Annotated in this window: 53 protein-coding genes (2 of these 53 only partly in view); 12 read left to right on the top strand and 41 right to left on the bottom strand. The window is 33.2% G+C overall.

Annotation, left to right across the window (positions count from 1 at the left end):
• On the top strand, positions 1–252 hold the 3' end of the coding sequence (locus BC962_RS13965) for a peroxiredoxin (RefSeq protein WP_121346630.1). 396 nt of this gene lie to the left of the window's left edge; 252 of the gene's 648 nt are visible here — the last part of the coding sequence; its start codon lies beyond the left edge, outside the window; its stop codon occupies positions 250–252.
• A 62-nt stretch (positions 253–314) separates the two neighbouring features.
• On the opposite strand, the gene BC962_RS13960 is transcribed toward BC962_RS13965, so the two are convergent.
• Both BC962_RS13960 and BC962_RS13955 read right to left on the bottom strand, forming a co-directional pair.
• Positions 315–1,247, bottom strand: coding sequence for a peptidylprolyl isomerase (locus tag BC962_RS13960; protein ID WP_121346629.1), 933 nt, complete (start codon positions 1,245–1,247; stop codon positions 315–317).
• Between the two features lie 171 nt (positions 1,248–1,418).
• The gene (locus tag BC962_RS13955; RefSeq protein WP_121346628.1) at positions 1,419–3,614 is read right to left on the bottom strand and encodes an ATP-dependent DNA helicase RecQ; all 2,196 of its coding nucleotides are present in this window, start codon (positions 3,612–3,614) and stop codon (positions 1,419–1,421) included.
• 83 nt (positions 3,615–3,697) lie between these two features.
• Between BC962_RS13955 and BC962_RS13950 the strand changes: the two genes are divergently transcribed.
• The 4 genes from BC962_RS13950 to lptB all read left to right on the top strand — a co-directional run bounded on the left by BC962_RS13950 (position 3,698) and on the right by lptB (position 6,676).
• Positions 3,698–4,663 carry a KpsF/GutQ family sugar-phosphate isomerase gene (locus BC962_RS13950; protein WP_121346627.1) on the top strand — a complete coding sequence of 322 codons (966 nt, stop codon included), beginning with the start codon at positions 3,698–3,700 and terminating at the stop codon, positions 4,661–4,663.
• Positions 4,663–5,511 (top strand): twin-arginine translocase subunit TatC, encoded by an 849-nt coding sequence (gene tatC / locus BC962_RS13945; RefSeq protein ID WP_121346626.1) that lies wholly within the window; start codon positions 4,663–4,665, stop codon positions 5,509–5,511. Before BC962_RS13950 ends, tatC begins: the two co-directional genes overlap by 1 nt.
• 4 nt (positions 5,512–5,515) lie before the next feature.
• Positions 5,516–5,872, top strand: coding sequence for a carboxymuconolactone decarboxylase family protein (locus BC962_RS13940; RefSeq protein WP_121346625.1), 357 nt, complete (start codon positions 5,516–5,518; stop codon positions 5,870–5,872).
• A gap of 63 nt (positions 5,873–5,935) precedes the next feature.
• Positions 5,936–6,676, top strand: coding sequence for an LPS export ABC transporter ATP-binding protein (lptB, locus tag BC962_RS13935; protein WP_121346624.1), 741 nt, complete (start codon positions 5,936–5,938; stop codon positions 6,674–6,676).
• Here lptB and BC962_RS13930 read toward each other — a convergent pair whose 3' ends face one another.
• A complete protein-coding gene (locus tag BC962_RS13930; protein WP_121346623.1) occupies positions 6,677–7,456 on the bottom strand; it encodes a CDP-alcohol phosphatidyltransferase family protein in 780 nt (259 codons plus the stop codon). It lies immediately after the preceding gene.
• A 179-nt stretch (positions 7,457–7,635) separates the two neighbouring features.
• Between BC962_RS13930 and lnt the strand changes: the two genes are divergently transcribed.
• Positions 7,636–9,222 carry an apolipoprotein N-acyltransferase gene (gene lnt / locus BC962_RS13925; RefSeq protein ID WP_121346622.1) on the top strand — a complete coding sequence of 529 codons (1,587 nt, stop codon included), beginning with the start codon at positions 7,636–7,638 and terminating at the stop codon, positions 9,220–9,222.
• Positions 9,223–9,321: 99 nt separating this feature from the next.
• Here the strand turns inward: lnt and BC962_RS13920 are convergent, their stop codons facing one another.
• From BC962_RS13920 to BC962_RS13780, 28 genes are all read right to left on the bottom strand, one after another.
• Positions 9,322–10,719, bottom strand: coding sequence for a sugar transferase (locus BC962_RS13920; RefSeq protein WP_121346621.1), 1,398 nt, complete (start codon positions 10,717–10,719; stop codon positions 9,322–9,324).
• A 54-nt stretch (positions 10,720–10,773) separates the two neighbouring features.
• On the bottom strand, positions 10,774–11,787 hold the full coding sequence (locus BC962_RS13915; RefSeq protein WP_121346620.1) for a glycosyltransferase family 4 protein: 1,014 nt from the start codon (positions 11,785–11,787) through the stop codon (positions 10,774–10,776).
• Positions 11,787–12,800, bottom strand: coding sequence for a glycosyltransferase family 4 protein (locus BC962_RS13910; RefSeq protein WP_121346619.1), 1,014 nt, complete (start codon positions 12,798–12,800; stop codon positions 11,787–11,789). The genes BC962_RS13915 and BC962_RS13910 overlap by 1 nt, the downstream gene beginning before the upstream one ends.
• Positions 12,757–14,115: an O-antigen ligase family protein gene (locus BC962_RS13905; RefSeq protein WP_121346618.1), complete on the bottom strand. Its 1,359-nt coding sequence runs from the start codon at positions 14,113–14,115 to the stop codon at positions 12,757–12,759. The genes BC962_RS13910 and BC962_RS13905 overlap by 44 nt, the downstream gene beginning before the upstream one ends.
• A gap of 2 nt (positions 14,116–14,117) precedes the next feature.
• Positions 14,118–15,200 carry a glycosyltransferase gene (locus BC962_RS13900; RefSeq protein ID WP_121346617.1) on the bottom strand — a complete coding sequence of 361 codons (1,083 nt, stop codon included), beginning with the start codon at positions 15,198–15,200 and terminating at the stop codon, positions 14,118–14,120.
• Entirely contained in the window at positions 15,197–16,306 is a 1,110-nt protein-coding gene (locus BC962_RS13895; protein WP_121346616.1) for a glycosyltransferase family 4 protein, read from the bottom strand. Before BC962_RS13895 ends, BC962_RS13900 begins: the two co-directional genes overlap by 4 nt.
• Positions 16,307–16,379: 73 nt before the next feature.
• A complete protein-coding gene (locus BC962_RS13890; protein WP_121346615.1) occupies positions 16,380–17,186 on the bottom strand; it encodes a class I SAM-dependent methyltransferase in 807 nt (268 codons plus the stop codon).
• 44 nt (positions 17,187–17,230) lie between these two features.
• Entirely contained in the window at positions 17,231–18,226 is a 996-nt protein-coding gene (locus tag BC962_RS13885; protein WP_121346614.1) for a glycosyltransferase family 2 protein, read from the bottom strand.
• Positions 18,216–20,087, bottom strand: a complete 1,872-nt coding sequence (locus tag BC962_RS13880; protein ID WP_121346613.1) for an asparagine synthetase B family protein — start codon at positions 20,085–20,087, stop codon at positions 18,216–18,218. Before BC962_RS13880 ends, BC962_RS13885 begins: the two co-directional genes overlap by 11 nt.
• Positions 20,088–20,302: 215 nt before the next feature.
• Positions 20,303–21,844, bottom strand: a complete 1,542-nt coding sequence (locus BC962_RS13875; protein ID WP_121346612.1) for a glycosyltransferase family 2 protein — start codon at positions 21,842–21,844, stop codon at positions 20,303–20,305.
• The gene (locus BC962_RS13870; RefSeq protein WP_121346611.1) at positions 21,841–22,977 is read right to left on the bottom strand and encodes a glycosyltransferase family 4 protein; all 1,137 of its coding nucleotides are present in this window, start codon (positions 22,975–22,977) and stop codon (positions 21,841–21,843) included. Before BC962_RS13870 ends, BC962_RS13875 begins: the two co-directional genes overlap by 4 nt.
• Position 22,978: 1 nt before the next feature.
• Entirely contained in the window at positions 22,979–24,367 is a 1,389-nt protein-coding gene (locus BC962_RS13865; RefSeq protein WP_121346610.1) for a UDP-glycosyltransferase, read from the bottom strand.
• A gap of 93 nt (positions 24,368–24,460) precedes the next feature.
• The gene (asnB, locus tag BC962_RS13860; RefSeq protein WP_245984214.1) at positions 24,461–26,212 is read right to left on the bottom strand and encodes an asparagine synthase (glutamine-hydrolyzing); all 1,752 of its coding nucleotides are present in this window, start codon (positions 26,210–26,212) and stop codon (positions 24,461–24,463) included.
• Positions 26,173–26,865, bottom strand: a complete 693-nt coding sequence (locus BC962_RS13855; RefSeq protein WP_121346608.1) for an acylneuraminate cytidylyltransferase family protein — start codon at positions 26,863–26,865, stop codon at positions 26,173–26,175. The genes asnB and BC962_RS13855 overlap by 40 nt, the downstream gene beginning before the upstream one ends.
• 2 nt (positions 26,866–26,867) lie before the next feature.
• Positions 26,868–27,659 (bottom strand): formyltransferase family protein, encoded by a 792-nt coding sequence (locus BC962_RS13850; RefSeq protein WP_183075517.1) that lies wholly within the window; start codon positions 27,657–27,659, stop codon positions 26,868–26,870.
• Positions 27,634–28,614 (bottom strand): polysaccharide deacetylase family protein, encoded by a 981-nt coding sequence (locus BC962_RS13845; protein ID WP_121346606.1) that lies wholly within the window; start codon positions 28,612–28,614, stop codon positions 27,634–27,636. The genes BC962_RS13850 and BC962_RS13845 overlap by 26 nt, the downstream gene beginning before the upstream one ends.
• A gap of 1 nt (position 28,615) precedes the next feature.
• Positions 28,616–29,779, bottom strand: coding sequence for a UDP-N-acetylglucosamine 2-epimerase (neuC, locus tag BC962_RS13840; RefSeq protein WP_121346605.1), 1,164 nt, complete (start codon positions 29,777–29,779; stop codon positions 28,616–28,618).
• The gene (locus tag BC962_RS13835) at positions 29,776–30,420 is read right to left on the bottom strand and encodes a class I SAM-dependent methyltransferase (RefSeq protein WP_121346604.1); all 645 of its coding nucleotides are present in this window, start codon (positions 30,418–30,420) and stop codon (positions 29,776–29,778) included. Before BC962_RS13835 ends, neuC begins: the two co-directional genes overlap by 4 nt.
• 4 nt (positions 30,421–30,424) lie before the next feature.
• Positions 30,425–31,429, bottom strand: coding sequence for an N-acetylneuraminate synthase family protein (locus tag BC962_RS13830; protein WP_121346603.1), 1,005 nt, complete (start codon positions 31,427–31,429; stop codon positions 30,425–30,427).
• Between the two features lie 9 nt (positions 31,430–31,438).
• Positions 31,439–32,515 carry a glycosyltransferase family 2 protein gene (locus BC962_RS13825; protein WP_245984213.1) on the bottom strand — a complete coding sequence of 359 codons (1,077 nt, stop codon included), beginning with the start codon at positions 32,513–32,515 and terminating at the stop codon, positions 31,439–31,441.
• Positions 32,516–32,519: 4 nt separating this feature from the next.
• Entirely contained in the window at positions 32,520–33,701 is a 1,182-nt protein-coding gene (locus BC962_RS13820; RefSeq protein ID WP_121346601.1) for a hypothetical protein, read from the bottom strand.
• Positions 33,688–34,950 carry a UDP-glycosyltransferase gene (locus BC962_RS13815; protein ID WP_183075516.1) on the bottom strand — a complete coding sequence of 421 codons (1,263 nt, stop codon included), beginning with the start codon at positions 34,948–34,950 and terminating at the stop codon, positions 33,688–33,690. The genes BC962_RS13820 and BC962_RS13815 overlap by 14 nt, the downstream gene beginning before the upstream one ends.
• Positions 34,951–35,178: 228 nt before the next feature.
• Positions 35,179–36,288 carry a non-hydrolyzing UDP-N-acetylglucosamine 2-epimerase gene (gene wecB, locus BC962_RS13805; protein ID WP_121346599.1) on the bottom strand — a complete coding sequence of 370 codons (1,110 nt, stop codon included), beginning with the start codon at positions 36,286–36,288 and terminating at the stop codon, positions 35,179–35,181.
• Entirely contained in the window at positions 36,282–37,217 is a 936-nt protein-coding gene (locus tag BC962_RS13800; protein ID WP_121346598.1) for a glycosyltransferase family 2 protein, read from the bottom strand. The genes wecB and BC962_RS13800 overlap by 7 nt, the downstream gene beginning before the upstream one ends.
• Positions 37,218–37,251: 34 nt before the next feature.
• Complete coding sequence (locus tag BC962_RS13795) at positions 37,252–38,286, bottom strand: glycosyltransferase family 2 protein (protein WP_121346597.1); 1,035 nt, start codon at positions 38,284–38,286, stop codon at positions 37,252–37,254.
• Positions 38,271–39,122 (bottom strand): alpha-1,2-fucosyltransferase, encoded by an 852-nt coding sequence (locus tag BC962_RS13790; RefSeq protein WP_245984211.1) that lies wholly within the window; start codon positions 39,120–39,122, stop codon positions 38,271–38,273. Before BC962_RS13790 ends, BC962_RS13795 begins: the two co-directional genes overlap by 16 nt.
• Before the next feature lie 139 nt (positions 39,123–39,261).
• Positions 39,262–40,029: an FkbM family methyltransferase gene (locus tag BC962_RS13785; protein ID WP_121346595.1), complete on the bottom strand. Its 768-nt coding sequence runs from the start codon at positions 40,027–40,029 to the stop codon at positions 39,262–39,264.
• A gap of 68 nt (positions 40,030–40,097) precedes the next feature.
• Complete coding sequence (locus BC962_RS13780) at positions 40,098–40,844, bottom strand: FkbM family methyltransferase (protein WP_220660187.1); 747 nt, start codon at positions 40,842–40,844, stop codon at positions 40,098–40,100.
• Positions 40,845–41,034: 190 nt separating this feature from the next.
• Here BC962_RS13780 and BC962_RS13775 point away from each other — a divergent pair, with 190 nt between their 5' ends.
• Positions 41,035–41,982 carry a beta-1,6-N-acetylglucosaminyltransferase gene (locus BC962_RS13775; protein WP_121346594.1) on the top strand — a complete coding sequence of 316 codons (948 nt, stop codon included), beginning with the start codon at positions 41,035–41,037 and terminating at the stop codon, positions 41,980–41,982.
• 36 nt (positions 41,983–42,018) lie between these two features.
• Here the strand turns inward: BC962_RS13775 and BC962_RS13770 are convergent, their stop codons facing one another.
• The 7 genes from BC962_RS13770 to BC962_RS13740 all read right to left on the bottom strand — a co-directional run bounded on the left by BC962_RS13770 (position 42,019) and on the right by BC962_RS13740 (position 49,892).
• On the bottom strand, positions 42,019–42,933 hold the full coding sequence (locus BC962_RS13770; RefSeq protein WP_121346593.1) for a glycosyltransferase family A protein: 915 nt from the start codon (positions 42,931–42,933) through the stop codon (positions 42,019–42,021).
• A 21-nt stretch (positions 42,934–42,954) separates the two neighbouring features.
• Positions 42,955–43,794, bottom strand: a complete 840-nt coding sequence (locus BC962_RS13765) for a glycosyltransferase family 2 protein (RefSeq protein WP_121346592.1) — start codon at positions 43,792–43,794, stop codon at positions 42,955–42,957.
• Positions 43,795–43,821: 27 nt separating this feature from the next.
• On the bottom strand, positions 43,822–44,787 hold the full coding sequence (locus BC962_RS13760) for a glycosyltransferase family 2 protein (RefSeq protein WP_183075515.1): 966 nt from the start codon (positions 44,785–44,787) through the stop codon (positions 43,822–43,824).
• A gap of 19 nt (positions 44,788–44,806) precedes the next feature.
• Complete coding sequence (locus BC962_RS13755) at positions 44,807–45,730, bottom strand: GDP-L-fucose synthase family protein (RefSeq protein ID WP_121346590.1); 924 nt, start codon at positions 45,728–45,730, stop codon at positions 44,807–44,809.
• A 12-nt stretch (positions 45,731–45,742) separates the two neighbouring features.
• Positions 45,743–46,855 carry a GDP-mannose 4,6-dehydratase gene (gene gmd, locus BC962_RS13750; RefSeq protein ID WP_121346589.1) on the bottom strand — a complete coding sequence of 371 codons (1,113 nt, stop codon included), beginning with the start codon at positions 46,853–46,855 and terminating at the stop codon, positions 45,743–45,745.
• A gap of 486 nt (positions 46,856–47,341) precedes the next feature.
• Complete coding sequence (locus BC962_RS13745; protein ID WP_121346588.1) at positions 47,342–48,610, bottom strand: hypothetical protein; 1,269 nt, start codon at positions 48,608–48,610, stop codon at positions 47,342–47,344.
• Positions 48,603–49,892 (bottom strand): ABC transporter ATP-binding protein, encoded by a 1,290-nt coding sequence (locus tag BC962_RS13740; RefSeq protein ID WP_121346587.1) that lies wholly within the window; start codon positions 49,890–49,892, stop codon positions 48,603–48,605. Before BC962_RS13740 ends, BC962_RS13745 begins: the two co-directional genes overlap by 8 nt.
• Before the next feature lie 493 nt (positions 49,893–50,385).
• Between BC962_RS13740 and BC962_RS13735 the strand changes: the two genes are divergently transcribed.
• The gene (locus tag BC962_RS13735) at positions 50,386–51,213 is read left to right on the top strand and encodes a hypothetical protein (protein WP_147405659.1); all 828 of its coding nucleotides are present in this window, start codon (positions 50,386–50,388) and stop codon (positions 51,211–51,213) included.
• On the top strand, positions 51,210–52,196 hold the full coding sequence (locus BC962_RS13730; RefSeq protein ID WP_121346585.1) for an STELLO glycosyltransferase family protein: 987 nt from the start codon (positions 51,210–51,212) through the stop codon (positions 52,194–52,196). The genes BC962_RS13735 and BC962_RS13730 overlap by 4 nt, the downstream gene beginning before the upstream one ends.
• A 300-nt stretch (positions 52,197–52,496) precedes the next feature.
• Here the strand turns inward: BC962_RS13730 and BC962_RS13725 are convergent, their stop codons facing one another.
• From BC962_RS13725 to BC962_RS13715, 3 genes are all read right to left on the bottom strand, one after another.
• Positions 52,497–53,414: a class I SAM-dependent methyltransferase gene (locus BC962_RS13725; RefSeq protein WP_121346584.1), complete on the bottom strand. Its 918-nt coding sequence runs from the start codon at positions 53,412–53,414 to the stop codon at positions 52,497–52,499.
• 126 nt (positions 53,415–53,540) lie between these two features.
• Entirely contained in the window at positions 53,541–54,401 is an 861-nt protein-coding gene (locus BC962_RS13720; protein WP_121346583.1) for a class I SAM-dependent methyltransferase, read from the bottom strand.
• An 83-nt stretch (positions 54,402–54,484) separates the two neighbouring features.
• Positions 54,485–55,300 carry a polysaccharide pyruvyl transferase family protein gene (locus tag BC962_RS13715; RefSeq protein WP_121346582.1) on the bottom strand — a complete coding sequence of 272 codons (816 nt, stop codon included), beginning with the start codon at positions 55,298–55,300 and terminating at the stop codon, positions 54,485–54,487.
• Between the two features lie 240 nt (positions 55,301–55,540).
• On the opposite strand from BC962_RS13715, the gene BC962_RS13710 reads away from it, so the two are divergent.
• The 3 genes in view from BC962_RS13710 to BC962_RS13700 are tightly spaced (at most 39 nt apart) and all read left to right on the top strand, a layout consistent with a single transcriptional unit that may run on beyond the window.
• On the top strand, positions 55,541–56,254 hold the full coding sequence (locus BC962_RS13710) for a glycosyltransferase family 2 protein (RefSeq protein ID WP_121346581.1): 714 nt from the start codon (positions 55,541–55,543) through the stop codon (positions 56,252–56,254).
• The gene (locus tag BC962_RS13705) at positions 56,254–56,979 is read left to right on the top strand and encodes a class I SAM-dependent methyltransferase (RefSeq protein ID WP_121346580.1); all 726 of its coding nucleotides are present in this window, start codon (positions 56,254–56,256) and stop codon (positions 56,977–56,979) included. Before BC962_RS13710 ends, BC962_RS13705 begins: the two co-directional genes overlap by 1 nt.
• A gap of 39 nt (positions 56,980–57,018) precedes the next feature.
• On the top strand, positions 57,019–57,671 hold the 5' portion of the coding sequence (locus BC962_RS13700) for a glycosyltransferase family 39 protein (RefSeq protein WP_183075514.1). Its footprint extends 625 nt past the window's final position; only the first 653 of its 1,278 coding nucleotides appear in the window; the start codon lies at positions 57,019–57,021; its stop codon lies beyond the right edge, outside the window.

Genomic DNA, 57,671 nt, shown 5'->3' with positions numbered 1-57,671 from the left:
ACCATCAAACTTTTACTAACCTATCCTGCAAGTACAGGGAGAAATTTTGATGAATTACTAAGAGTGATAGATTCATTACAACTAACAGCTTATAATAAAGTTGCAACTCCCGCAAACTGGAAGCATGGTGAAGATGTAGTTATTAGCCCATCGGTGTCTAATGAAGATGCTAAAACTATGTTCCCAAAGGGGTTTAAGGAAATAAAATCTTATTTAAGACTTACACCTCAGCCAGAACTTAAGAATAGCTAAAAAAAAAGAAGCCTCCTATGTTTAATTAAACAAAGGAGGCTTTTATAAATTAAATAGCTAAATTATTTAACTGCTACCAATTCTACATCAAAGATCAATGTCGCATTAGGAGGAATTGCTCCACCAGCACCACGTGATCCATAAGCTAAATGAGAAGGGATCACAAATCTTGCTTGGTCTCCAACATTTAATAGTTGAATACCTTCATCCCAACCTTGAATTACTTGACCTTTTCCTAATTTAAAATCTATTGGTTGATTTCGGGTGTAAGAAGAGTCAAAAACACTACCATCTGGTAGCATTCCTTTATAGTGAACAGATACAGTCTTGCCCTTTTGAGCCTGAACACCATCTCCTTTTTGCTCAATTTTATATTTAAGTCCGCTTGCAGTTTCTTCAAATCCCTGAGAAAGATTTCCCATTAATTCTTCTTGTTTCTTCTTTGCAGCTGCTTCTCTTTCTGCTTTTGCTCCATTAAAAGAGCGAAATTCTTCTACTCCATTAAATTTTTCAGCTTCAGCACCTTGTCTAATTATCTCAACTTTATCTAACATATCACCTTGAGCAATAGCATCTACCACATCTTGTCCTTCTACAACACTTCCAAAAACGGTATGCTTACCATCTAACCAAGGAGTTGCAATATGTGTAATGAAAAATTGACTTCCATTTGTACCAGGTCCAGCATTAGCCATAGAAAGTTTTCCCGGAGCATCATGAGTTAATTCTGGATGAATTTCATCTTCAAAGTTATAACCAGGCCCACCAGTTCCATTTCCTTTTGGGTCTCCCCCTTGGATCATAAAATCTGGTATCACTCTATGAAATTTCAAGCCGTTGTAATAAGGTTTCCCTTGAGGGATCGCTTTATTTTCTAAATTACCTTCTGCCAGTCCTACAAAATTCCCAACAGTTCCAGGTGTTTTTTCATTTTCCAATTTCACCAAGATCTCACCTTTTGAAGTGTGAAATTTGGCATACAATCCATCTTGCATAACGCTAATTTTTAATTATAGCTGCAAAGATAACAATTTGAAAAAGTATGGATGATAGGCTTAGGGAGATTTTAAGATTTAAATAGTATTTATTCTGAAAGTTTCAGGTTTGAGGTTTCGGATTTCAGGTTTCGAATTTCGGGTTTTGAATTTTAAATTCGGAAATTGGAATTAATTTGCTACTTCACTAATGAATTTAATTCGATATAGACGTAATTCTTCATCATCATAGTCTCCATCAAATTCCTCCAGTGCTTCTTCAATTTTATCTGATTGGGCTTCAAGAAAATAATCATGTATCTCTTCTTGTTGCTCTTCATCTAGGATATCATTAAGCCAGTAATCTATATTAAGTTTAGTTCCACTATATACAATAGCTTCCATTTCCTTAATAAATTCATTCATTTCCATTCCCTTTGCTGATGCGATGTCTGTTAAAGGCAATTTCCTGTCGACATTTTGAATTATGTACAGTTTTAGACCACTGTTAGATCCTGTAGATTTCACTATAAAATCATCTGGTCTAATTATATCATTTTCTTCTACATAATTATTGATGACCTCGATAAACTCTTGACCAAATTTCTTTGCTTTTCCTTCCCCTACTCCATGTATATTACTCAATTCTTCTATAGAAATTGGATATTTTAGAGCCATATCTTGAATAGAAGGATCTTGAAAAACTACAAAAGGAGGAACATTTTGCTTCTTAGCTACTTTCTTACGTAAATCTTTTAGAATTTTCACTAATTGCACATCGGCATCTACACTTCCTGCTTTGGGAGTATTTGTATCGTCTTGATAAAAGTCATAAATATGATCTTCCGTCATCATAAAAGAGCTAGGATTTTCAATAAAATCCTTTCCTTTTTCTGTAATTCTTACAACGCCGTAAGTTTCTATATCTTTTTTCAGCATTCCGGTAACCAAAACCTGACGGATAAGAGCTGTCCAATATAGAGCTTCTCTGTTTTTACCTTTACCAAAAAGAGGATGTTCATCTGTTTTGTGTGAAAGGATCAAAGCATTAGCTTTTCCAATCAGAGTGTTTACAACTTCTTTTGCCTTATATATTTGATTTGTTTCTTTAACTGTTTTCAGTAAAAGCACAACCTCCTCTTTAGCTTCGTGTTTCTTTTTAGGATTCTGGACATTATCATCCATGGAAGCACCTTCTCCAGTTTTCTCATCGAAATGTTCTCCAAAGTAATGAAGCAAGAATTTACGACGAGACATAGAAGTTTCTGCATATCCAACCACTTCTTGCAGCAATGCATGCCCGATCTCCTGTTCTGCAACAGGTTTACCGCTCATGAATTTTTCTAGCTTCTCTATATCTTTGTAGGCATAATAAGCTAAGCAATGACCTTCGCCCCCATCTCTACCTGCCCTACCAGTTTCTTGATAATAACTTTCTAAACTCTTTGGGATGTCATGATGGATCACAAACCTCACATCTGGTTTATCTATCCCCATTCCAAAAGCAATAGTTGCCACTACAACATCTATGTCTTCCATAATGAACATATCCTGATGTTTGATACGGGTTTTTGCATCTAAACCGGCATGGTAAGGAACCGCTTTAATTCCATTTACCTGAAGTGCTTGTGCTAGTTCTTCTACACGCTTTCTACTTAAACAATAAATAATTCCAGACTTCCCATCGTTTTGCTTAACGAAACGTATAATATCTGAATCTACATTTTTGGTTTTCGGCCTTATTTCATAATACAAATTAGGGCGATTAAAACTCGCCTTAAAGGTCTTAGCATCTGTTATCCCAAGGTTCTTAAGAATATCCTCTTGTACTTTTGGGGTTGCTGTAGCTGTAAGTCCTATAATTGGAATATTATCTCCAATTCGCTTTATAATATGTCTTAAATTCCTATATTCTGGTCTAAAGTCATGACCCCACTCACTTATACAATGAGCTTCATCTACCGCCATAAAAGAGATCTTAACCCCTCTTAAAAATTCCACATTCTCTTCTTTTGTTAGAGATTCTGGGGCGACATATAATAGTTTGGTTACACCATTGGTAATATCCTCCTTCACTTGCTTGATCTCAGACTTATTTAAAGAAGAGTTTAGCACATGCGCAATCCCATATTCAGAAGAAATCCCGCGAATAGCATCCACTTGATTTTTCATTAGTGCAATTAAAGGCGAAACCACTATGGCCGTTCCTTCTTCAATTAAAGCTGGGAGTTGGTAACAAAGTGACTTCCCACCACCGGTAGGCATTATAACAAAAGTATTGTGTTTGTTTACAATACTTTTAATCACTTGTTCTTGAAGGCCTTTGAATTGACTAAATCCAAAGTACTTTTTAAGTTGTTGGTGTAAATCGATTTCGGTAGAGCTCATTAAATCGTGTTACAATTTTATTTACATTTGCATTAATAAAGATACATATTTCTTTAAGATTCACAATTCATAATTCTACAAATTTGAAACTAGAAGAAAAAATCCTTTCTGTTGCCAAAGAAACTATTTCGATTGAAGCAAAAGCGATTGCAAACCTTGAAAGTCTACTAGATAAAGATTTTTCAGATGCTGTTGAATGCATTTATAATTCAAAGGGTCGAGTAATTATTACAGGAATAGGGAAAAGTGCAATTATTGCAAATAAAATAGTCGCAACTTTAAACTCTACAGGTACTCCTTCGGTATTCATGCATGCAGCCGATGCTATTCATGGGGATCTTGGAACTATACTTACAGATGATGTGGTGATATGTATTTCTAAAAGTGGTAATACTCCAGAGATCAAAGTCTTAGTTCCATTAATTAAAAATTTCAATAATAAACTCATAGCAATTACAGGAAATAAAGATTCATTCTTAGGATTGCAATCCGACTTTGTTTTGAATGCGTTTGTAGAAATGGAAGCTTGTCCAAATAATTTGGCGCCTACCACTAGCACCACGGCACAACTTGTATTAGGAGATGCCCTGGCAGTTTGTTTATTAAATCTAAGAGGCTTTACAAGTAAAGATTTTGCCAAGTACCATCCAGGAGGAGCTTTAGGTAAAAAATTATATTTGCGAGTTAGTGATATCACTGCTCAAAACCAATTACCACAAGTAGCGCCTAATACAAACGTAAGAGATGTGATCATTGAGATCTCCGAAAAAATGCTAGGAGTAGCTGCCGTAATAGAAGAAGGAAAAGTTATTGGGATCGTTACAGATGGAGACATACGTAGAATGTTGAGGAATAATGATGCCTTTATACACCTTACTGCTTTGGATATCATGAGTAAAGATCCAAAAACGGTAGCTCAGGACATGATGGCAGTAGAAGCTTTAGCTATTTTAGAAAAAAATAAAATCTCTCAACTTATTGCTGTTGAAGATGGTAAATATGCGGGAATTGTGCATATTCATAACTTAATACGAGAAGGAATTATATAATGGGAAAAGTTAGTCAGCCGGAAGAAGAGATGTCTTTTCTGGATCATTTAGAAGATCTAAGATGGCATTTAATAAGATCTACATTGGCAGTGCTAATTGCAGCAACTATTGCATTTTTAGCTAAAGGATTTATTTTTGATGTGCTACTTTTTGGGCCAAGTAAAGCAGATTTCTGGACATATGATCTTCTTTGTAAAATCACCTCCTTTTTTGGGGTAGATGGAGGGTTTTGTAACAACGTCATGCCTTTCTCTATTCAGAGTAGAACAATGGGAGGTCAATTCTCCGCTCATATTTGGGTAGCTATTACTGCAGGATTTGTGATTGCTTTTCCATATGTGCTTTATGAATTCTGGAAATTTGTTGCTCCTGCAATGAAGGAAAACGAACGCAGCAATTCTCGAGGATTTATATTCATTTCCTCCCTTTTATTCTTTCTAGGAGTACTTTTTGGATACTACGTAATCACCCCTTTGTCCATTAATTTTTTAGGAAAATATCAAGTAAGTGAACTCGTCTTAAATGAATTTGATCTTAGCAGTTATATAAGTCTTGTTAGAGCTTCGGTAATAGCAAGTGGCTTAATATTTGAGTTACCGATTGTGATTTTCTTTTTAACGAAGGTAGGAGTACTTACCCCAGATTTTTTAAGGAAATACAGGAAATATGCGCTTATCGGGGTGTTGATACTTTCAGCAATTATAACTCCTCCAGATATTGTGAGCCAAATAATTGTAGCCATTCCTGTTTTGGTTTTATATGAAATAAGCATTTTTATATCGAAAATTGTTTATAAAAGACTTCAGAAAGAAGAAAGAGCAAATAAAAATAAATTAGCTAGAAAATAATAGAATGACAAATCAAGTTGAAGAGTTCAATGCATATAGAGAGCGCATGAACGATAAGATCTTAGGAGATAATAACAAGATCATAAAACGCATATTTAATCTAGACACCAATGCGTTTGCAGCAGGAGCTTTAGATGTAAAAACAAAGGAATTATTAGGTCTTGTAGCCTCTACGGTATTAAGATGTGATGATTGTGTGAAATACCATTTAGAAACATCTTATAAAGTTGGATTGAGCAAAGAAGAGGTTATGGAAGCCTTAAGCATTGCAACTTTAGTAGGAGGAACTATTGTTATTCCACACTTAAGAAGAGCTTATGAATATTGGGATGAACTGGAAACCATTAAAGATAAAGCCTAATATTTATAGTAATTCCATTATTACCTGTTTTTATAAATTTAACTTAGATCAATAAAAATATTCATGAAGTTAAAAGCCGAAAGTTTAGTAAAGTCATATAAAGGCCGACAGGTTGTGAAAGGGATCACTGTAGAAGTAAATCAAGGAGAGATCGTGGGCTTACTTGGGCCAAACGGCGCCGGAAAAACCACTTCTTTCTATATGATCGTGGGTCTAATAAAACCCAATGGCGGTACTATTTACCTGGATAACGAGAACATTACTAAATTCCCGATGTATAAACGTGCTCAATATGGTATTGGTTATTTAGCCCAAGAAGCTTCAGTATTTAGAAAACTGAGCATAGAGGATAATATAATGAGTGTTTTAGAGCTTACTAAATTATCCAAGAAGGAGCGACATCTAAAAATGGAATCTCTTATTGAGGAATTCGGACTTGGACATATTAGAAAAAGTAGAGGAGATCTTTTAAGCGGTGGAGAAAGAAGACGTACCGAAATTGCCCGCGCCCTAGCAACCGATCCAAATTTCATTCTTCTAGATGAACCATTTGCGGGAGTAGATCCTGTTGCGGTGGAAGATATTCAGCGAATCGTCGCCCAATTAAAAAATAAAAATATTGGTATTCTTATTACAGATCACAATGTACAGGAAACCCTTGCTATAACAGATAGAACTTATCTTATGTTCGAAGGGAACATTCTTAAACATGGTAGTCCAGAAGAATTAGCTGAAGACGAAATGGTTAGAAAGGTATACCTAGGCCAGAATTTCGAATTAAGGAAAAAGAAGATCTTCGATTAGTTATACTAGCTCCCGTCGTTTAGATTCCATTCCATTTGAAATTATTGATAGCAACACATAACTAGCTATTATAAGTGGGATGGCAATAAATTGGAAAAGGATGATCATGATTAAGCAGAATGCGATAAAAGAATATCTCAACTTATTTTTATTGAAAGACCAATCAGAAAATTTCAGCGCAAATAATGGAATTTCTGCATTTAGCATATAACAGCTAAAAAGAGTTAAACCAACCAAAAACCATTCATTAAGAATTAATGAGACTGCTATTGGATGAGGCTGATAGACCAAAATTAAAGGCAAACTTAAGATAAGCATGGCATTAGCAGGAGTTGGAAGTCCTATAAATGAATCGGTCTGACGTTCATCCACGTTAAACTTCGCCAATCTATAACCAGAAGCTACAACAATCAGTAAACCTACAATTGCCAAAAAAGGGATATTCCACTCTAACCAAGTATTGGCAGCATCAGCACTCCAACTATCTGACATTGGATCTAAAGTTCCAGGAAGTGCTCTCAAAAATAACTGATACATAATAATCCCAGGAACTAAACCACTAGTAATCATATCTGCTAAAGAATCTAGCTGCAATCCCACTTCGCTTTTCACATTTAAGGCTCGGGCAGCCAATCCATCAAAAAAGTCAAAAAATATCCCTAATCCCACGAACAATGCAGCCATTATGAGGTTACCTTGTACTGCAAAAATTACTGCTATGGTTCCGCATAACATATTAAGACCAGTAATTATATTAGGAATGTGTTTTTTTATGGACATGTGTATTATTTATTTTAGGCTTCTAAAGTAATTAATTGAAATTAAAGGAATCTAAAAATATTACAATTATAAGTAACTATTCAAAATCATTCAGATTATATATTCAGTTTAATTAAGATTTTAGTTAATCGGCAGTACAATATAAAAGTCTTTCCTATTTTTGAATAGAATAAATTTTCATGAAAAATCTTCTTTACGCAATCCTTTCCGGGATATTACTTGCCTTTGCCTGGCCTACTTACGGTTTTCCATTATTGTTGTTTTTTGGTTTTGTACCGCTCTTATATCTAGAATACAAATTAAGATCTTCTAGCGGCAAATCCATAAAACTAAAAGTACTAGGTTACGGGTACCTCTCTTTCTTTATCTGGAATTTGATCACTACGTATTGGTTATATTTTTCCACTCCGTTCGGAGGAGCTTTTGCCATTTCAGTGAATTCACTTTTAATGGCATTGGTTTTCTTACTCTATCATATAGTTGCCAAAAGAACCAATTTCAAGGCATCTTCTGCCTTTCTAATTTGTTTATGGATCGTTTTCGAAAGATTACATTTAAATTGGGAATTCTCATGGCCATGGCTAAACTTAGGGAATGGATTTTCAAATTATATAAACTGGGTACAGTGGTATGAGTATACTGGAACTTTCGGCGGTAGTTTATGGGTATGGTTAGTAAACATAGCTATTTTTAAATCTTTATTACTTTATAAAGAACATGGAAAAAAAGAAATTTTAATTCGAAGTTCAATAAAGATCAGTTTAATGATTATTCTTCCTATCGCTTTATCTTATTTAATTTTGGCTAATTATACGGAAGGGAAGGATAAAATTGAAGTGGTAATACTTCAGCCAAACATAAACCCCTATACTGAAAAATATAACACTACAGATACTAGGATTGGAGAGTTACTAGTAGAACTCAGTGATTCATTAGCTACTGAAAAAACAGATCTATTGATAGCCCCTGAAACCGTATTTGCAGATGGAACCGCACTGTCTCAGTTTCCACGTTCAGAAGCTATTTATTTTGGGGATCAATTAATAAAAAGAAACCCTAACCTCAATTTTTTAAGTGGAATTTCCATGTTTGAAAGATTCAATGATCCAAAAAAAGTAGGGAAACAAAGTAATTACATTGGACCCAATGATTGGTACAACGACTATAATTCAGCATTCTTTATGAATTCTGAAAGTGAACCAGAATTATATCATAAATCCAAACTAGTAGTTGGCGTGGAGAATTTTCCCTATCAAGATATTTTGAAACCAATTCTTGGGAATATTATGATAGACCTTGGAGGGACAGTTGCAATGAAAACCACGCAAGAGAACCGCGAAGTCTTTCAACTGAAAAGGGATCAGAATACAGCTCCAATTATTTGTTATGAATCTGTTTATGGAGAATATGTAACGGGCTATGTAAAGAACGGCGCAAATTTCCTTACAATTATAACAAATGATGCTTGGTGGGGTAATACACAAGGGCATAAACAACATTTAAGCTATGCTAGTTTAAGAGCGGTGGAAACCAGAAGATCTGTTGTTAGAAGTGCCAATACTGGGATTTCAGCATTTATAAATGAAACAGGGCAGGTGACAAAAAGTTTGGGTTATGCAAAGCAGGGAAGTATAAAAAGTGAGATCACAATAAATGACAAACAGACTTTTTACGTGAAATATGGAGATTATATTGCAAGGATCTCTCAGTTTCTAGCATTATTTCTGTTCTTATTTTCTGTAGTAAAATATAAGCGGAATCGATAATAATCCCATCCCCAGACCTTCCCGAAGGGAAGGGAGCAATGAATGATTCATAAAACTAATATTTAAAGTCCTCCCCTTTGGGGAAGATATAGGAGGTGATTACTGTCCTCTAAAAAATAGGATCGTACTAAATGTTTTTAAGAGAATATTTAGATCTAAAAATAATCCTCTATGCTTAATGTAATAAAGATCGTATTGTAATTTTTCAAGGCTATCTGTATAACTAGAGCCATAATTCGCCATTACTTGCGCCCAGCCTGTTAAACCAGGTTTTACAATATGTCTTGTTTTATAAAATGGGAGTGTTTTAGAAAGTTCCTTAACGAATACTGGTCTCTCGGGTCTAGGCCCAATAATACTCATTTCACCTTTTAAGATGTTTAGAAATTGAGGAAATTCATCTAATCTGGCTCTTCTTAAAAATAATCCAAAAGGGGTTATTCTATTATCACCTTTTTCCGACCATTGGGGACCATTTATTTCAGCATCCTTCAGCATTGTTCTGAATTTGATGATCTTAAATTTTTTAGCATTTTTACCTACTCTATCCTGGGTATAGAATAAGCTACCTCTATTAGCTATAAAATTGATGAGATATACAATTGGAATTAAAACTAAGCATATCAAAAGGCCAATTATTGACATAAAAACGTCAAAAACTCTAAGAAAAAAGAGGTAGAACTTATTATGATTACTTCGGCTAAACAGAAAAAATTTATAAAAGTCCTTTCCTATATGTTGAACGGGCACCCTGTAGGTTAAATTCTCATATACCTGAGTATAATCTTTAATTGGAAAGCCCTGAATAAGCAAGCTGTTTAGATCCTTCAATAAAGATGCAGTTACATTTTTGGAGCGAGCACTAGAACTGGCTACCACAATTTCATTTAAGTTTTCATCTTCAATTATAGACTTTAAATGAGAAGCCTCAAACTGCTGTAACTCGGAAGAAATAAGTTGCTCTGTCTTTTCCCCAGTATTAATATAACCAATAATCACATAATTAGGATCTGATTTCTGGAGCGCCTCCACCATCAAGTTCAATTCTGCTATATCCCCTATTAACAGCGCTTTTTTATAGAATCTGGGAGATGAAATGAGCGTGATATAAGCGAACCTCCAAATTAATAAGGCTCCCACCATAGAGAGATAGAAAAATAGGATCTGTAATCTATTTGCGGGTAAGCTAGGTGTAAAATATGGAGTAAGCATAAAAAACAGCACTGTTGCAGATACTGTTAAGATCACATTTTTTAATACAATTTCAAATTTACTCGCTTTTTGTAGATCATATAACTCGAAGATACTGGAGAAAATAACCAGATAAATTATTAATACTAATGTCCAAGCCCAGTAGTTCGATGAGATCCTAAAATAATCAAACTCAAAGATAACACTCACCAAGGTTAATGTAAAGAGTACCCAGAATATGTCCATTATCCTTAACAGAACTTTTCGTTCTGAAATATCAAAATGAATTATTGATTTTTGAGCCATATTCTATAGGGGGAGCTTAGGTTCGGGTTGATTTCAATCTAAATATAAAAATTTTCAAGCTAGTAACTCCTTCCAATCCTCTTTAATCTTGTGCCAATCAAAATTCAGTACTTTTTCACGCGCTCTTCCTGTAATTTTCCTAGTACTCTCAGGATTCTGTACTATCCAATCTACCCAAGAAGAAATTTCATGTGGAGCTTGTTTATTTATGAGTAAACCATCTACGGAATGTTCGATCAAAAAAGGCATTCCGCCCACATTAGTAGTGATAATGGGTAATCCCAAAGCCATTGCTTCAATAACGCTTAAAGGACTGTTGTCTATATTCGAGGTGTTTAAAAATATATCAAAATTAGAAGCCAGCCGAGTCCATTCTTTTTTATTAAGCTTCCCCGTAAATGTTACGGGAAGTTTGTTGTTATCCACATATTGCTTACAAGTTTCCAAACAGCCATCCTTATCGGGACCAACCATACACAATTCGGCATAAGGATATTTCCTTAAAACCAACTCTAAAGATTTTATAGCCATCAATGGATTATAAATTTCATTAAAAGCCCTAACCCAAAGCAATTTTGGTTGAAATTGATCTCTAGCTTTAAAAATATAATTTTTTATAAAAATTGGGTTTGGAATATGATCTACTTTATGGTAACCTAAATTGATAACTTCATTCTTATAATAAATTGAAGGTGCAACTATATGATGTGCGTTCTTAAGTAATTTATTTACTGCATAGGTAGAATTTTCAAATCTATACTTAAGATTCCCACCATGTAAAATTGGGACATATTTTTTTCTGAAAAGTCTGGCCAGCCGAGCAATAATAATAGCATACCAGAAATTCTGTGTGCTATAAACATCTATTAATATGATTTTGAACTTATTAAGATTTATAAGAAAGCAAAAAACCATATCTGCCAATCTCAGATATTTATTTTTTAAGCTTGATGCAGAATAAATATGAAAACCTTCAGATTCTAATGCTTTCGCTAGGGATTTATGAGATGTTGGATTTGCATTGGGATCTGATAGTTTGTTACCTATATATAAAATAGATCTTCCCATCAATTAAGCAATTCATTCCAATTATCTTTTATCTTTTCCCAATCAAAATTTGAAACTTTTTCTCGGGCATTTTTGGTCATTTGTGAAGTTCCCTCCTGATCTTTCAATAAAGATTTAATAGCCAACACCATAGAGCTTTCATCCTTCCATGGAACTAAAACCCCATTTTCATGGTTATCTATTAGGTCTTTCATCCCCCCCACATCTGTTGAGACTATTGCCAATCCAAGTGCCATTGCTTCAATCACACTTATGGGAGTATTATCTATATTGGTAGAGTTCAAAAAGATATCATAGTCTTCAGACACTTTTGCCCATTCTTTTTTCTTGAGCTTCCCGGTAAAGATCACTTTTAAATCGTGGTTTTCTGCATATTCTTTACATTTCTGAAGCGATCCATCTTTCTCCGGTCCGACCATACAAAGTTCTGCTAAGGGAAATTCTTTTTTAAGTTGCTCCAATACCTTTATAGCCATCATAGGATTATACCTCCCTTGAAATCGCCGTACCCACAACATTTTAGGGGCAAAACTATTACGTTCTTTAAAGGGAAATTTATTGAGCTCTATCGCGTTTGGAATTATCTGTAAATTGTTAAAACCAGCCTTATTAAATATTCTATAGAGAAATTGTGAAGGTGCCACATTCATTTTTGCTTTTCCAAACAGGGTATCACTAAAGGCTTTAGACTCTTCTAATCTAGTGGGCAAATTTCCTCCATGAAGAATTGGAATATAATCCAGCTTATAAAATTGGCAAGCTTTCGCAACCAGGTATGCATAATAGAAGTTCAAAGCCCCGTAAGTATCAATAAGAACAATGTCTGTAGATTTATGATATTTCATTATCATCCCCAGCATTTCCACTAAGCGCAATGCTTTATTATTCTTATTGGAAGCAGTTCTCACAGCGTATCCCTCCTTCTTTAGCACTTTGCTAAAAAAGGAAATATAAGTAGCAGTAAAGCTGTTAATAGCTAAGTCGTTTCCTATGTACAGGAGGTTTTTTCTCATCAACGATATATAATAAAGCTAAGCCATAAACAAAGGCCGGCAAGGCAATTCGCATTGCAGAATGGTTAATAGTTAAAAACCAAAAAGCCATAAATGCTAAAAAGTAATAATTATTTTTAAACTTGGTCCAAAATACAATCGGGACAAATATAAGAATAAGTAAGGCAATCACTCCAAACATTCCATGTTCAGATAATAAGCGGCTAATTTCATTGTGTGTATTAATTTCAATCCCTAAGTTTTTCTCTCTGTATTCCCTTCCCATTCCAACACCTATTCCCAATAAAGGATTATAATAAAAGGCATGCAATTCGGTTTCAATAAGTTCCACCCTTCCGGTTGTAATATCACTTTTTAGTTCTCCTGCAGCATTTTCACTTTTATATCTATTTTCAATTAGTCCAAAAGTTTTAAAAGAGGAATAGAACCAAATTAATATTAAAGCCGCAAAAAGCATAAATATTTTTGAGTTCATTCTCCCAACTTCTCTGGAATTTTGTTTATAATAAAATATTATTATGAAGGCAATCATACATATTATAGCTGTAATTACCCCACCTCTGGAAAATGTAATAACAGCCCTATACCCCATCATCCCTAATAATATAAAGTCCAAAATATTAACAAGCCTATTTTTTATAACGAATAATCTCGTAACTAGTAGAAATGCACCCATCCCCAAAACAGTGGAGATTTGGTTGGGACCATATCCTCCTGTCGCCGCATAATTCCCAGACAAACTTATTATACCTTCCTTTAATGAGGGAGTATATAAATATAGATAGAACATTTGTGCGAGTAGTGGCATAAGCAGCATGACTACGACTCTTTCAAAATCCTTTCTTTTAATTTTTTTATAATAGCAATATAATGCCGAGACTCCAATAGTAACAGGTCCACTTAAATTAAAAGCAATAAGCTTTCTAAATTCAATCTCATAAGTCCCTGCAAAAGAGGCCACAATAATTCCGGGAATAAGAAACAAAAGATAGGTCCAAAAAGGAACTGTTTTAGATGAGGTCCCTTTAAAAAACATTCCAATAACCATAAATATGATGACAGAATATTTTCCGGTCTCATAAAAAACCATTCCATCTGTCATTCTAAAGAACACCTCCGCCCCGGCAATATAAGCCGCTGCCATAAGCGCTTCGTTATTTCTGTTTTCGTTTTGTATTATAATAAAAGTGAAATATAGCAAAACTCCAAAAAGTATCATCCCTGACATCGGCCTATATAAATAAATAGCTACAGCCATCACAATATGCAATAGCAGTATTTCTATATAGGAAAAACTTTTAGGCTGATTTATCATATTTAATTATGATCATTAATAACTTCTGAATAAAAACCTATTATCTCCTTTGCAACACATTCTTCCGAATAATTAGAAAGAACATGTAAGTTTAATTTTTTTGCGTCAAAAATTCTTTCTTGTTTATTTTTATAATAAAACAAAATTTCATCTGCAAGCATTTTTGGTTGTTTGGGTGACACCAATTTACCATTCCCATTTATCAATTCCTCACATTGCCCAACATTAGTTGTGACCACAGCAATGCCGGAAATACCATATTCCAAAATCGCTAACGGAAGCCCTTCAGATATTGATGAAAGCACCCCTAGATCACAATTTTCTAAATAGTCTATAACATTTTTTTGACTACCATAATAAAAGATTTTATCCTTAAATGATGGATTATTTATCTTGTCAATTATTTTTTTAGAGTAAGTAGTTTGAGGATCATTTCCTATTAAATGCAGGCTCATATTGTAATTAGATACTAAAATTTCGAATGCATTAAGAAGATTTATATGGTCTTTTTGTGGTCGTAAATTAGCAACACAAATAATTTTAAAGGCAGATGGATCCCCTTTAATTATTATCCCCATAGAATTCTCAGAATTAGCATTTATAAAGTTATTTACTTTAATGACTTTTTTACAATGTAAAAATTGAAGGCTCCAAATTTTCAATTTAGCATTCACCGATATAACACCGTCAAAATGTTTAGAACAGTATTTTAAAATAGTAGATTTTCTTTCATTTAAGAATTCACTGTTTCCATAATGATCATGCCAAATTAACTTAACCGAAGGATAAGAGATCTTTATAAACGTGGCTAAAAAATAAGAAGTACCATGTGCATGCAGAATATCAATTTTATGTTCCTTTATATAATTCCTAAGATTTAAAATCGCTTTAATATCGAAGGTGCTTTTCTTATCCAAAAAAATATAAAAAACTCCTAAAGCGATTCGATCCTTTAGTAGCCCCTCTTTTCTTGTAACACAAATATGAGAGTCAAAATTATTCTTATATAGCAAATTAGCGTAATTAACAGCCATCCGTTCAGCGCCACCCGGATCTAAAGAATCTATAATTTGCAGTACTTTCATATTAGGTTGGTAATTTCCTTCTCAAATTTTTCCAAAGTAAATTGTCTAGACCAAGTTAAAGCTCTTTTCGACACATCATCCAACTTCTTTTCATCTTTTAAATAAGAGAGTACGCTTAATCCCGCTTTATCAAGTTCTGGCTCTATAAGGATTCCCTGCTCTCCATGATCTAGCATATAAGGCACACATGAAACAGAAGTTGCAATAGGAATACACCCAAAAAACATAGCTTCAGCAATCGCTTTTGGCCAGCCTTCAGATTGTGATGCCAAGATTAAAAAATGGGAAGCTTTATATACTCCTTTCAGTTCTTCCAGCTTGCAATTCCCCATAAGCCTGACAAAGGGATCCAGATTTTTTGTGGCTATATATTCCTGCAATTCGTTTTTAAGCACCCCACTTCCGTAGATCTCAAGTTTTACCGGAATGCCCTTTCCCATTAAGAATTCTATCAGTTTAATGGCAAACAAAGGTCGTTTTCCCGGGCTCAAACTCCCCACGAAAATGAATTTAAATGGGAAAATAAAATCTTTGTTAGGCAAGCCTTTTTCCGTTTCCGAAAAAGATGCCGTAAAAAAAGGCAGGATATTTTTTGATTGCTCCGGCCAATCTCCATAAACCAATACCTTTATATTCCTGCTGAGGAAAATATTTCTTAAGATCCACTTTTGAAATCTATAGCTCCAGGGCTGTTTTGAATTTGGATCCCAGTTCCCTGCATATTTTACTGTTTTAGGTTTATTTGGAAAAAGTATCTGAATAAAACATGCTATTAAACCTATATTCCCCGGACAACGTAAATGGATATGGTCTGCTTCTTTCATAGCTTTGAAAATAACATAACAAACTCTCGGGAATTTTATCAGGCTTCGGATTATTTCCCTAAAATTTAAAAAAGAGATTCCCGGAATTTTCAGGAAGGCAATCTTAGGATGTACGTAAGGAGTTTCAATTGTATTTGGAATTGACAAGATTTTGGGAGCCAATACAATAACTTCATCTGCATTACTTAGCCAAATATTCATTTCCCTAATATAGGGTTCATAAGAGTAATAAGACTTGTTATGTTCTTTGTGAAGTATATAGGTTATAATGGCAAATTTCATCTTTGCAGTAAATTCCAGTTTCTTAATTAAATATCGATCTGAACTAATTATCTGATTTTTCTATGATTCAGCTTCAATCCTTTTTCTGCATCAACATTGTTAAATGCATGCACTTGAACATATCGGGATCAGAATCCCTAGATTTTTCCCAATCTTCCAAGTGCCATTTTTTTCCTATAGCCAATTTCTTTTCCGCCGACAAAGGAAGAAAATTAACTATAAAAAGCCATTTTGCTTTGCCTAGCATTGCCCTTCGTTCCTTTATTTTAAAGGAAGTTTCAAATTGATAATAAACCTTCTTTGAGAATGGCCATTCCCAGTCCTTATCAGATTGAAAGGGCCTGTAAATTGTTCTTAACAGCTTTATTGGCAGACTTGTTTGCAATGGATCATTGCTAATAATAGTTCCTTTAGTATTTAGCTTTTCCTTTAATCTGTTAATCAATTGCTCTACATCCTTAAAATGATGAAGGACGCCATACGCATAAATGAGATCAAAATCCTTTTCGGTAAATTCTTCAGAAAGAAAGTCGATTGCAAAAGCATTCGCTTGTTCTATATTCTTTAATCTGTTTCTAAGATGCGAAATTCCTTTTTCACTTAGATCTATCGCTATATACTCTTTAGAGTTTTTCGCCAGATACATTGACAGGGAATTTCCTTCATAACAGCCTAGGTCCAATACTTTTTTATTGGATAAATCTCCACACCATTCAAGATGAAGTTGATGAATCTGTTTTTCTACCCCTATACTTTTTCTGACTTCCCGAAGAATCCCATTTCGCAGGGAATACCAAATTTTAGTGGCAAAATTTTTTCTCTTTTTATCATAGAAATCTTTTTGGCGCTTGTTCGTTTCTAAAGTTTCATGAGAGTTCATTGAATCGCGATCATTTTTTATGACTATATAAAAAAGGTGTTATTTTAAAATTTAGGCTTATCATAGATCAAACTCCACCATCCCACAATTCTACCTAAACTTTCAGTTATGGCTTCTTTTTTTCGATTGGTATTGATCACATTTCCAATCCGCACTAAAGTTAACAAAAAAGCAATGCTATGCCATTTTAGTTGAGCTTTAATATTTCGATTTGGATATTTAACGCGCCAAACATACCAACCGTTTCTCACTACCATTTTTCCGTAATTGAATCGGTTTGGCCTACCTGCCTCCTCGTGGTAATGAAATAATTTGGCATCTGTATTAACGTATAGCTGACCAATTTTGGAGCTTCGTAGGCAAAAATCCATATCCTCATAAAGTCCGTAGCCCTCAAAATAGGTGGAAAAACCTATTTTTTCAAATAATTCTTTCCGGTAAGAGGCCACTCCGCCCATAAAGAATTCCACAGGGTATGTTTTGTCGGAAGGCGGTAAAAAACCTATGGACAAGCCATTGGAAAATTCGGGCATAAATCCAGGTGGTTTGTTACTTAACAAACCAATTCTTTTACGGAGCAAGTTTCGGCTTCCCAATTTGCGAACATAGCCATCCATTTCAAATTCGTTATGTTCTATTGCATTCCCTAAGGGATTTGTTCTCCATTTCACCTCATCAATAATTGCACCTCCTACTCCAAGAGCATTAGGGTTTTGGGAATAAGTACTGATCAAATTTTTAAAATACTCCGGCGTTAATACTATATCATCATCCAAAAAACAAATAATTTCAGAGGACTCAGCTACATTCTGGATTCCAAAATTTCGTTGCTTTGTCAATCCTCTTCTTTCAACCCCAACTTTAAAGTATTTTAACCCGGTGTAAAATTTTCCTCGCAATGCATCTTTACTGCTGTCATTGGGAGAACTGTCAATTATTAAAATTTCATTTGGAACCAACAACTGTTCCTGCACAGATTCCATTAATTTGATCAAAGCGGCAGGTCTTTGGTAGGTGCAAATAATTAAACTAAACTTCATCTATCTCTTCTCTTAGGGATTTTATTAGGTCAATTTCCATATTCAAACTTGCAGCATTCATTATATCAATATTCGCGAAGGGCCAATGATTTAATTCTTTACGTTGAACAGATTGGTTTAAAATACTTTTAAAAAACTCTTCTCCCAAGTGGTTGATTTTAAAATAATCCTTTAAATTTTTTTCCATATCCGGAAGTTGATATGCTCCTGCCCAATCAATTGATTTAAAAAGTCTGTAGCGGTTTCCTGCATTTTTACCTTTCATCATTCTTTTTATCAAATAACCATCAATTTTAGAACGAATTCCCCATACAGGAAATTTAATCAAGTCAGGGAAATATTGAGGAACAAGAGGTGCCTGGTTGGTTGGAACTTTATTGAATTTTATCAATTCCTTTGATTCCTTAAAAAGTTTTTTCGCAAAGCGGTAATTAAGCCTTAGATTCGGATGGATATTGCTTGTGTTTCTCAGTATCTGTATAGACATCGCCGGACTAAAAGCACGGTAACTAAAGCTTGAAATTTGCAATTGTTTTGCTAAGCGCATTCGGGTATAGGTGTACCAGGAGAATAGTTCATCATAGAGTTCAGCATAAGGCAATTTATGAGCTTCTATTCTGGAAAAAAGCTCTTCAAGATCCTCTTTCACCGCTTGATTCAATTCTTTCGAAGAAATCTTAAAATCCATTCTGTTCAATCTAATTTTTCCATAATAGATCAAATACCGGCTAAGTATCTTAGATTTCCAAGCTTCAAAATTTTCTGGAGTTGATTTTTCAAACTGATAATCCTTTTTTAGAAGATAATATTTGATAAAATTTTCCTGTCTGAAATTCCTTGAAGAATATTTAAGGATATTTCTCCCGGGCAGTGCCTCGCAAAGTTCCCCTAAAAGCATTGGAACAACAGGTTGTGCCTTCACATTTTCCATGATTTCCAACCAGGAGCAAATTTGAACAGCTTCTGTTTGAAGCGTGTATTTCTTTAAAACTTCATAAGAAGGAAAGTAAAGATCCGGTTGATAAAAGTTGCTAAAACCTGCCTTTTTTATTTTGGCGAGTCTGGAAGCGATCTTTGTTTCATAATTTACCTTTGCTCCAAAAGTCAAACAGCTTATTTTTTTATCTGAAGGAATTGCTCCTAAGACTACCCTACTGTCTATTCCTCCACTCAGAGCTACTTTAACTTCTTCCTGATCAATTAAACAGAGTGTTACTTCTTTCTTAAATGCTTCCCAATACTTTTTATGTAGTTGATGTTTTTGATCTGGAGAAGATATATCCTGAAACAGGGAATTATCGTATTTTGTTTCCAGCTTTTCTCCGAACTTATCCAATTTTAAATATTGCCCCGGCAACAGCCGCTTACAATCTTTTAAAATTGTCCTGGCACCTATATTAGAAAAATCCTGCCCAATCGATCTTTGCAAAATCCCAACTTCATCAAATTCACAACCGGAAATTAGGGCCATCAAAATAATGCTGTTAGAAACATAAAAACCTTCTTTGTTTTTTAAATAATAAACCGGATAAAGCCCTATCAAATCATTACAAATCGTAATTTCAAGGGATTTCATATCGATAATTGTCGTAGAAAATGAGCCGGTTATATGTTCCGGAAGCGGCCATCCGGCAATTATTTGTTCAATAGCTCTTTCGGTATGTATATGGCTATTTGGACTGTCACAATTTAAATCCCTTAGATATCCATCTGTAATGCTGGTATGAGATTCAGTTTCCAAAATTTCGACTCCTTTTTCTGAAAGTAAGTTTAATGGCCCTATACTTTTGCTCCTTAAATCAAAGGGAGATTTCGTATAAATATCTTTGCCGATGGAAATATTGCTTAGAAGGAATTTCATTGAAGTGCAACGATAAGTTAATTATTTAGAAATATAAACTATTAAAATAATAATTGAGTATTTTTCTCCTGAACCTTTCTTCTTAATTCTTGATCTATAGCTCTTGGTTCCTGGCTCTTTGATTTCTAATTAATCTTCACTATTTTTTTTTGCCACGAATGCACGAATATTTTTTCTCTTTTCTCTCTTCTCTATTTTATTTCATCACTACCCATTCACTCCTCCTTCATCGACTTCTCCACCCACAACTCGCTTTTTTTCCAGCGCAATCTCATTGATTTTGCATAAGTCAGGGGATTTTTAACCGATTGTTTATTATAATACTTTAAAAATAAAGAAGTTTTAAAACCTCTGATTTGCTTTATATTATAATAGTTAAGGGCAAAAGCCATTAAAGTGGGCGAAGGCTTGGGCAATGGTTCTTCCTGTTCCCAGGCCAATATTCGTTTTTCACGGAGGCCTCCCATGGGTGCTTTTAAGTGCAGAATTTCAATTTCAGGATGGTAAATGATATCACAACCTAAATTTCGTAACTGCATCCCAAAATCGGCATCCTCCCCATAGCCGTGTTCATAAATGGAGGAAAAAGCGCATTGTTTGGCAAAAGCACTATTAACAATACTGGTTCCAGAACCAAAACTGCCCCATTGTTTTATTTTTTTGAAAATTGTTTTTTCGCCTTTTTGTTTACAGTTCATATTGATTGAAGACACTCCCAATCTGTTCATTTCCGTTAAAGCTCTCTCCAATAGATCAGGCTCAAAACGAATATCATCATCAGCAAAAAAGATCCAATCTGACTCTACTTCTTTCAAAGCTATATTTCGTGCATTACAGGCACCGGTTTGATGAATAAAATGATGTGTTATTTCAAAAGGCCAAGTTTTGGAATACAGTTCAGGTAATTCTGAAAGGGAATTCACATCTGGATTTTGTTCCACCACAATTACCCTCTTTGGAAGCAGACCTTGAAGGCTCAGGTCCTCCATTACCTGCAGCAGGTATTTTGACCGACCCATGGTAGGGATAATTACATCTAGGGAATCAGAAGTTTCTGGAATTTTCTTGGATTGAATCCCAATTGCCGACAGATCTATCTTTTGTAAAAAGGACTTTTCCTCTAAAAACGCCTGCAAAAAAGCTTTGAGTGGAAATTTGTTTTCATATTTCAAGTAACACCAAAACAAAACTGAAAGCCAAATTGTGTTGTAATATTTATATATAAAGGAAAATAACTGGCTTGAAGTCGCTGTGGCTTTAGGTTTATTATCTGAGGTCCGGTTCACCAATCCGGGAGCAGAATAACAAAAAAGTCCGTTTTGCTGACCAAACTTAGTGATGGAATTCAACAAAAAATCAAAGTCTTTTATTCCTTCAAAAAGCGATTTGAATTTTAGAAGGGTTTTCCCCTTACTACCTCCTACATCACTGCTCATTTGCCAAGTTGCATACAAAACTTTTCTGTTTACATTTACGAATGGCAATTGGTCTATATAGCCAATACTATCAGAGAAGAATTTGTTTTCAATGGCAAATGAAGCCATGATACGATCATGGTGAAATATCTGCGACCATTGCACAATATTTAGATCGTCACAATATTTTTCCTCACACCAAGCTATGATCTCTTCTGGGAATTTTTCTGCCAGATCCCAAAAGGCGCAAGTTAAATCACTCTGATTACAATTCACAGTATCTCCCGAGGTGTTTTTAACTTCGATAATCTTTTTTCCACTTATGTGAATTATAAGGATCAATGGATCATAGCTTTATAAAATTCAATATTTCTTTTTATAAGAACGTCAGAAGAAAAATATTGCTTCACTTGCTCTCTAGCACTTTTACCCATATTCTTTCTTAGGTCATAATCGTTTAACAGTCGATGAATTTTTTTGGCAAAATCCATATGATCATTTGGATCAATCATATAGCCTGTTTCTCCATTAATCATCATTTCATTTGCCCATCCAATATTGGATGTTACCATTGCCTTTTCCATGGCCATAGCTTCTAGCCATGTCATGGGGAAGGCTTCAGCAAAGCTAGGTAGAACTACTACCTCTACTTTAGCAATTTCCTTTGATATTTTATCATAGGGCACTTCGGCCAAATGAATTACATCTTCCCTATATTTATTTTCAATTAGGTCCATTACCATTTGAAGGGTAGATCTATTTTCCTTTACATCTATACTATCTTTTCCTAATAAGGTAAGAACAGTATTAGGAGCCATTTTTTTCAAAACATTAAAGCTGGCTGCTAATTCTAAAACCCCTTTTTTTCTAATAATCGTTCCAAAATATAGAATAGATTGTGGCTTCTGTTCAAGATTTAATGGTCTAAAATCATTAGCATTAACTCCATTATAAATGGTTTGAATATTCTTTTTAAGATTAAAGATCTCCTTGGTCTTTTTACCTGTAAAGAAACTAGCGCTAATAATAGAATCAGCATTATTCAAAGCGTTTTTTTCAAACCATCGATTTTTCCATTTCTGTTTTCTTCCTTCAAGATCACAAAAATAGGCGTCGCTTCCATTACAACGTATCACCAAAGGAGCTTTGAAGTTCATAAATGCGGTAATTCCCGTCCAATCCGGGGCTTCTAAAAGATCTATGTTTGTTTTACTTACAATTGCATTAATTGTGTTCTGAAATTTAATCCTCGTAACATACCATGTAAATCCGGGAAACCTTAAAGTTTTTAAAAAGTAAAAATGAATATTATTTTCAATAAAATCCTTTTCAATAGAGGTTCCTAAAATAAAAACTGAAACCCTGATGTTTTCATTTATTAAATTGTCGGCCAGGTTTTTAATACTAGTCCCCAGCCCACCAGACCCAGGCAGCTCGAGATGGGGATATTCCGGCGTTATGAAACCAATATGCATATTAAATTATTTCTTCTATTGCGTTCCAAATGCGTTCATTCGCATTTGAAACCGGGTGCTCATTAATAATTTCAAACCATTTTTTTGCATTCCCTAATACCTCCGAATTATCACCTTCTAATCCTGTTTTGATAACCGATTCAATTTCTCCTACTTCATTGATCCATAAAGCGGAATTCCTAGAGGGCATAGATTTAAAATGAACGTATCTGTAAATACTTCTGGTGTCCTTAATCCATTCAATCTCTTCAGGATTATAATTTATATAAGCACAGGGCTTTCCATAGCTGATATAATCGAAAACCATAGAGGAAGCCACATTAACTACCATAAAGGTATGTTGAATTATATTGGATTGTAATTTTAGGTCCTTCCTGGTTGGAAGAATAGCATCCCATCCATCAGAAATTTTAACCCAAAGTGGTTCTATAGGCACTATTATATCTTCAAATTCTGCTAAAACCGAATCATACCTTTTCGAGAGGTCAACTGGAGATCTTCTAAATATAATCCCCAAATTATAGCCTTCAGAATTCATTCTGGAAACAGCCTTGGCTGTATGCAACAGATAAAGTTCATCATGTGGGGCTGTAGTGATATCGTCTCCAGAATAACATAAATATTGCCTTTTACTTTCTAAATTAAAATCCTGATAGAACTTCTCCTTTTCAATCTTGGTTTTTTCAAGAAAATGAACTTCAAATTGAGGAGTTCCTGTAATTTTTATTTGAGAATTCTGAATTTGAGGATAATATTTCAGCAACTCGTTTTTCATATACCCACTCCAAACAAAATAATGATCTGCATTTACTACCATAGTTGCTTTTGGCAGATTGTCCCATGAAAAAATAAATGTAGCAGTAGGAATCTCCAAGTCCTTTGCAGCTAATAAAGGTGCTAAAGCTTTTATTGGTCTTTGGTTGGTACAAAATACAAAATCAGGATTCTGTTCAATTAAAGTGTTTTTGCAATCATTATAAAGATCATTGCCTCTTTCTGAATTTTGCAGTTTTGTTTGAAGCCTTTGCAGACCTTTTCCTCTACTAAAAGAATCGGTAAATTGCTTTACCAGAATATTTTTAAAGGCATTCTTTAATCCACTGCCTTTATTAATAAATTTATATTCCTGAAATACCGGATCTTTAAATTTTTCGCTGAAATAATTTAACTCAGTATTAATTTTCGCTCGTTTATAAAGATCCGTAATTGCCCTAGGTTTTCCGCTAATTTTAATCTCTTTAAAACCGAGCGCTTTTAGATCAAATGGGGTTTGATTCCAAAAAATTATATCCCACCCATTTTTTTTACCTATTTCCACAAAGGAGGTAAATGCGAAATTTCGAAGCCCTACTCCATCAGGTATTAAAATAAATATTTTTTTGGATTTCAAATCTAGGTGTAGGTTAAGTGAGTAATTTCAAAGATAGAAATTTAACATGATTTTAAATTCCTTTACATACTTCAAAATAAATTCTTCCAATTATTAATTAGGGAAAAGCAAAGAGAAATTCACCCATTGCCAAATATGAAAACTACTACTATTTTCACCTTCTAAATAAGATTGCCATTCCTTTTCTATTTCCTCGTGGTTGAACCAACTGGAATATTGAGAATTTGCTAAGCTTTTTAATTGTTCTTCTACCCAAACTTTAAGCTCCATTCCCAGCCATTCTCTTTGTGGGGTCTGAAGTGGTCTTTTGGGTGTGTAAGAGATTTCTTTTGGAACTAAATCCTTTATAATTTCCCTTAATAAGAATTTATGTGTGTTTCCGTTTATCTTAAAATGTTTGGGTTGAGCAACTGCGAATTCAACTAATCTATGATCTAAAAAGGGCTCCCTTAATTCTGTACTATGAGCCATAGAGATCCTGTCATTAAAACGAAGAGCTCTGGGGATCTTGGTATGAAATAAATCCCGATATTGTTTATTTCTTAACGGATCCTTGAATGGCCTTGGATAGTTAGTTTTATCAATGTTATCTCTTAATATCTGGGATAAACAATTCATTTTAAAGGGAGAGATCTTTGGATCTAATCCTTGAATAACTGCATCATTTTCTGTAGCATAATAATCATATCCCGCCCATTGTTCATCCATTCCTTGTCCATCTAATAATACTAAAATATCCCTATTTCTCGCATCTTCAAAGATCTTGGAATAGGCCAAAGTTGGAACCCCTCCAAAAGGTTCATCCTCATAAAAACTTATATGTTTTGAGAGTAAAGGAACTTCTTGGGGTACCAGTTTCACTAAATTTAAAGGATTGGTGGTAAGAGATATCATTTTTTTTACCCAAAAAAGCTCATCATATCTCTCATCTCCAGTATAAAAAGTAAATGCCTGAATGTGCTTATTATTCTGTGATTTGTTTACCAACGCAAGTAATAAGGAACTATCTACCCCTCCACTTAAATTAAATCCCACAGGCACATCTGCTCTGAATCTTAATGAAATACTATTCTGAAGCAATTCTAAATAGGTTTTTTTTGTCTCCTCGAGATCACCTGAAATTTCGATCTTTTTTACATTTTCGGCAAAATGATACCACTTTGTTAAAGTAAAATCTCCCTCTGAATAATTTAAATAATGCCCGGCAGGTAGTTGAAAAATCTCCTCAAAAAAAGTTTCATTTGGTTCTCCGTAAGTTCCATATGCAAAATAATTTGCCCAAACTTTCGAACTAGGGATATCATTATTTAAACCTGATCTCAAAGTCTTTATTTCACTGGCGAAAGTAAGCTGAGAATCTTTTAAAGAATAGTAGAAAGGTTTTACTCCAAAACGGTCTCTGGCCGCGAATAATACTTTTTCCAATGAATCCCATATTGCAAACGAAAACATTCCATTTAACTTGTTTAAACAGTCTTTTCCATAAACGAGATATGCCGCTAATAAAACCTCTGTATCCGAATTGGTCTTAAAATCATATTCAAACCTTAATTCCTCTTTTAACTCAAGGTAGTTATAGATCTCACCATTAAAGCTTAAAATGAAGCGTTCGGAAGGATCTAAAAATGGCTGATTAGAACCAGGACTCAAATCTATAATTGAAAGTCTGTTATGCCCGAGAATGGCAAACCCGGGATCTTCATAAATCCCGGTATTATCAGGTCCTCTATGGGATTGTAATTCCAGCATTTTCAAGAAATCCTTTCTAGAAAAATCAGAAGATATTATCCCTGCTATCCCACACATTATTTCATAGTATTTAATATGGATTCCGCCTTTTCCCAATCGGATGGAGTATCTATGTTTACATAAGGAGAATCTGTTGTATCTATAAATCCTATATTCTTGCCATATAAGGAGTTTTGATTAAGGATCATTGAGGTTTTGGTGAGGTAAATTGCCCCATCTCTAAAATATGCCTTTGGGAGTTCTTGTCTTCTAGTTATAATTTCCTTTTCCCCAGTCGCTATGCTTAATCTACCCTCCTTCTCTTCAAAGATCCAATGCGGATTATACTCATGAGGTACTTCACGTACACTAACCAAAGAATCCGGACTATCTGAAATGAACTTTTGGATAGCTTTATCTATTAATTCACTCTCCCTAAATGGAGTTGTAGGTTGTAATAAGCAAACAGCATCAAATGACTCTCCTTTATCTTTAAAATATTGTAAGGCATGCTTAACAACTTCCAAGCTAGTGGTAGTATCCTGAGCCAGGTTATCCGGTCGTTTAAAAGGCACTTCCAATCCAAGCCCCTTTGCTACTTCTATAATCTCTTCGTCATCACTGCTCAAAATCACTTTTGTTAGCAATTTGGAATTTCTAGCACTTTCACATGTATATTGCAGTAATGGCTTTTCACCAAGCGGCAGAATGTTTTTTCTCTTAAGACCCTTGCTACCACCTCGAGCAGGTATGATTCCCAGTATTTTCAATATTAAATATTTTGAATTATTGGTTTTTTTATATCTCGTTTATTCTTTTGATCTAAATAATCAGCTATAATACCTTCGTCAAATTTATTATAAATGTCTCCAAGAACCATTGAGGTAAGATCCTTAATTCTACAAATTCTCCCATTTCCTTTCTGCAGAACGGGTTTTATTTCTTGCTTTTCAAGCTTCTTAAGTATTTCTGGGAGCATTAAACCTGCTTCCCGTATAACTTTATTGCCAATTGAATGTAAATTGTCTTCAACTACAATTTTTGGTCTCATTTGATTTAAAATCCCACCTGCATCTACCTTAGGTGTTGCAATATGAAATGTTGCACCAATACATTCCGGTTCATTATAATGATATGGGAATAAATTAGTGGCAGAACCCTTATAATATGGAGATAATCCCAAATGTAGATTGATAAATCTATTTGGAAACTCTTTTAGTAAAGATTCGGATATGATAGAGGTTCCAAAGAGAACTATATAATCTGGGTTAGCATCCTTTAGTAAATTTTCTGTGTTAGGTGAATTGATGCCTTTAAAAGGAAGTTCTTTTATGGCGATATTTTCAGGGAAATTATAAGTTCCGAAAAAATCCATTTCAGAGGCTGTTCTTTTCTTAAAATGATCCTCAATAAATTCTTTATCTACCAGATCATATTTGGAGGTATCGGTAATTGAATTCGCCTTCTCTTCTGTAATGATCAAGTTTAAATCAAGTTCCTTACTAAGGCAATTCGCGATGTATTTATGCCTAAAACTATTACTTGTTAGTAGAACTACTTTCATTTTTATACCATTTCCTGAATGCAGGTTTCTCGAAGATAGTCTTTGTTTTAAATAAATCAGATTTACCCATGGGTAAATCATTACAATCAAATCTACTTAATAAGTAAGGAGCAGTCCCAATATCATTGTTTACCGCACGTTCCATAGTGAAACCAAGTTCAAAATTATTCAATTCTACAAGTTCAGATATCCCTGAACACGCCTCATAAGAACCATATGGGTAACTTATAATATCAGCAGGTTTTGAAAATCTGTTTAGAAAGAATTCTTGCGTTTTCTTCAGCTCTGTATCTAATTCATTTAAAGACAATTTTCCAAGAGGAATATGATTATGGGAATGTGAACCCAAATTACCATTATTGAATAATGTTTTTAACATTTCATCCTCAAAATACAGGGATTTTGCTACTTCTTTTTCATCATAATTTTCATTGAAAATTGGGTCTATCAATTCAAATTGTTCTAAATGAGTCAATTTAAAATTCAGTAAATATTTAAGCTTGGCTGTTTCATCATCATCATAATTATAATGCACTAATGCTTTGTGCTGCTCTGTTTCACTCAATTTTAATTTAAATGTTTTATTAATTAACTGAAGCAGTTCCGAAGAAGGAATCTCAGACCTCAACATATGGATCTTATGAACCAAAGAAACCTTTCTATCTTCGTAATTGGCCGTATTAATAAAAAAAATATATGGAATACCCAATCGATCTAAAATAGGTTTTGCTAAAGTATATTGTTCTTTGAGACCATCATCGAAGGTTATTAATATATAATTCTTAGTAAATGCCCTCTCTTTATTAGCTAACAACTCTTCCTGGGAAATAAAATCCCCCTGCTTGGATAAAGCTATTAATTGTTGCTCAAATACCTTTGGAGTAAGGCCAAATATACTTGGGTATTTGGCTGAAAAATCATCTCTTATATAGTGATAGTTTGCAACTGCAAGCATATTAATAGGTGATTGTTTTAGAAAACTCTAATTTTTCTGTAGCCAAAATTTCGGCTATTTGTTCTCCTGCAGATCCATTCCCATAAATTTCTGAAGAACTGTAAAATCCGTTGGAGATCGCTTTTTTAGTGGCTAGAATTATTTCGTTGGAAATACAATTAACATCAACAACGTTTGTAGCTCTTAATCTTCTATTTTGTCTGCTCCCTATATTAATAACCGGGATTCCAAGATAGGCACATTCTCGAATTCCTGTACTGGAATTTCCGACCAAGGCTTTAGAGTATTTAATTAAACGCAAAAAATCCAAAGGCTCCATATTTTTAAAAAAATGAATGTTCTCCGGTTTTTCTATCTCTCTAAATGCACGAATCCCATTCGAGGTACCATCTGAACCTGCATCTACATTTGGCCAAAACCAAAAAGCCGGATAATTTAATTCTTTAATAGCTTTAAGCGTTTCTGTTATCTGGATCTTAGCATTCTTATACTCGGTTGTTACCGGATGTTGCATTACCACAATGTATCCGTCCAGCCAATTTAAATTAGAGCCAACCCCACCATATTTATCGATAGGATTAAAATTAAGCTTAGTTTCAGAATTTATTTGTTTTGCAAGATCAATAGAAGGGCAACCCGTATTAATTACTTTTTCAGGATTCTCCCCAAGTCTAATAACTCTTTGCTTGGCATCTTCACTGGAAACTAAATGTAGGTCTGCTAACTTTGTATTCGCATGCCTAACTTTTTCATCTATACTCCCGGTCACCTCTCCGCCTTGGATATGTATTAGTGGTATGTTTTGATAAGCCGCCGCAATAGAGGTCGCAATGGTCTCGAATCTGTCGGCTATAGTGACTACTGCATCTGGTTTTAAATTATAAAAAACATTGGTTAATTCCATCACACCAATTCCTGTTGTCTTGGCCATAGTAGTAGGATTCTCTCCTTCTAAAACCATGAACACCTTGGCAGTGATCTTAAAACCGTCCTTCTCGATAAAATCTACCGCATTTCCATATCTATCCAAAAGTGCGGAGCCTGCAATCACTAATTGAAGCTCTAATTCCGGATGATCTTGAATGGCAGTTAGCGCCGTCTTAATCCTACTGTAGGAAGGACGAGCCGTTACAACGACACAAATTCTACGTTTTATATTATTCATGAAAAGTAATCTCTTTTTAAATATTTTACTTTCATTTTTCCCTTAATTAACATCCAATGTAAATATTGAAAGGTGGTTGGATTTGTAAATATAAGCTTAATACCTCCACGGAATTCTGAAGGATCTTTCTTTGAATACTTCCCATTTTTAAGAATGGATACCATAGGGGCAAATCTGGAATTTGGGAAAATAGACTTTACAACTTCTACCTGATCACTTCTGTCACCTTCTATTACTACAATTGCATTTTCACTACAGCTACTACTTATATCCTTTAAAAGAGCTTCTTTTCCATCTACAATTATTAGATCGAAATTTTGATCCTTTGGTAATTTTGAAAAGTCTGAATATATTGAGATCTCATTATATAATTTTTCTAAATTCCCGGGGAGCACCGCTAAACAAAAATCATTATTCTCTGTACCCGTACATTTTAAAGTTGATGATGTTAGCTCGGCGTATTTTAAAATACTACCGGAAATTGTGCCTATCCCAACCCCAATCTCTAATATCCTCTTTAATTTATATTTTCTTATTAATTCAAGAATTTTTAAAAGCGCAAACTCACTTGCAATATATTCACTACCTACCACCTTAGAATATTTAATATACTGATGATTAGAAAAATAGATGAGATTCATAACCCTATTCTTCTAAATCCGTGAAATTCAAAAAGCTCCATTGCTCTATTGATTTGGTTAATTTTTTACCAATAACCTTTTTAAATTTCGAAGCATCTATTCCAAACCCTTTCGGTTTTTTAGCTTCTAGATCCTCATATTTTATAATATGATCTGCGGGAAGATCTTTATTAACGGATAAAGACTTTTCGAAAATATTCTTAAGCTCTAAAAATCGTGAATTATCTCCCTTGTCGATAGGGCTATTTAAAGCGAGGGAAATACTTTTCACGGCACTTACAAGTGTTTTTATCTCCTCAATTTCCAGGGAGGAAGAAGCATCCGGGCCTTTGCTGTTTCTATCAAAAACAGCATGAAATTCCAAGATCTCAGCTCCCAAAGCAGCTGCAGCAATACAGGTTTCTATTTTAGCAGAATGATCTGAATAACCAATCGTTACTGAATAGCGGTTTCTCATTTCAGAAATCACATTCAAACCATAATTCTCGGGCACTGTAGGATAAGAAGTAGTGCACTGTAAAATTGAAAAATCAACATTTCTTTCTTGAAGGAATTTAACGGTTTCATCCAATTCTGAATAGGAACTCATTCCTGAAGATAAAATAAGTGGCTTTCCTGTATTTGCTATTTTTTCTAATAACAAAAAGTTAGTTACTTCTCCAGAGCCTATTTTATATTGTTTAACCCCAACTTCTTCCAATAGATCTACCGCAGCATTACTAAAAGGGGAAGCTAAAAATTCCATGTTAAGTTGCTCGCATCTTTCTTTTAAACTTTTCCATTCCTCTAATGAAAATTGCATGCGTTTCCAATAATCATATCTTGATTTATCAATGGAGAATTTAATCCTAAAAGGTTCATGGATACTGCTTTCAGCCTCAGCAATATGAACCTGAAATTTAACAGCATCAACCCCGGTTTTTGCAAGCTCATCAATATATTTAAATGCCAGTTCCAGACTACCTTCATGAGCTTGTGCTATTTCAGCTATTATTAATATATCTTTCATATATTATCTCTAAAGTTGTATTCTAAAGTCTATAGATTTCAAATCATCTGCCACTTTAAAGGAATAATTAGAATCTCGATAGTTATAAACTATTTGCTTTAAAACCTTATCATTGATTTCCTTTAACGAACAATATTTTTGTGTCTGTTTTCCGAGTAACTTTTTAAGCTTATGTTTTAAAGTATGAAAATATGGATCTTCAACAAATTCGACCTTGATTATTTCTCCAGTATATGAAGGCAATTCTTCTCCTAAAAAATGTTCTACATGAGATAGAATATTATAGATCTTAACTGTTTTTGTTGGTTTTTGCAAAAGATCACTTTCCTCTTTACAAATAACCTTTCCCATCTCAGTTTGCCGTATTGGTTTTATTATTTCTTTTTCCATGTTACGTAAAAAATGTCGCTGATTGATTCGCATAATGTTTTTTACCCTGGGATTCCCGGTGATAATTTCGTCTTCTGAACCTGCAAAACTTTGATGCCAGTTATGGTTAAAATAGTGGGCTGCATTGGCCTCCCTTTTATAACCCACCTTTTCCATCCTTGCAAAAAGATCTTCATCCTCAGAACCATAAAAGTGGAAAAATTCATCGAAGCCATTCACCTCCAAAAAAGCTTCTTTAGATGCCAGGATCATTCCGTTCACATCGCCAAATCTGCTAGGCCGCAAATCCTCAAAATTATAACTTTGGGTCAATTTCCTTGATTCTGCCCTATCCAAATATCCCAGGCTAAAAAGAAAGAACTTGTCCTCAACCGCGAGATTATTAAGAAGTGTAATTGTCTCAGGATGAAAAACCAGATCCACATCTGCTATAAAGATATATGGAGTTTTGGTTTGCAAAATTCCATAATTCAGGGCTTTACTTTTGTTCCAGAGAAGTAGTGAAACTGGAAGAAAATAAGGAGTAACAAACTCATAGCTATTGCAAAGTTGTTTTAAATTATCAACTAAAGGTTCTTCACTGCCATAGTCCACAAAAACCACTCTGAATTTAGCTTCAGTTTGGTTTTTAATCGAATCAAAAGAAGCCTTAACTCGTTTTAGATCCCGGTTACGATTTGCATAGATAATAGACACCAAATTAACACCTTTTTGATTTTTTCTTGATAAATTTTTTAAACTCCTTTTTGTGAGATTTGAATTTAAAACTAATGCATTCTATGTAATGGATAAAATGTATTTGATTTTTCTCTTTTAATAAATTCCACAAATCTTTATTAAAAACATTTTCCTCTTTAGTGGCAAGAACCTTCCCTATAAATCGGTTTTTATTTTTATAATATTTTTTAATATTAAAAACTTTATCATATAAATGTAATTTTCCTAATAATTCAAGTGTTAATTCAGTTCTTAAACATTTTTCGCATTCAGAGCAATTTCCCCAGTTATTTTGTATGCTCGAATTGGTACAAACATCTAAATATTTATATGTCTGAGAATAGTTAGTTATTAAGTTTGTCCGTTCAGTTCTTGTTAGGTTTGCAGCCGATGAAAAAAAATTAATAGATTCTGTGGATAGCATACTTACATTTAAAAGGTCATAATCCCCTGAATCTATACTATTTAGGCTGAATTCATCAAACCTATTTGGAGACGCGTAATAATAGTTTTTAAAAAGTTTTTGGAGGTTTAAAATACAGGAAAAATTCCTCAAGGTATGTGTACTTTGAAAATTGATATTTAAAATTTCACTTAAATTAGTGTCAATTGAAATTACTTCTAAATTTTCCTCCTTCCCAAATTTTTTAATTTGCAATAATTTTTTTTGATATACCATTCTAGGGTTTTCACCTCCTAAATCTCCATGTGAACCGGCATTTAAAAATGTAAAAAATTGAATTCTATATGATCCCTTTTCAGTTAAATGATCATAATAAGTTGCAAATGAGTCAACACCACAGGACAATCCCGTCCCAGCTAATTTTCCGAAATTTAAATCGGATTCATTTAACACCTCCGCAAAAATATTAATTTTCTGAAATTTGGGATTTGCTAAACATAAAGCAGGTATCAAATAGTGATTTAAAGTATAATATAATCGTGCGGAAACCGGAGATTCTAATTTAATATTATTTCCGGTTTTTAAACCTAAAACAAGTATCCCTACCAGAAAAGCATCCAGGTTTTCTGTAACTAAGAATTGTTGAAATTTTTGAGGAAACTTGTACCAAAGTCTTTCCTCTTTTCCATCAATTTCTATTAAAGAAGAAATTACAGTGAATTCGTCTTGGGCAGTTATTTCAGGAGAATTAATTACAATCATTAATTAAAAGCTTATTTATTATTTCCTTTAAATAACACTCAGAAAGATACTCTTTCAATTCCGGTTTGCCCAATTTTATATTTCCATTTTGAAGATAAAGGTTATACAAATGCTTTATGAGTTTAACTATTTTTTCTACATCATCATTTTCTGACCAATAGATATAATCATCTCCCAATAATCTGTGTGATTCACTATAATAAGGTCCTAATAAAAGAATAGGTTTATCTGCCTGCACACAATGAGGAAATTTTCCAGGCAAAAAAGGACTTATTTCAGACTTGGCTTCAAGTATTATATTCACAGCTGCATGTTGCTGCATTTTAAAGACATTTATAAAATGTACGTAGGCTTCACTAACTTCCAATTCTTTTGTTTGATTTGCTTGGTTCTTTAGCCAGGGCGAAAAGACATTCTCTCCACCTAAAAATATTAGTTTTGAATGAAGCTTTGCTTCTGGATGTTCCTCGAGAAACATCTGAAAAGCTTTTACTAAAATCTTGGGATTTCTCGGTTCTAATAAAGTTCCTGCATGTAATAAATTAAAATCTTTGGGATTAAAATAATTAGGAAATCCTACTTCTTCAGTTGACAATTCGATTAACTGATGTGGAATTATCATCCCCGATTTTAAAAACCCGGGATAATAACTCCCCATCCAGTCCATTAAAAGTTTACTTGGAAAGGCACTATAAGTAGCTCTTTTGGAAATATCCCTAATAAATTTCCATTTCTGATAATAACCGGCTTCAACCCATGCAAAAGGCCTTGGATAAAGATGCATCGGATACGGGTCGTGAATATAGGCCATCCATTTTTTATGAAGTTCGGGCATCTTCAATAAAGAATGGTGGGGCCTGAAGCTTCCACCTTTGCTTAGCGTCATTACCAAGTCAGGGTTGAAATCCTGAATTTTTCGCAAAGCCTCAATTATGCTGTTACGATCATTAAAAAGCGTAAAGGAAAAACCAAAAATCTTTTCGAGGGGTCTACTAAGTGATATTTTAAATAAAAAACGAATATATCTCTCCATTCTGCTAAGAAAAAAAAGAGTACTCCATCTCTTTTCTTTTATTGCTACGCATGTTATTCCTGGTAATTGAATTTCTTTTAGGGTATAATGATATACCCGCAATTCAAACCCGGCTTTATGTAAATTTTGGATCAGTGCAACATTCGCCTTGGAACCACTGCTGTCTTCTACGTCAATAGATTCTACAACGACTAATATTTTCTTTTGGATTGGCAAATTATTGTTTGGGGTTATGGTTTGTTGTAAAACTATGCAATTTTAGTAAATCTAAGTAAGGGAACGTTAAAAGCTTTCAACTCTTGAGTTATTAATTCAAGTTTTTTTTCTTCTCTACATTCTCTATTCCATTTTCTAACTTCCAGGAACAAGCTCAATTTTCGAGCATCTTTCCACTCTTCTCCACTCCCGACCCTTCGGGGCGCTTTTCTCAATACCCAATACTAATTACTCAATACTATTTTTCAAGTACTCAACAATTCTAAAAGCCGCTTTCCCATCTCCATAAGGATTTTCAATTCCTGAAAAATCAAGAACATTATCTAATATCTTATTTGCCACTTCTACTATTTTGTTTTTATCTGTACCCACTAAAAAAGAAAAACCTGCCTCAATGCCCTCCATTCGTTCTGTCACTTCCCTTGTTACGAGCACTGGTTTTTTAAAAGTAGGTGCTTCTTCCTGAATCCCTCCGGAATCAGAAATTATAAGGTTGCACTCTTGCATCAACCAAAGCATGGTGGGATAAGAAACCGGCGCAATAAGGTGAATATTCTTTTTGTGACTGAGCAATTCCTGTACGAGACTGGTTACATTGGGATTTAAATGAACGGGATAGATCAATTCTACGTCATCCCTTTTTGAAAGTTCCAACAATGCTTCACATATATTGATGAGGCCTTCTCCAAAATTCTCCCTACGGTGACCTGTTACAAGAATCAGTTTTTTATTCGGCTTAAGTGAGGCTTTTATTTTCTTAATTTCTTGACTCAATGGTTCGGATTCCATTTTCTTAATTGCCCACTGCAAAGCATCTACCACGGTATTACCCGTAATACAAAGCTGATCTTTTGGTATTTGTTCTTTTAATAAATTAGAATTTGCTTTAGCAGTTGGAGCAAAATGAAAATCGGCGATCCTGGCCGTAAGTTGACGGTTTACTTCCTCGGGAAAAGGAGCCATTTTGTTATAGGTACGTAAACCTGCTTCTATATGCCCAACTTTAATCCGTCTATGAAATGCAGCAAGTGAAACTATTGCTGCGCTGGTGGTGTCTCCCTGAACCAAAACAAGTTCTGGTTGCTCCTTTCCCAATACCCTATCAATTTCATGAAGAATTTTTGAGCTGAGCTCATTTAGGGTCTGGTTTGGCTGCATTAAATCCAGATCATAATCAGGTACTATTTCAAAGAAATCCAAAACCTGATCTAGCATTTCCCGATGCTGCGCAGTAACACAAACTTTAAAGTCAAGTTTTTGATTTTTAAGCTCATGAATTACCGGAGCCATTTTTATGGCTTCTGGACGGGTGCCAAAACATACTAATATTTTCAATATTTCTTTAGTTTAGCTTTAAGGTTAAAAACTGGTTTTAAAACAGGATATATTTTATAACCCAACAAATACTTTAGTCTTTTTAAGGCGCCTGCATTTGAGCGCCTAAGAATTTTTTCTATTACCGAAATTTCATTTAATAAAAATCCTGTTCTTATAAAATACTGCACCAAATTTGAGGATAATAATCCCTTTTGGGATAAATTATCTATTACCAAATTAATAGCCAATAAATTGGAAGCCCTTCTTACCGAATTATTATTATAGAATTCTCCTGTGTTGGAGCAGGGATGTTTCCTGTTGTAATAAAGCACTTTATCTATTGAAATCCCTTTAATTCCAGTGGATAATATTCTGCTATAACATTCCCACTCCTCCGCATATAATAACCCTTCGTTAAATCTTTGATCTTCAAAACAGTTCCTTTTCCAAAGTACCGTGCATGATGCAAAAGGCAACTTGCCAATTACCATATTTTCAATATCATTAAGATCGACGAATTTTGATGTAAAACCAGAGTCAGATTTTAAGGTATCAGATTTCCATTCCCCAAAAAAAGGTTCTTTGTCGTATCTGCAAAAATATAATTCCTTATCAAATAAAAGTTTCGTACATATTTTAAGATTATCGGGATGCACAATATCATCATCATCAAAGAAGATGATATAATCTCCCTTGGCTAAATCTAACCCCTGATTACGACACCCCGGAAGTCCTTTAATGTAATCCTTTGAACGGGGTAAATATTTAAATCTTTCATCCTTATCCATAAAATGAGTTACCACATCACTAGTGTTATCTAAACTGCCGTCATCTATTATTAAACATTCCCAGTTTTTAAAAGATTGAACAACTATAGATTCAAGAGCCTCCACTAATAAGTGAGCCCTGTTATAGGTTGCCATTATTATGGTTACCTTAGGATGCTTCATAGACTAATATTTAAGATGTATTTTCAATCTAATTTTAGATTTTATAAAACAGCAAGCATTTTAAAAACAAATGCATCTCCTTTGTTTTTTTGAGTTTAATATTTATAATTTTTTTTGCTTTTATATAATCTAAGTAAAAGCTCAGATTATATCTTTTGTATCTAAATATAAATTTATCTACAACCAATTTTTCAAGATCGTCAACATAGTTTGAAAAACCTACTGGTTCAAAAAAAAGTGATTTATTTGAAGTTTTAAGCTTATTCTTCAATTTTTCAAAAAATTTAATGTCTTCTACATCAATTGCTTCATTTTTTCGGAAAATTCTTTTTAATAAATTTAACTCGTCGGGCTTTAAAATAAGATCAAGATTTTGGATTAACTTCAGCCTTACCTCAATAGCCGTATTCTCCTGTTCTGATGCCCTTTGACGAGATACTGAAGAATTATGCATTCTATATAATAGTAATTCTTCCTTTAGATTGTGCAGTTTCCCTTGAGGCAATAATTGCACCCACAGATCAAAGTCCTCAGAAGGCTCCATATTGGGATCATATTTTAAATGATATTTTTTAAAAACTTCATTCCTCAACATTACAGTAGGATGTGCAATACAATTACCCCATAAAAGATTTAATTTAATTTCTTCATATGAGGTAGGCACCAAAATTGTTTCATCATTTCCCATTACAGAATAAGAGGTACCACATAACATATATTCTAAGTTAGCTTCTAAAAAAGAAATTTGTTTTTCAAAACGCTTAGGTAAACTTATATCATCGCTGTCCATTCTGGCAATATATTTACCCTTAGCTATTTTCAACCCCAAATTCAAACTTTTTGTATATCCCGTGTTTTTAGGTTTTTCTATTAAATTTATACGTGGGTCTTTGTATGAATTTATTATTGAAATTGTTTGATCAGTAGAAGCATCATCGATAATTAAAAATTGAAAATCGGTAAAGGTTTGACTTAATATACTTTCAATTGCTTCCCTTACATAATGTTCACTATTATATACTGGCATGATAACCGTAATTGTAGGAGAAACATTTATAGTCGAATCCATTGGTCAGGTATTAGATCATTCGTGTCAATATCTTTGGCAAACCAGTTCTTAGGGGCTATAACAGTTTTGTTTGGGTTATTATTCAACCAGGCAGCCCACCAGCTAAAAGAACTATTGGCTATAATATTATGGGAACAGGAACTCATTAAGAACATATCTTTCCAGTTATTTTCACCCTTATTATGATCAATGAATAATTTAGGATTAGGCAGCGTTTCAAATTTTTCTTTAACCCATTCACTATCATCGGAAAAAAAAAATAGTTGAAAACCACTAAACTTGGAAACAAAAAAGTTTATAGCTTTCAAATAATAATCAATACTACAATTTCCATGAAAAGTTTTGGTTTTCATATCATTTATAAAATCACCTCTTCTTATATGAATAGAAATAGCAGTAGTTTCTTTTATTCTGTACAATAAAGAACTATTAACTTCGTCTAATTTATTTACAGGGAATTCAAAAATTTGTTTTACTAATGCTTCATAACCATCATAATACTTATAGCTTTGAAAATAACCATGTAAAATAACGGGAGGTTTCACCAATAGGGCTTCTGGATTAAAAGTAAATTTTTCTTCTAGAAATGTTTTTGGATAATTACAACCTAACTTCTTTCTAACCTTATTTAAAAAAGAAAGATTTGTAAACTTATTGACATGTAAATCAGAACTAATAAGATACTCATTATTAAAAATGTTAAGCTCAAAATCTCTAGGAGTATGACCAGGCTTTTTTTCTTTTAAGATAAAAAAACTTTTTTCCAATACAACTGGAGTATGGTTTTTTTCTCCAAGAATACGTGCAATTGCATATTGGAACATTTGATTACCCAAGCCACCCTGTAGTGAGATCAGGATCATATTTTAATAGCTGAAATGAAATAATCAAAACACAACAATTCAGAGAAAAGTTTTTTGATTCCTGATAATTTCTGAATTAATTTTTTTAACATCTTTGACATCAGTATAATTTTTATCGTAAAAGTTGATTAAATTTTTCGCATAGGCGAAATTTCCTAAATATGAAGAAATCATTAAAAAATCTTTTATTCAAATAAAACTGATCTCCGAAAGGTCCAGTCATTTGAGTTTTCACTAAATCGAATCCATTTGCTTTCATAAAGGATTCAATCTCGTTCCGTATTGGTTGTTCTTTATATAATGCCAAATCTGTAACCTCTAACCAAATAGATTTAAAATTCTTCAAAAAATTCATTGCACCGCAAAGAACTTGTAATTCGGCTCCTTGCACATCCATATGAACGAAGTCAATTTCATTAACACTTTTTGAGGTCAAAAAGGTTTCTAGGGTTGTAGTCTCTACTTGAATTTTTTCTTTAAATAATAACCATTTTGGATTATTATCAGCCATAGGCTTTAATAGCGAACTTGATTTATTTCCAAAATCCCAGTCAAATTGTTCAGTTCCTTCAGGCTGACCAGATGAAACATATAAATCAGTTACCCCATTAAAATCAGAAACAGCTTTAGCAACAAGTTCAATTCTATCTGCACAATATTTTTGGATATTTTCAATTATTATTTTCTGATTATTTGGCAATGGCTCAAAAATAAAAATCTTAGAAAAAGGAAAAATCCGAGAATATCGTAATGACTCTTCACCCTCACAACCTCCAATATCCAATATATTTATTTCATCCTCAGATCTAAATAACTTTAAAAGATCCTTCTTTAAGGGTGAGTCTTCAAGAATGTATTCTTCTCTATTGTATTTAGGCATTTCCTCTTATTATCTTAAAATAGGTTACAAAAAGTGTTATTTTATCAGAAAATTCATGTTTTAAAAATTTAATTTATTTTTTCTAAACTTTCTTTTATCCAATACTCATTCTTAACAAAAATGGAGTTAATATTAGTATCTGCATACAAAAGATAGCCCTTGCTAACAATATATTGAATTAAATTATCATTTTTCAAACCATTCCCACTTGTTGAAAAAGAAATAGTTTCAATACATATTACAATTGGGAAATTCTTAATAAAATCAATTTCTTTTACAATTTGTTCATCAACTCCTTCTGCATCAATACTTAAAAATTCAGGGAAAATTCCATTTGTATATTTTCGCAAAATATTTGTGAGCGAATTCACTTCAATTTTCACAATATCTTTAATTGCAAAGTTTCCTTCATTTGAATATTTTTCTGCTTCTTCCTTTGAAAAGGTATTTAATGTAGATGAAGAAATAACATAAAAATCTAAAAAATCCTTACACTTTCCTATGCCTATATTAATGTTTATATCTTCCTTTCTATATTTCAGAAATTCCTTAAATAAATTCGGATCTGGTTCTATATTTATACCTCTTGAGCCATTATTATAGAATAAGGCAGTATTACTAATGAAAAAAGGATGATGTGCACCGATATCAATATATGAAGGGCTTTTGATTCCAATGTAGTCAAAAATATATTTAACTATTAAATCTTCCCCACTCTGTGAAAAAGATTCTTTACGATATTTTCGTTTTGTACTAATAAATGGCTTTTTAATTGTCCATTTTGCTTTTCTTAATATTTTATAAATATATTTCAAGGCTTATCCATTGATAGTTCATATTTCATTTAATTTCAAAGTTCTTAGTATTCAAATATAATTTTTTAAAATTGGTATTTCTGATTTAGAAAGCAGTGTTTATCTATATTCCATTGTTTTACTTAAAAATTCTATTAACTAAGAAATACTCCAAGTTGTTATAGCGTTTTATATACCTTAATTTTGCCCTATGAATATTTGTTACATCATTCTTGCCCATGAAAACCCCCAACAGGTTAGCCGCCTAGTGAATAGGTTAAATGAGCCGTGGACAACATTTTATATTCATATAGACAAAAATGTTCTTATGGATCCTTTCGAAGCACCTTTTTTAAATAACAAGAAAGTGACATTCCTGAAATCAAATTATCGTGAATCAGGAATATGGGGTGATATAGGAATCGTCAAAGCTACACTTAATGCGATGAGAAAATGCTTACGAGAAAATAAACCGGATATTTTTATTTTGCTTAGTGGTCAAGACTATCCTTTAAAAAATAATCAGTTTATTTATGACCATTTTTATAATAATAAGGATGTAAATTATATTGATAAATATCCCATGCCTATGAAAATGTGGGAGAACGGCGGGTTAAAGAGGATTAACAGATACAAAATCAATAAATCTAAAAAAAGAGGGCACATCACCTTTTTACCTTCAATTTTTGACAGGGATTTCTATTCCTTAGAGACAGTCGGAAAAATTAATTTTTTGAGAAAAACGGGAAAGATTAAACATTTACTAAAAGTTTTGAAAAAGAGAAAATTTCCAAGTTACTTAAAACCTTTTGGAGGAAGTGTCTATTTTGCTCTACCTGTGGAAACTGTGGAAAATATAATTGAATTTGTAGATACTCATCCCGATTACCTAACCTACCATCACTATACTCTTTCGGCTGATGAAATTTTTTTTCACTCTATTATTGGCTATTTAAATGCAAAAGAAAATTTAAAAATTGAACCATCCCTTACTTATGTTAATTGGCGAAAGAAAAATGGTCCCCCGCCTTTAACTTTTGAACTTGAAGATTATGAAGAATTGAAGACTGCATCAAATAATTTTTTGTTTGCTAGAAAATTCAATATAAATCTGGATAAGAAAATTCTAGACAAATGTGACAATGATTTGCTGAAATAAAACTAATTTTTCACTATTCTATGGAAGAATTTAAGATCAAATATTATTTAGTTTTTTTATTTGATAAATAATAAACCTCCTTTTTAATTTCATAATCTCAATTAAACTGCAATATTGATAATAAAAAATAAAAAGTGAATTCCAATCTTTGAAACTCATTTTTTCTCGCTCTTTTTTAAATATTTCAAAGTTTAATAATAATACTCTTTTTTGAGTTTTTGAAAAATATTTCAATTTTTCAAAAACTAAATCATTTTGAAATCTTGAAGATGCCTCTTTCTTTAGTTCAAGATTATCTGTAGCAGTTGTAATATTTACTTCCGAATGCCTTACTAAAACAACACTTTCATTAATACTATAAATTTGTTTTGCTCCAGGAAAATCAAGCCATGCAATATCATCACTATGCCAACCAAGAGGATAATTTTTAAATTTATTTAAGGTGTAAGCTTCTTTTGTGAAAATATGTTCCGATAAAGAACTTCGAGTCTTCCCATTTAACCACCTAAAAAAAGAATCTGAAGCTTTTTCCCATTTCGGATGGTTAAAAACCGGAGACTTTGGAATACCTATTGAATCGATAACTTGAGAGGCAAATCTAATTACATTTGTTTTTCCAGTAAATTGAGAAAATTGTGCATAAAAATTTTCTACTACATTTACCTCTAATACATCATCATCTCCTAAAATCATGATCCATTCCTCCACTTTAATCATTTCAATACATCTGTCCCATTGTCCGGTTAAAGATGTTCCTCCTAAATTTTCATCAAATCCCTTATAGGTAATATTTAAAATGGTTTTAAACGAATCAATTAATCTTTCAGGCTTATCAGGAGAGGCATCATTGCCAATATAAACATTGAAATCTTTATTGGTTTGGGTAGCCAGAGAAGTAAGTGTCTCCTCAAAAAAATTGATTCTAAAAAAAGGAATAACTATGGCTAACATATTATAATACTGTTATTAAAATTATCGCTTATACTTTCCAAATAGTGTGAAGCCAAAAAAGGTTTTAAAAAAAAGGTCTATAACATATTTCTCACTTTGAATTTGTGCTTGATGATGCTTTTTAATTTTTTCTATCTGGACTCTTAACTCAAAAAAGGACCCGAATTGATTAACAAAGAAATCGGCATGTTTAATACTTATATAATTGTATAATTGCTTTGCTTCATTTTTCTTAATATTCGAATTCCGTGAATTTTGTTTAATTCTATAATAAAAACCTATTTCATCTATTTTTTTCACTTCCCCCCCATCCTTCAAAAGAGAAATCCAAAATTCCCAATCCTCCCAACCATTCTCCATCTTTTCATCATATCCATCAATCCTTTTCCAATCCACCTTCTTATAAAGAGCCGAGGAGAAAATTAAATTCTCATTTGCCAAATTTGACAAAGAAAATGTTGGTAATTTCCATAATCCATTAACTTCCCCGAATTTTTCGGCATTACAATAAACAAGTTTTAAGTTAGAATTTTCAACAAATTCCAATATTGCTAATTCAATATAATTTTTAGAAATTTTATCATCGGCATCCAATGGAAGTATAAATTCACCTTCTGCTCTAGTAATCCCATTATTTCTAGCATTGCTCACCCCCTTGTTCCCCTGTTCTAAATAACAGAATCTTTTGTCTTTGGCTAACCAATCCTTTACAATGTAAGCTGTATCATCAGTACTCCCGTCATTTACTACAATACATTCCCAATTTGAATAGGTTTGATCTAATACCGATTGTAAAGCATCGTCCAGATATGGTGCTTGATTGTAACAGGGTACAATAATAGAAATTTTGGGGTTTCTCATCTCAATAAATTAAATCCAATAAAATTTTTAAACACTGATTTTATGAAACTTCCACCTTCTTTCAATAGTATAACTTCCTCTTTTTATAATAACGATTAAATTCCCCGCAACAAAGAGCTCTAAACTGAAAATCGGATTATTGTACCATAATATTGAATATAGATTTTTTAATATAAAACGAGAATTCTCTGAATGATTATTCTTAATTCCAAGAAAAAAGAAATTGATTAATCTCTTATATAAAATATTATTTAGTTCAAAGTCCTTAATACTAAGACTTCTCTTTAGATTTTCAATAAGAATATAGGCTTCAGATTTTTTATGACTTTTATGATAATCTTGATTTTTTGTAGTTATAGTTCCAGCGTGCTGACGGTATAAAAAAAGTCTTTGAATATTTACAAGATATTTATCTTTTGTTAATTTAAAAAACAACCTAGAGAATAATTCTGCTTCCTGACCTCTAATTATTCGTGGATTAAAAAGTTCTTTATTATTTAAAAAAGACTTCCTAAAAATTACTGAATTTATAAGTATTGGTTGTTCCCAAACAACAAAATATTTAAATAAGTCAATATTATTTTTTAATAAAATTGGTTTCCTGTCCTCTAAAACAGCATTCGTTATAAAACCTGAGCAAATTATTAATTGAGTCTTCTCCTTAAATCCTCGGAGATTATCCTTCAAGAATTCGGGTAACATCACATCGTCACTATCAAACCAATTAATATAATGTCCTTTACTTATTTCAAAGCCATGATTTCTACAAGAATTTGCTCCTTTTATTAAACCCTTTGGTCTTTCATGAAATTGGATTCTGGAATCTTTTTCGCAATAGAACTCTGAAAGCTCCTCGGTGTAATCTGTGGACCCATCATCTACTAAGATACACTCCCAGTTTTGATAGGTTTGTGAAATTACAGAATCCAAAGTTTCCCCAAGTAAGTGGGCACGATTATAGGTGGGAATAATAATGGATATTATCGGATTCAATTTATGATTTAATATTAATTCAACTTAAATATTTTTCTTTATACACTTCCAATATTCCTTCTTCCAATTCAATCCTATGTTTCCACCCCAACCCGTGAATTAAGGAAACATCCAGCAATTTTCGAGGCGTGCCGTCGGGTTTGGCTTTATCCCAAACTATTTCCCCGTTGTATCCAACGATTTCACTAATCAGTTCCGCGAGTTCTTTTATCGAAATGTCTTTTCCTGTCCCTATGTTCAGACATGTATTTCCATGGTAAGTCTGAATTAAATGAAAACAGGCATCGGCAAGATCATCTACGTGTAAAAATTCCCTTTTTGGTTTTCCACTGCCCCAGACTTCAACCGTTTTGTTATTTTCGATTTTCGCTTCGTGAAATTTACGCAATAAAGCGGGCAAAACGTGCGCGGTTTCAAGATCGTAATTATCGTTGGGACCATAAAGATTGGTTGGCATTACCGAAATAAAATCACAGCCATACTGCCGTTTGTAATTTTCACACATTTTAACCCCGGCTATTTTGGCGATAGAATATGGTTCATTCGTGAATTCCAGCTCTCCGGTAAGCAAATAGGTTTCTTTTATGGGTTGTGGCGCCAGTTTTGGATATATACACGAAGATGCCAAAAACAACAATTTTTTAACCCCGTGCACATAACTTTGATGAATCACGTTGTTCTGGATCATCAAATTTTGATATAAAAAATCTGCTCTATATTTATTATTCGCTTCTATTCCTCCAACCTTCGCTGCCGCTAAAAACAAATATTCCGGCTTTTCCTCCTCAAAAAAATTTATTACCGACTGCTGATTTATTAGATCGAGTTCCTTAGACGTTCTCGAAATAAGATTTGAATAACCTTCCCTTTCTAATTTGCGTACAATTGCAGAACCCACCATCCCAGTATGACCTGCAATGTATATTTTAGAATCTTTCTTCATGTTCAAATTTCATTATTCATTATAATTAAGCGTTTCATGACCACCCTCTTTCAAATACTTCTCCTTTTTAAATAGTTTAATCTCTGAAGTCATCATATCTTCTACTAGTGCTACAATAGAATGTGTTGGCTCCCAGTTCAGTTTTTCCTTACATTTAGAGGCATCCCCAATAAGCATATCAACCTCGGTTGGACGAAAATATTTCGGATCGATCTTTATAATCTCTTTGCCAATTGGCAGCTGATATTCTGGATGATCACAAGACATTATCCTTCCTATTTCATTCTCCAATTCCCCTTCATATATTACACTAATTCCTAATTGTGCAAATGCTAAATTCACAAATTCCCTAACTGAAGTTGTAACACCAGTGGCAATCACAAAATCTTCAGGTTCATCTTGTTGTAGCATTAACCACATGGCTTGGACATAATCTTTTGCATGCCCCCAATCTCTTTTTGCGTCCAGATTCCCCAAATACAAAGTGTCTTGCATCCCAAAAGCTATTCTAGCTGCTGCTCGAGTGATCTTCCGGCTCACAAATGTTTCTCCCCTAAGCGGCGATTCATGGTTGAACAGGATCCCATTACATGCATACATTTCATAAGCTTCCCTGTAATTTACGGTAATCCAGTAGGCATACAATTTTGCTACTCCATACGGACTTCGCGGATAAAAAGGTGTTTTCTCAGTTTGCGGTACTTCCTGCACCTTGCCGTATAATTCTGATGAAGATGCCTGATAGATCCTAGTCTTTTTTGTAAGACCTAACAACCGTACTGCTTCCAATATTCGTAAGGTACCCAGCCCATCTATATTGCCTGTATATTCCGGCATGTCAAAACTAACCTTTACGTGAGACATTGCCCCAAGATTATAGATCTCATCGGGCTGCACCTCCTGGATAATGCGGGTAAGATTCATGGGGTCGCTCAGATCTCCATAATGCAATTTAAAGCGAATCTCCTTCTCGTGCGGGTCCTGGTATAAATGGTCTATCCTGTCTGTATTAAAAGAAGAGCTTCTTCTTTTAATCCCGTGAACTGTATATCCTTTTTTTAGTAAGAATTCTGCCAAATATGCGCCGTCTTGTCCCGTGATTCCTGTGATGAGGGCTGTTTTCATTTAATTATTTTATCAAAGTTCTTTTAACTGGTTTTTCAAATTGTAAAAATAATGACTTCAACTTAATACCAATAAAATTTCAAATATCAGTAGAACCATGAACTACTGCTATACCTCCAGTTTTCATTATAGTATTGTGTAATTACAAAATCCAGCATTACTCCAATCAGGTATGCACTATTATAATTGGGAATGATGAGGGAGATAAGTGATTGCAAGAAGTAATCTATTTTTAGCTAGCAAGATAAGCAAATGAAAGAAAGTAATAGTGAGATGTCTCCGGTTTTACATATTCATTTTCTGTCTCAAAAAAAGTATGCAGGCAAATCGAATCAAACCACAATTCACATTTTTAAAAAATCAGCAATGATAAAATAGTGGACTCCACAATTATCAATAAAGGATCTATTGAATTTTAGTGATAATTTGTTGACAAAAAAGCCTGTTCCAGAAAAATTTTAATTCAATTCCTAATTATAAAATTAATTAGTAAACTAACTTTTCAAACAGTCGAATCCAAACAGGTGTAGTTTTCTCTGGAAATATAAGATTTTTTAATGATTTACAGTTATTGCTATTTCCGTTATTTATATTATGATGATTTAATGAAAACATTTCAAGTGTTTTTGGAAGTTCAGAAAAGTTTTCAATTTCCAAGAAGCTGACCCCATTTCTTCTTAAAATCCCGTATGGCAACCAAGCTCCGGCTAAAGCCGTATTTCCTGCATATAAAACTTCAGTCATTGCAGCACTCAATGCATCTGAAATTGGCATTTGTATTAATAAATCAGTAATTAACCGAAGTAATGCAGTTTCTTTTGCATTAAAAAATTCAGTAATTATTATAAAATGTAATTCCAGTTCAATCCCTGCAATTTCTTGAAGAGAATTAATATATTTTTTATTTCCCCCATATCCCAAATGGATTAAAAAGGCAAATTTACAGGATACTATTTTAGGCAAAGTTTTAATTTGTTCAATCATTAATAAATGATTGTTTTCTGAAAATGCATTATGACCGAGGGCAACAACAATTTTATCCAATGGAATTGAATGCCTTTTTTTAAAATCATTTAAAATAGCAATATCCTCTCTATAAACATCTATTTCATTAAAAATGTTAATCCCTAATGTAAAAAGAAGATTAGTTAGCTTTAAACTGAATTTTCTGCCATATTTACAATAGAGAATTTCGGATAGTTCAGGAGTTTGAACTGTTATAACGTTTGATATTTCCAAAGCTTTTTTAACATAGAACACATTAGACACACCGGTGGCCCTCATCAAATCCGATCCCCAAAATGTACAAATAGTCTTGATTTTAGAGTTTAAAAAATATATTTCTTTTAAGTTTTCCGGTACGCAAAAATGAAAATGTACTATATCTAAGTCTAAGATATTAATAAAGTTTTCAACTCTGTATTTAGCTTTGGCAAAATCGAAAAGTAGGTTTTTTATTTCTTTAGATGATTTTCTCTGGCTTATTTCAAAAAAAATAATTTGCCAGAAAAATTTTGTTTTTGAAAAATCTAATATTGTTTTTCTTAATTCCCATTTTGGTATAAGTTCCGATTTAAAATCATAAAATTCTTCATATGGTAAATTCAAGGTTTCTACTTTTCCATTTGATAAATCAGAATATTTATCAATAGAAAATTTTAAATTATCATCCTTCTTAATAATTTCCCCATATAACTGGTTCAAAAAATTTGATTGTCCAATTCCTAATATTAATATTTTTATTTCATTATTCATCAAATAGGAAATTTGCAGGAAGGATTGCACCGCCTCCAATCCTATTTATTCTTCCTGTCTTCCAAATATCTCCTGGCAAGACATTTACTTCCATGGCATTTTGGATAACATCCAAAAAATTTTCAGGGTTAGTATCTACTTCGGAAAGAAATATTCGGATATCATATTTGTCTCCTCTCAATAGTAATTGCGGAATTTTCAAATAGAAATAATCTTTTTGTGCCAAATTTTCAAAATTTGCCCCCATCTCATCATCAATAAACGAAAGTACATAGTCCTCTTGATTATTTTGAAAATTTATAGCAACTCTCAATTTAGAATATTTTATTTCTTCAAATTTTTTAATTGAAACTTTAATTATAAGCATCTCACCCGAGATGACATGTTCTATTGATTCAAAATTTTCATTAAGTAGTTGAATATCCTCAACTCTAATCTTTCCACTTCCAACACGATCTTTTCTATCTATTAAAAGAGATTTTTTTAAATTAACCTTCTTTCTTAAATAAAAATCAACAGCATCTTTCGAATTCCCCTCATAACCCGTAGAACCATTTTCCAACACAATTCCTCTATCACACAAACTCTTTACACTCGCCATATTATGGCTTACGAAAAGAACTGTTCTACCCTCACCTTGAGCTAAATTTTTCATTTTACCAATTGCCTTTTTTTGGAACTCTGCATCCCCAACAGCCAACACCTCATCTACCACTAGAATCTCGGGTTCCAGATGTGCTGCTACGGCAAAACCAAGGCGCACCGTCATCCCACTGCTGTAGCGTTTCACAGGCGTATCTATATACATCTCACAACCGGAAAAATCTATAATTTCGTCCAGCTTTCTTTTAATCTCTGTCTTGGACATTCCTAATACAGCGCCGTTCATAAAAATGTTTTCCCGGCCTGTTAGTTCCCCGTGAAACCCAGTACCTACTTCTAGCAAAGATGCAATCCTGCCTCTGGTTTTAATACTGCCGGTGGTAGGGGAAGTCACCCTGGATAAAATTTTGAGCAAAGTAGATTTTCCTGCACCATTTTTTCCTATAATTCCTAAAACCTCACCTTGTTTTACTTCAAAATTGATATCCTGCAACGCCCAAACGTAATCTTCAGTCGCCTTCGAGCTGCGGTCGTTTAACGCGCCCACTTTTAAATAGGGATCTTCTTTCCCGCACAAGCCTGCCCACCAGCGGTTTAGGTCATGTCCAAGTGTTCCCGTACCAACCTGTCCCAGACGGTATTGTTTGGAGATATTTTCGGCTTTGAGGATAATACTCATTTTATTCGTTTACTTTTTAATGTTTTCGGTTTATTTTAATTTCTATTTACGAAGCGAAACTAAGAAAAATGTCGGTATGAAAATATTCACTTAATAAAAAACAAAGATCATGTCGAAAGATACAAAATCCCCCCTTTCGGGTAAGAGTACTGTAATTAAAAAATTAGTTACGAAACCACAAAATAAGTTTAAGTTTGAAATTTGAAAGACTAAATTAGACGGTTTATTGTACATTATTCTGTTTTTTATAAATAATAAAATCAGGCAATTTTTTGTAATTGAAAAAAATAAATCACAAAAGAAAAAATAGAAATTTAGGATATTTATGAAATTGACCAGAATTCTTTCTGATAGACATTATAATATTTGGCCTAGTTGGCATATAGTATATGAATGGGAAAATGAAATTTCCAGTTCCCTAAATCTTCAAATAACAAATAGTCCTAAAACAAATAACTTTTTTTATAGAAAATTTAAAAACATAGACAATAGAATGTTTAATGGTAAATTAAATGATCTTTTGTACGAGATGTTAAATCCTACTCCTGAGTTGTCTTTATACTTTGAAATGCTCCCAACTTTATTTAAAAGCTTTTCTAATAATACAAAAACAATTCCTGTAATTGTCGATTTTTTTGATAAGTCAAATATTGAACTTTTTAAGAAAACATATAAACAATGCCCATGTCTATTAATTACCAGTCTTGAAGTGTTGAATTTTCTGCAAGAAAACCATTTTAGAAATAAATTGATTCATTTCCCAATGAGTTTGCCTTCAATCTACAAACTAGAACCTGACCAATGGTTCGAAAAAAAATATGATATTGTATTAGCAGGCAGGACAAATCCTATTCTATGGAAGTATCTTAAACAATATGAAACACAACATCCTGAAATAGAATATCTTCAACAAATTCAACAAAACGGAGAGCTTTATTATAGGAGTAATAAAAGAGGAATTATTGGGAAAGTTCATTCACGACAAGATTATATAAACCTCATTAGATCAGGTAAAATTTCCTTTTACGCCACCCCTGGCATAGATGGAGGAGAAAAAAGGACAAATGGATTCAACCCTGTTACTCCCAGGCTTTTTGAACTATTATCGGCCGGTTGCCATATTATAGCAAGGTATCCTAAGAATATAGAAACAGATTTTTATCAATTAGAAACAATATGTCCTTCCATAAATTCCTATGATGAATTTGAAAAACATTTAAAAATTGCATTAAAATCAATTCAACCGATAAAAAAGAATTCGGAATACCTCTTAAAGCATTATACAGCCACTAGAATTGAACTATTGAAAGAAATAAAATGAAAAAATCGATTATTATAACTAGCATATTTGATCCTACTGAAGCAATTAAGGCCTTTGCCCAATTAAAGGATTACAATTTAATTGTTATTGGCGATAAAAAATCCCCGGAAAATTGGAGTTGTGAGAATGTTACTTATCTATCAGTTAATGATCAGAATAAATTGAACTTTCAGATATTAAAATTTTTACCTTACGATCATTATTCCAGAAAAATGATAGGGTATCTATTAGCGATTAAAAATAATGCTGATTTTATAATTGATACCGATGATGACAACATACCGAAAGAAAATTGGAGTTTTCCTCAATTTAACTATGAATACGATTGTATTAAAAAAAACATAGGTTTTGTTAATGTTTATCAATTATTTACAAAGCAAAAAATATGGCCAAGAGGATTGCCTCTAAACTTAATAAATAAAGAATATAACTTCAATGATATGATTTCATTGAAAAATTGTAATGTCGGGATTTGGCAAGGTTTAGCCGATGAAGACCCGGATGTTGATGCAATCTATCGCCTAACAAGTGATACGCCCTGCTATTTTGAAGAAAGAAAACCCATAGTCCTTTCTGCTGGGACTATTTGTCCTTTTAACACTCAAAATACAATGATAATTAAGCAATTATTTCCGCTATTATACTTACCCACTTTTGTTACTTTCCGTTTTACTGATATACTAAGAGGCCTTGTTGCCCAACCTATTATGTGGTTATATAATTATCAACTTGGTTTTATAAATGCAACGGTTGTACAAAAAAGAAATCCCCATGATTATATGAAGGATTTTATTTCGGAATTACCAATGTATGAGCATTGTGACAAAATTATGGAAATTGTAAGTAGTGCAATATCACCTGCGAATGATATAGCAGATAACTTACGATTAGCATATCAGGCCTTATTTGAAAAATCAGTTGTATCAAAGGAAGAATTAATTACACTTGACGCTTGGTTGGATGACATAAAACACTTTCAGTAAATATTATGTTTTCATTATTGGATATATATACTATACTGGGTAGTGCTCTTTTAGAAAATTTCCTTTTATAAAGACGTGAACAATATTTTGGATAGAAACAAAAACTACACCTTTGGAGTCAGATTCGAAGGTATATTGGAAGGTTTGGTGGCCTGTAAAAAAAAATAAGCCCATAATCTGGCAATGGGGAAGTGCCCTAATTATTTAGAAGTTGGAAATTAGTGTTTTATGTTTTTTGTGGTTTATTGATTTGTTAATCCGTGATTTATTGATACATTCTCCAGCCTTCATCCTCTATCGTCATTTTTTCTCAATCCACAAGCTACTTCCCGAGCCTTTAACTGCCAGGGGGATTTCATTAAATGATTCTTGATGATGTTTGTGTAAATAATCAGTAAAAAATCTGATATCAAACTTATCATTATTCATTAAAAATGCCTTCAAAAAATAAGCCTCATTCCAACCATAGCCTTTGAAAACCCAATCTTTTGGGTATTCAAAAGGATAAAAAATATCATGAAAATGGATTAGCACTCCATATTTTAAGGCTGGCAAAATTTCAAAAAGGATATAATTCACATCACTTCCGGTTTTCACTGCATGAGTACTGTCCACAAATAATATATCTCCCGCTTGTAGTTTTTTGAAAACTTCCAAAGGAATTAATTGTACATCACTTTTAATAACTGTAGTTTGGTTTCTATCGGTCTTTGTCATCATTGGAATTAACCGTTCTTCCGGATGAGGCTCAATAAATGTGATGTCTATTTTATTGTCAAAAAACAGTTCATTTGTGTCCAACATATTAGCAGAAGAAAAACCTGACCCAATTTCAATGATCCTTTTAGGTTTAAAGTGCCGAATCATTGAATAAAGAATAATCCCATCACTGTAACTATAATAAGCATTATCAAACCGGTACCGGAGATTAGGTTGCTTTTTCCTTGTAAAAGGGAGTTCAGCATAATACCCGCTAAAACTGTTCAATAATTTTATTTGCTCTTCAGTTTTTAAGTCAATTCCCGGGACCCCATCTTTATTTACGTTTTTCCATATTTCCAGTTCCCTTTTTTTAATGTCATCAATTGAAACAACGGTTGAATAATAATGACCTGCTGGAAAGCGGGAATTCAAACTTGTTTTATAAAGTGTTTTAACATGCGGCAATTTATTTAGTAAACTTTTGAATATGTTTTTAAATCTTTTTTTTACTTTCATCAGGTATATATTTTTTACTCTTGCTATCCAGAGTGCTTGTTGCCAGATGCACCTATTAGCGATCGAAGCTATTTGTTGATTAAACCATCATCATGAGATTAATTGTCTTCCGTCACGAGTCTACCATCATAGCGTCACTCCATCCCTACTCTTCCTGTACACAATTAACTGACTTCTGGTAAATGGCTTATTCAGAAAATCGGGTAGCAAATGCTCACTCTTTAAAGCCCATTGCTTGAATTTATTCCTTCTTTTCCCCCAGCCAAATAACCGGCTAAATCTTTCGAGAGTTCCCACAGGTATAATTTCAACTTCCTTAAAAAATTCCTTTCCTGCTTTTTCCCAATGATTGGAACTAAAACTCCTGTCAGGATGCGGATCACTCTCCTTCCATTTAGCAAAAGCAGATTTATTAAATTTAGAGGGCCTGCCCCCAATTGGGATATGCCAACGTATCTCATCCAAGATCTTAGAGTTTACGGCCGGCTCAAAAAAACGTGCTTCCCCATCAGGTTTTAATAGCCTAACGGTTTCTTTTAAAAATAACTTCTCTACCGGAATGGTCAAATGGTGTAAAAAGGCCTTTCCCACAACAAAATCGAAGCTTTTGGAGGGTAAGTTGTTTTCTAAAAAATCGCCTTCCACAAAAATGATGGGATGTTTAAAGTTATAATTTTCGTTCAACTTCCGCACAATTTCGCCACTTGCTGAAGCTATGTCATTGGCATAAACCTCAGCTCCCAAAGCTGCCATTACAGCGGCATTTGTACAATCCCCACAGCCCATTTCCAGTACTTTCTTGCCTTTTATTTTCTCTCTGAAATTGGTCTGATATAACCCAAACCAGCTAGTTTCTGTAGTGGTTGCAAAATCCAGAAAAGAATCCAGATTATTGATCCAATGAAGAATATTGCTGATGGGATAATTGGCGTACAGCGCTTCAAAGTGAAGTTTATTTTTTTCCTGATTTTGGTCTTCCGGGTTCATCTTAATAATTAAAGCAGCAAGTTAGAAATTCAAATGTAATCTTTCTTTTCTTTTCACTCTTAGCTTTCCACTTCACTCTTCTCCTAACTTAACGGACAAACTCTCATCAAGCCTTCACACAACTTGTCAACCCTCCCCACCTCCGGTAATCCGGAATATTTTTCAAATAAACTTTCAATTTCCTGAAGACTCAATTTTCTATTTAGGAATTCTGACTGATAAAAAGGAATTTCCACCGATTCCAGATAATCCCGATATTTAATTCCATCTCCAAAAATCTTATTCGAAAACTTCACCCATATACTCGGTATTTCATAAGCGTGAGAAACTATCACCCCATGTAAAGAGGAAGAAATTGTTTTTTCGCAACTAATTATTTGCCTAGTAACCTCTTCTATATCCATCGTCATAAGATCAATCACCAGGATCTCTGGATCATTCTTATAATTTTCTGAAACAAATTTAAAATCGTGATAATGCGGAATGATCCCTAATTTGTATTTTTTCTCAACTTTCGGTTGGTAATATTTCGGCATTAGCAATGCAGGATCTCCATATACCTCGGGACACTCATAGCCTAACTCGAATAAGAATTTTCTGGTTTGAGGTCCTCGCACCGCGCGGAAATCAGCTTTTTCTATGGCTTGCTCATTATCAATTATTCCACTTCCCCACACTATACTGTCTTTGGACGCGTGATGAATAACACTTCCAATAGTGACATAATTTTTTTTATCCCATTTATACCAAGGCTGCTTTTTAGGATGAATCCACTTTACTTTTTTTCCTGATATTTTCTCCACCAGATATTTAGATAGCAAATCTCCATAATTCTCTTTTTGTTTAAAGATGAATTTTATCTCGCTCCAGTAGAATAATGGGATGGTTTGGGATGGCATCGATTTTGGGTTTTTCTTAATTTCAAAAGTAATGATTTTTGTTTTCAGTTTTCAGTTTTCAGTTTTCGCTTTACTGGTTTTTAGGAAATTCGCTTAATAATAAAGGATTAACACTAAATGATGAACTTAAAACGGAAAATGTACTATAAAGACGAATTTGGATTTTAATTATTATCTCTCTTATTAACTTTAATTTATGTAAAAGGATATATTTGTGATAATCTAAATACAATTTTCCTATTGAAAAAATTATCCATTCTTATTCCCGCATATAATGAAGAGCAAACCATCACTTCGATTTTAGAAGTTTTAAAGGATCTTAAATTGGAATATTCTCTGGAAAAAGAGTTAATAATTGTAAATGATTTTTCTACAGATGGAACAAAGAAATTAATACAAGATTTTATAAAATCCAACCCTGACTTATCTATAATGCTCCATAACCAGAAATTCAACCAGGGAAAAGGAGCTGCACTTCACAAAGCAATTCAATTGGCTACCGGGGATCTTATAATCATTCAGGATGCCGATCTGGAATATGACCCAACTGAATATAACATTTTGCTAAAGCCAATTATGAATGGGAGAGCCGATGTCGTTTACGGCTCTAGGTTCATGGGAGGAAACCCACACCGGATTTTGTTTTACTGGCATTCCATAGGAAATAAATTTCTTACCAATTTAAATAATGCATTTACCAATCTTAACCTTACAGATATGGAAACCTGCTATAAACTTTTTAGAGCAGATATTTTAAAAGGATTGGAACTGAAAGAAAAAAGGTTTGGTTTTGAACCAGAAGTAACAGCCAAAATTTGCAGAATTCCTAAAATAAGAATATATGAAGTGGGTGTTTCCTATTATGGAAGAACATATGCTGAAGGTAAGAAGATAAACTGGAAAGATGGAATGAAGGCGATATACTGTGTTTTTAGATATAATATATTCAGGTAATGGGAAATTCAGTAACAGATAAAATAGGCAAAAAGACCTTGGATGTAATTGGGGAAGCATCTCAATTTAATAAATGGATGTTTGAAACTATTCTACCTTTCTCAAAAGGAAAAATTCTTGAAATTGGTAGTGGTTTAGGAAACATCTCTACTTTTTTCCTGGAAAATGAAAATGAGATATTACTTACTGATCTTCGCACAGAATACTGCACTTTACTTCAGGATAAATTCAGTTCAGAACCAAATTTATTAGGTGTTGATCAATTGAATTTAATTCACCCGGATTTTAACAATGTTTATAAGGATCATCTTGAAAATTATGATACAGTGTTCGCCTTGAATGTTATTGAGCATATTAAGGATGAAAATTTAGCCATTAATAACTGCAAAAAATTATTAAAGGCTAATGGCCACTTAATAATTTTGGTGCCCTCTTACCAGAAACTTTATAATAAGTTTGATGAGGAGCTGGGCCATTTCCGAAGATATACACAAAAAAACCTTCACGAATTATTTCTAAAAAACCACCTTACTGTTGTACACAAACAATATTTTAATTTAATTGGTATTGTAGGCTGGTATATTAGCGGAAGCCTAATGAAAAAAGAAAGTATTCCTTCAAATCAGATGAAGGTTTATGATAAATTGGTTCCAATATGGCAAGCACTTGACAAGCTGGTGCAGAATAAAATTGGTCTTTCAACAATTATAATTGGCCGTAAATAATTTTTTATGCCTAAATCTGACGTATATAAATTCAACTTTTTGCAAATATTTTTAGGGATTTCCTTTATTTTATTTTTAGCATACAATATGGTTATTGCTCTGGAACTAAAATACGAAGCCGATGGGGATGCCTGGGATTATATTCATTTAGGTTTAAGCGTTGCAAAAACCGGAAAATATGGACATTTAGATTCTTCGAGAGAACAACTTTTAAATGATTTAAAATATGAAAAAATAAAAAACACAGAATATAATTTCATAGGAAGCACAGCTTTCAGGCCACCAATCTGGCCATTTTTAATTGCTGGAATTTTTCTTGTTTTTGGATATAATCTCATATTTGTTTTGGTTTTTAAATTTTTATTACACTTACTGGGTGTGTTTATTTTTTATAAAACCTTAAAGCTTCTAAAGCTTAAGGATATTTTAATTGTTATTGGAGCATTTTTATATGGAATAAGCCCAGCCTGGCAACTATATTCCAGGGTTTTCCTTTCTGAGCCAATAACATTATTCTTTATTACCCTGTGGTTATATTTGTTGATAAGGTTTGTAGTGCATAAATCATCCTGGTGGCCTCAGGCCATAATTGCTGGCGTTTTAGTGTTATGCCATCCATATTACATTTTTCTTCCTTTTTCAATATGGTTTATATTATTTATAAAGAAGAAATTAAAAATCAAAATATTGAT

The organism is Gillisia mitskevichiae (assembly GCF_003634585.1).
GTDB classification, from domain to species: domain Bacteria; phylum Bacteroidota; class Bacteroidia; order Flavobacteriales; family Flavobacteriaceae; genus Gillisia; species Gillisia mitskevichiae.
This window is presented reverse-complemented; position numbering and strand designations above follow the sequence as displayed.

Excerpts from the sequence above, each read along its gene's own strand:
- BC962_RS13960 (WP_121346629.1), bottom strand. The coding sequence starts at position 1,247 with ATGCAAGATGGATTGTATGCCAAATTTCACACTTCAAAAGGTGAGATC.
- BC962_RS13955 (WP_121346628.1), bottom strand. The coding sequence starts at position 3,614 with ATGAGCTCTACCGAAATCGATTTACACCAACAACTTAAAAAGTACTTT.
- tatC (WP_121346626.1), top strand. The coding sequence starts at position 4,663 with ATGGGAAAAGTTAGTCAGCCGGAAGAAGAGATGTCTTTTCTGGATCAT.
- BC962_RS13940 (WP_121346625.1), top strand. The coding sequence starts at position 5,516 with ATGACAAATCAAGTTGAAGAGTTCAATGCATATAGAGAGCGCATGAAC.
- lptB (WP_121346624.1), top strand. The coding sequence starts at position 5,936 with ATGAAGTTAAAAGCCGAAAGTTTAGTAAAGTCATATAAAGGCCGACAG.
- BC962_RS13930 (WP_121346623.1), bottom strand. The coding sequence starts at position 7,456 with ATGTCCATAAAAAAACACATTCCTAATATAATTACTGGTCTTAATATG.
- lnt (WP_121346622.1), top strand. The coding sequence starts at position 7,636 with ATGAAAAATCTTCTTTACGCAATCCTTTCCGGGATATTACTTGCCTTT.
- BC962_RS13920 (WP_121346621.1), bottom strand. The coding sequence starts at position 10,719 with ATGGCTCAAAAATCAATAATTCATTTTGATATTTCAGAACGAAAAGTT.
- BC962_RS13915 (WP_121346620.1), bottom strand. The coding sequence starts at position 11,787 with ATGGGAAGATCTATTTTATATATAGGTAACAAACTATCAGATCCCAAT.
- BC962_RS13910 (WP_121346619.1), bottom strand. The coding sequence starts at position 12,800 with ATGAGAAAAAACCTCCTGTACATAGGAAACGACTTAGCTATTAACAGC.
- BC962_RS13905 (WP_121346618.1), bottom strand. The coding sequence starts at position 14,115 with ATGATAAATCAGCCTAAAAGTTTTTCCTATATAGAAATACTGCTATTG.
- BC962_RS13900 (WP_121346617.1), bottom strand. The coding sequence starts at position 15,200 with ATGAAAGTACTGCAAATTATAGATTCTTTAGATCCGGGTGGCGCTGAA.
- BC962_RS13895 (WP_121346616.1), bottom strand. The coding sequence starts at position 16,306 with ATGAAATTTGCCATTATAACCTATATACTTCACAAAGAACATAACAAG.
- BC962_RS13890 (WP_121346615.1), bottom strand. The coding sequence starts at position 17,186 with ATGAACTCTCATGAAACTTTAGAAACGAACAAGCGCCAAAAAGATTTC.
- BC962_RS13885 (WP_121346614.1), bottom strand. The coding sequence starts at position 18,226 with ATGAAGTTTAGTTTAATTATTTGCACCTACCAAAGACCTGCCGCTTTG.
- BC962_RS13880 (WP_121346613.1), bottom strand. The coding sequence starts at position 20,087 with ATGAAATTCCTTCTAAGCAATATTTCCATCGGCAAAGATATTTATACG.
- BC962_RS13870 (WP_121346611.1), bottom strand. The coding sequence starts at position 22,977 with ATGCATATTGGTTTCATAACGCCGGAATATCCCCATCTCGAGCTGCCT.
- BC962_RS13850 (WP_183075517.1), bottom strand. The coding sequence starts at position 27,659 with ATGAAAGTAGTTCTACTAACAAGTAATAGTTTTAGGCATAAATACATC.
- BC962_RS13845 (WP_121346606.1), bottom strand. The coding sequence starts at position 28,614 with ATGCTTGCAGTTGCAAACTATCACTATATAAGAGATGATTTTTCAGCC.
- neuC (WP_121346605.1), bottom strand. The coding sequence starts at position 29,779 with ATGAATAATATAAAACGTAGAATTTGTGTCGTTGTAACGGCTCGTCCT.
- BC962_RS13835 (WP_121346604.1), bottom strand. The coding sequence starts at position 30,420 with ATGAATCTCATCTATTTTTCTAATCATCAGTATATTAAATATTCTAAG.
- BC962_RS13830 (WP_121346603.1), bottom strand. The coding sequence starts at position 31,429 with ATGAAAGATATATTAATAATAGCTGAAATAGCACAAGCTCATGAAGGT.
- BC962_RS13820 (WP_121346601.1), bottom strand. The coding sequence starts at position 33,701 with ATGATTGTAATTAATTCTCCTGAAATAACTGCCCAAGACGAATTCACT.
- BC962_RS13800 (WP_121346598.1), bottom strand. The coding sequence starts at position 37,217 with ATGAAGCATCCTAAGGTAACCATAATAATGGCAACCTATAACAGGGCT.
- BC962_RS13795 (WP_121346597.1), bottom strand. The coding sequence starts at position 38,286 with ATGGATTCGACTATAAATGTTTCTCCTACAATTACGGTTATCATGCCA.
- BC962_RS13785 (WP_121346595.1), bottom strand. The coding sequence starts at position 40,029 with ATGCCTAAATACAATAGAGAAGAATACATTCTTGAAGACTCACCCTTA.
- BC962_RS13775 (WP_121346594.1), top strand. The coding sequence starts at position 41,035 with ATGAATATTTGTTACATCATTCTTGCCCATGAAAACCCCCAACAGGTT.
- BC962_RS13770 (WP_121346593.1), bottom strand. The coding sequence starts at position 42,933 with ATGTTAGCCATAGTTATTCCTTTTTTTAGAATCAATTTTTTTGAGGAG.
- BC962_RS13765 (WP_121346592.1), bottom strand. The coding sequence starts at position 43,794 with ATGAGAAACCCCAAAATTTCTATTATTGTACCCTGTTACAATCAAGCA.
- BC962_RS13755 (WP_121346590.1), bottom strand. The coding sequence starts at position 45,730 with ATGAAGAAAGATTCTAAAATATACATTGCAGGTCATACTGGGATGGTG.
- gmd (WP_121346589.1), bottom strand. The coding sequence starts at position 46,855 with ATGAAAACAGCCCTCATCACAGGAATCACGGGACAAGACGGCGCATAT.
- BC962_RS13745 (WP_121346588.1), bottom strand. The coding sequence starts at position 48,610 with ATGAATAATGAAATAAAAATATTAATATTAGGAATTGGACAATCAAAT.
- BC962_RS13740 (WP_121346587.1), bottom strand. The coding sequence starts at position 49,892 with ATGAGTATTATCCTCAAAGCCGAAAATATCTCCAAACAATACCGTCTG.
- BC962_RS13735 (WP_147405659.1), top strand. The coding sequence starts at position 50,386 with ATGTTTAATGGTAAATTAAATGATCTTTTGTACGAGATGTTAAATCCT.
- BC962_RS13730 (WP_121346585.1), top strand. The coding sequence starts at position 51,210 with ATGAAAAAATCGATTATTATAACTAGCATATTTGATCCTACTGAAGCA.
- BC962_RS13725 (WP_121346584.1), bottom strand. The coding sequence starts at position 53,414 with ATGAAAGTAAAAAAAAGATTTAAAAACATATTCAAAAGTTTACTAAAT.
- BC962_RS13720 (WP_121346583.1), bottom strand. The coding sequence starts at position 54,401 with ATGAACCCGGAAGACCAAAATCAGGAAAAAAATAAACTTCACTTTGAA.
- BC962_RS13715 (WP_121346582.1), bottom strand. The coding sequence starts at position 55,300 with ATGCCATCCCAAACCATCCCATTATTCTACTGGAGCGAGATAAAATTC.
- BC962_RS13705 (WP_121346580.1), top strand. The coding sequence starts at position 56,254 with ATGGGAAATTCAGTAACAGATAAAATAGGCAAAAAGACCTTGGATGTA.